The 57,671-nt window shown below is 50.0% G+C and carries 46 protein-coding genes and 1 tRNA gene (1 of these 47 running past the window's edge); 23 read left to right on the top strand and 24 right to left on the bottom strand.

From position 1 onward, the window contains the following. From DRJ53_RS18130 to DRJ53_RS21810, 4 genes are all read right to left on the bottom strand, one after another. Positions 1 to 1,160 carry the 5' portion of a hypothetical protein gene (locus DRJ53_RS18130; RefSeq protein ID WP_114237080.1) on the bottom strand. The gene continues 208 nt to the left of window position 1, outside the view, so 1,160 of the gene's 1,368 nt are visible here — the first part of the coding sequence; the start codon lies at positions 1,158 to 1,160; its stop codon lies off the left edge, out of view. A gap of 159 nt (positions 1,161 to 1,319) precedes the next feature. Beyond that, on the bottom strand, positions 1,320 to 2,396 hold the full coding sequence (gene serC, locus DRJ53_RS18125) for a 3-phosphoserine/phosphohydroxythreonine transaminase (RefSeq protein ID WP_114237144.1): 1,077 nt from the start codon (positions 2,394 to 2,396) through the stop codon (positions 1,320 to 1,322). Between the two features lie 165 nt (positions 2,397 to 2,561). Then, complete coding sequence (locus DRJ53_RS18120) at positions 2,562 to 4,985, bottom strand: outer membrane beta-barrel protein (RefSeq protein WP_162303919.1); 2,424 nt, start codon at positions 4,983 to 4,985, stop codon at positions 2,562 to 2,564. Positions 4,986 to 5,125: 140 nt separating this feature from the next. Beyond that, positions 5,126 to 5,251 (bottom strand): hypothetical protein, encoded by a 126-nt coding sequence (locus DRJ53_RS21810; RefSeq protein WP_262707873.1) that lies wholly within the window; start codon positions 5,249 to 5,251, stop codon positions 5,126 to 5,128. A gap of 197 nt (positions 5,252 to 5,448) precedes the next feature. Between DRJ53_RS21810 and DRJ53_RS18115 the strand changes: the two genes are divergently transcribed. From DRJ53_RS18115 to DRJ53_RS18105, 3 genes are all read left to right on the top strand, one after another. Next, positions 5,449 to 6,084, top strand: a complete 636-nt coding sequence (locus tag DRJ53_RS18115; protein WP_162303918.1) for a DUF4136 domain-containing protein — start codon at positions 5,449 to 5,451, stop codon at positions 6,082 to 6,084. A gap of 54 nt (positions 6,085 to 6,138) precedes the next feature. Next, positions 6,139 to 6,849, top strand: a complete 711-nt coding sequence (locus DRJ53_RS18110) for an outer membrane beta-barrel protein (RefSeq protein ID WP_114237077.1) — start codon at positions 6,139 to 6,141, stop codon at positions 6,847 to 6,849. A 197-nt stretch (positions 6,850 to 7,046) separates the two neighbouring features. Next, a complete protein-coding gene (locus tag DRJ53_RS18105) occupies positions 7,047 to 7,520 on the top strand; it encodes an RNA recognition motif domain-containing protein (RefSeq protein ID WP_114237076.1) in 474 nt (157 codons plus the stop codon). Between the two features lie 76 nt (positions 7,521 to 7,596). On the opposite strand, the gene DRJ53_RS18100 is transcribed toward DRJ53_RS18105, so the two are convergent. The 6 genes from DRJ53_RS18100 to DRJ53_RS18075 all read right to left on the bottom strand — a co-directional run bounded on the left by DRJ53_RS18100 (position 7,597) and on the right by DRJ53_RS18075 (position 13,854). Then, on the bottom strand, positions 7,597 to 8,682 hold the full coding sequence (locus DRJ53_RS18100; RefSeq protein ID WP_114237075.1) for a PAS domain-containing protein: 1,086 nt from the start codon (positions 8,680 to 8,682) through the stop codon (positions 7,597 to 7,599). A gap of 191 nt (positions 8,683 to 8,873) precedes the next feature. Continuing rightward, a complete protein-coding gene (locus DRJ53_RS18095) occupies positions 8,874 to 9,320 on the bottom strand; it encodes a hypothetical protein (RefSeq protein ID WP_123893684.1) in 447 nt (148 codons plus the stop codon). A gap of 231 nt (positions 9,321 to 9,551) precedes the next feature. After that, positions 9,552 to 11,117, bottom strand: a complete 1,566-nt coding sequence (locus DRJ53_RS18090) for a HEAT repeat domain-containing protein (protein ID WP_114237073.1) — start codon at positions 11,115 to 11,117, stop codon at positions 9,552 to 9,554. A 48-nt stretch (positions 11,118 to 11,165) separates the two neighbouring features. Next, positions 11,166 to 12,263: a M48 family metallopeptidase gene (locus DRJ53_RS18085; RefSeq protein ID WP_114237072.1), complete on the bottom strand. Its 1,098-nt coding sequence runs from the start codon at positions 12,261 to 12,263 to the stop codon at positions 11,166 to 11,168. Between the two features lie 111 nt (positions 12,264 to 12,374). Next, a complete protein-coding gene (locus DRJ53_RS18080) occupies positions 12,375 to 13,322 on the bottom strand; it encodes a YjgN family protein (protein WP_114237071.1) in 948 nt (315 codons plus the stop codon). Positions 13,323 to 13,641: 319 nt separating this feature from the next. After that, the gene (locus DRJ53_RS18075) at positions 13,642 to 13,854 is read right to left on the bottom strand and encodes a hypothetical protein (RefSeq protein WP_114237070.1); all 213 of its coding nucleotides are present in this window, start codon (positions 13,852 to 13,854) and stop codon (positions 13,642 to 13,644) included. Positions 13,855 to 14,011: 157 nt separating this feature from the next. Here DRJ53_RS18075 and DRJ53_RS18070 point away from each other — a divergent pair, with 157 nt between their 5' ends. The 3 genes from DRJ53_RS18070 to DRJ53_RS18060 all read left to right on the top strand — a co-directional run bounded on the left by DRJ53_RS18070 (position 14,012) and on the right by DRJ53_RS18060 (position 16,068). After that, positions 14,012 to 14,689, top strand: coding sequence for a DUF4197 domain-containing protein (locus DRJ53_RS18070; RefSeq protein WP_114237069.1), 678 nt, complete (start codon positions 14,012 to 14,014; stop codon positions 14,687 to 14,689). Between the two features lie 267 nt (positions 14,690 to 14,956). Further along, positions 14,957 to 15,469 (top strand): YMGG-like glycine zipper-containing protein, encoded by a 513-nt coding sequence (locus tag DRJ53_RS18065; protein WP_204743279.1) that lies wholly within the window; start codon positions 14,957 to 14,959, stop codon positions 15,467 to 15,469. A 119-nt stretch (positions 15,470 to 15,588) separates the two neighbouring features. After that, positions 15,589 to 16,068 (top strand): SRPBCC family protein, encoded by a 480-nt coding sequence (locus DRJ53_RS18060; RefSeq protein ID WP_114237068.1) that lies wholly within the window; start codon positions 15,589 to 15,591, stop codon positions 16,066 to 16,068. A 156-nt stretch (positions 16,069 to 16,224) separates the two neighbouring features. On the opposite strand, the gene DRJ53_RS18055 is transcribed toward DRJ53_RS18060, so the two are convergent. Then, positions 16,225 to 16,887, bottom strand: coding sequence for a tetratricopeptide repeat protein (locus DRJ53_RS18055; protein ID WP_114237067.1), 663 nt, complete (start codon positions 16,885 to 16,887; stop codon positions 16,225 to 16,227). A 144-nt stretch (positions 16,888 to 17,031) separates the two neighbouring features. On the opposite strand from DRJ53_RS18055, the gene DRJ53_RS18050 reads away from it, so the two are divergent. Continuing rightward, positions 17,032 to 17,103: transfer RNA gene (locus DRJ53_RS18050), tRNA-Arg, on the top strand. Positions 17,104 to 17,330: 227 nt separating this feature from the next. Continuing rightward, a complete protein-coding gene (locus tag DRJ53_RS18045) occupies positions 17,331 to 18,815 on the top strand; it encodes a T9SS type A sorting domain-containing protein (RefSeq protein WP_114237066.1) in 1,485 nt (494 codons plus the stop codon). Between the two features lie 158 nt (positions 18,816 to 18,973). Here the strand turns inward: DRJ53_RS18045 and ygiD are convergent, their stop codons facing one another. Together ygiD and DRJ53_RS18035 are read right to left on the bottom strand one after the other, a co-directional pair. Further along, on the bottom strand, positions 18,974 to 19,807 hold the full coding sequence (gene ygiD, locus DRJ53_RS18040) for a 4,5-DOPA-extradiol-dioxygenase (RefSeq protein ID WP_114237065.1): 834 nt from the start codon (positions 19,805 to 19,807) through the stop codon (positions 18,974 to 18,976). Between the two features lie 44 nt (positions 19,808 to 19,851). Beyond that, positions 19,852 to 20,772 carry a ClpXP adapter SpxH family protein gene (locus DRJ53_RS18035; RefSeq protein WP_114237064.1) on the bottom strand — a complete coding sequence of 307 codons (921 nt, stop codon included), beginning with the start codon at positions 20,770 to 20,772 and terminating at the stop codon, positions 19,852 to 19,854. 521 nt (positions 20,773 to 21,293) lie between these two features. On the opposite strand from DRJ53_RS18035, the gene DRJ53_RS18030 reads away from it, so the two are divergent. Then, positions 21,294 to 22,292, top strand: coding sequence for a glycoside hydrolase family 43 protein (locus tag DRJ53_RS18030; protein ID WP_114237063.1), 999 nt, complete (start codon positions 21,294 to 21,296; stop codon positions 22,290 to 22,292). Between the two features lie 5 nt (positions 22,293 to 22,297). Next, positions 22,298 to 23,386 carry an alkaline phosphatase family protein gene (locus tag DRJ53_RS18025; RefSeq protein ID WP_114237062.1) on the top strand — a complete coding sequence of 363 codons (1,089 nt, stop codon included), beginning with the start codon at positions 22,298 to 22,300 and terminating at the stop codon, positions 23,384 to 23,386. Positions 23,387 to 23,515: 129 nt separating this feature from the next. Here DRJ53_RS18025 and DRJ53_RS18020 read toward each other — a convergent pair whose 3' ends face one another. Further along, positions 23,516 to 25,036, bottom strand: coding sequence for a GH3 family acyl-acid amido synthetase (locus tag DRJ53_RS18020; RefSeq protein WP_114237142.1), 1,521 nt, complete (start codon positions 25,034 to 25,036; stop codon positions 23,516 to 23,518). 207 nt (positions 25,037 to 25,243) lie between these two features. On the opposite strand from DRJ53_RS18020, the gene DRJ53_RS18015 reads away from it, so the two are divergent. The 3 genes from DRJ53_RS18015 to DRJ53_RS18005 all read left to right on the top strand — a co-directional run bounded on the left by DRJ53_RS18015 (position 25,244) and on the right by DRJ53_RS18005 (position 28,091). Next, on the top strand, positions 25,244 to 26,248 hold the full coding sequence (locus DRJ53_RS18015) for a glycoside hydrolase family 43 protein (RefSeq protein WP_114237141.1): 1,005 nt from the start codon (positions 25,244 to 25,246) through the stop codon (positions 26,246 to 26,248). A 108-nt stretch (positions 26,249 to 26,356) separates the two neighbouring features. Next, entirely contained in the window at positions 26,357 to 26,971 is a 615-nt protein-coding gene (locus DRJ53_RS18010; RefSeq protein ID WP_114237061.1) for a superoxide dismutase family protein, read from the top strand. A 229-nt stretch (positions 26,972 to 27,200) separates the two neighbouring features. After that, a complete protein-coding gene (locus DRJ53_RS18005) occupies positions 27,201 to 28,091 on the top strand; it encodes a DUF4394 domain-containing protein (RefSeq protein ID WP_114237060.1) in 891 nt (296 codons plus the stop codon). Positions 28,092 to 28,236: 145 nt separating this feature from the next. Here the strand turns inward: DRJ53_RS18005 and DRJ53_RS18000 are convergent, their stop codons facing one another. Next, positions 28,237 to 30,945 carry a hybrid sensor histidine kinase/response regulator transcription factor gene (locus tag DRJ53_RS18000; RefSeq protein WP_241558604.1) on the bottom strand — a complete coding sequence of 903 codons (2,709 nt, stop codon included), beginning with the start codon at positions 30,943 to 30,945 and terminating at the stop codon, positions 28,237 to 28,239. 373 nt (positions 30,946 to 31,318) lie between these two features. Between DRJ53_RS18000 and DRJ53_RS17995 the strand changes: the two genes are divergently transcribed. From DRJ53_RS17995 to DRJ53_RS17970, 6 genes are all read left to right on the top strand, one after another. Then, positions 31,319 to 32,662 (top strand): sugar porter family MFS transporter, encoded by a 1,344-nt coding sequence (locus tag DRJ53_RS17995; RefSeq protein WP_114237059.1) that lies wholly within the window; start codon positions 31,319 to 31,321, stop codon positions 32,660 to 32,662. A gap of 190 nt (positions 32,663 to 32,852) precedes the next feature. Further along, on the top strand, positions 32,853 to 33,788 hold the full coding sequence (locus tag DRJ53_RS17990) for a carbohydrate kinase family protein (RefSeq protein ID WP_114237058.1): 936 nt from the start codon (positions 32,853 to 32,855) through the stop codon (positions 33,786 to 33,788). Positions 33,789 to 33,798: 10 nt separating this feature from the next. Continuing rightward, positions 33,799 to 36,897, top strand: a complete 3,099-nt coding sequence (locus DRJ53_RS17985; RefSeq protein ID WP_114237139.1) for a SusC/RagA family TonB-linked outer membrane protein — start codon at positions 33,799 to 33,801, stop codon at positions 36,895 to 36,897. A 70-nt stretch (positions 36,898 to 36,967) separates the two neighbouring features. Next, complete coding sequence (locus DRJ53_RS17980) at positions 36,968 to 38,650, top strand: RagB/SusD family nutrient uptake outer membrane protein (protein WP_114237138.1); 1,683 nt, start codon at positions 36,968 to 36,970, stop codon at positions 38,648 to 38,650. 161 nt (positions 38,651 to 38,811) lie between these two features. After that, entirely contained in the window at positions 38,812 to 40,218 is a 1,407-nt protein-coding gene (locus tag DRJ53_RS17975; protein ID WP_114237057.1) for a DUF4960 domain-containing protein, read from the top strand. Positions 40,219 to 40,292: 74 nt separating this feature from the next. Continuing rightward, positions 40,293 to 41,858, top strand: coding sequence for a glycoside hydrolase family 32 protein (locus DRJ53_RS17970; protein ID WP_114237056.1), 1,566 nt, complete (start codon positions 40,293 to 40,295; stop codon positions 41,856 to 41,858). 229 nt (positions 41,859 to 42,087) lie between these two features. On the opposite strand, the gene DRJ53_RS17965 is transcribed toward DRJ53_RS17970, so the two are convergent. The 5 genes from DRJ53_RS17965 to DRJ53_RS17945 form a co-directional block, all read right to left on the bottom strand. Next, complete coding sequence (locus tag DRJ53_RS17965; RefSeq protein ID WP_114237055.1) at positions 42,088 to 42,405, bottom strand: helix-turn-helix domain-containing protein; 318 nt, start codon at positions 42,403 to 42,405, stop codon at positions 42,088 to 42,090. After that, entirely contained in the window at positions 42,377 to 42,739 is a 363-nt protein-coding gene (locus DRJ53_RS17960; protein WP_241558603.1) for a type II toxin-antitoxin system RelE/ParE family toxin, read from the bottom strand. The genes DRJ53_RS17965 and DRJ53_RS17960 overlap by 29 nt, the downstream gene beginning before the upstream one ends. Positions 42,740 to 42,861: 122 nt before the next feature. Continuing rightward, a complete protein-coding gene (locus DRJ53_RS17955) occupies positions 42,862 to 43,740 on the bottom strand; it encodes a DMT family transporter (RefSeq protein ID WP_114237054.1) in 879 nt (292 codons plus the stop codon). 72 nt (positions 43,741 to 43,812) lie between these two features. Next, on the bottom strand, positions 43,813 to 46,008 hold the full coding sequence (locus DRJ53_RS17950) for a B12-binding domain-containing radical SAM protein (protein ID WP_114237053.1): 2,196 nt from the start codon (positions 46,006 to 46,008) through the stop codon (positions 43,813 to 43,815). Positions 46,009 to 46,132: 124 nt separating this feature from the next. Then, on the bottom strand, positions 46,133 to 46,657 hold the full coding sequence (locus tag DRJ53_RS17945) for a DinB family protein (protein WP_114237052.1): 525 nt from the start codon (positions 46,655 to 46,657) through the stop codon (positions 46,133 to 46,135). A gap of 134 nt (positions 46,658 to 46,791) precedes the next feature. Between DRJ53_RS17945 and DRJ53_RS17940 the strand changes: the two genes are divergently transcribed. Beyond that, positions 46,792 to 48,375: a glycoside hydrolase gene (locus DRJ53_RS17940; RefSeq protein ID WP_241558601.1), complete on the top strand. Its 1,584-nt coding sequence runs from the start codon at positions 46,792 to 46,794 to the stop codon at positions 48,373 to 48,375. A gap of 14 nt (positions 48,376 to 48,389) precedes the next feature. Here the strand turns inward: DRJ53_RS17940 and DRJ53_RS17935 are convergent, their stop codons facing one another. From DRJ53_RS17935 to DRJ53_RS17925, 3 genes are all read right to left on the bottom strand, one after another. Then, positions 48,390 to 48,686, bottom strand: coding sequence for a phosphoribosylpyrophosphate synthetase (locus DRJ53_RS17935; RefSeq protein ID WP_114237050.1), 297 nt, complete (start codon positions 48,684 to 48,686; stop codon positions 48,390 to 48,392). 26 nt (positions 48,687 to 48,712) lie between these two features. Continuing rightward, positions 48,713 to 49,018: a GNAT family N-acetyltransferase gene (locus tag DRJ53_RS17930; protein WP_114237049.1), complete on the bottom strand. Its 306-nt coding sequence runs from the start codon at positions 49,016 to 49,018 to the stop codon at positions 48,713 to 48,715. Positions 49,019 to 49,108: 90 nt separating this feature from the next. Beyond that, a complete protein-coding gene (locus DRJ53_RS17925; RefSeq protein WP_114237048.1) occupies positions 49,109 to 49,900 on the bottom strand; it encodes a glucose 1-dehydrogenase in 792 nt (263 codons plus the stop codon). Between the two features lie 481 nt (positions 49,901 to 50,381). Here DRJ53_RS17925 and DRJ53_RS17920 point away from each other — a divergent pair, with 481 nt between their 5' ends. Next, positions 50,382 to 51,872: a calcineurin-like phosphoesterase C-terminal domain-containing protein gene (locus DRJ53_RS17920; RefSeq protein ID WP_114237047.1), complete on the top strand. Its 1,491-nt coding sequence runs from the start codon at positions 50,382 to 50,384 to the stop codon at positions 51,870 to 51,872. A gap of 33 nt (positions 51,873 to 51,905) precedes the next feature. Here DRJ53_RS17920 and DRJ53_RS17915 read toward each other — a convergent pair whose 3' ends face one another. Beyond that, positions 51,906 to 53,048, bottom strand: coding sequence for an MBL fold metallo-hydrolase (locus tag DRJ53_RS17915; RefSeq protein ID WP_114237046.1), 1,143 nt, complete (start codon positions 53,046 to 53,048; stop codon positions 51,906 to 51,908). Positions 53,049 to 53,418: 370 nt separating this feature from the next. On the opposite strand from DRJ53_RS17915, the gene DRJ53_RS17910 reads away from it, so the two are divergent. Together DRJ53_RS17910 and DRJ53_RS17905 are read left to right on the top strand one after the other, a co-directional pair. Next, positions 53,419 to 54,729, top strand: a complete 1,311-nt coding sequence (locus DRJ53_RS17910) for a sugar MFS transporter (RefSeq protein WP_114237045.1) — start codon at positions 53,419 to 53,421, stop codon at positions 54,727 to 54,729. A gap of 343 nt (positions 54,730 to 55,072) precedes the next feature. Next, the gene (locus DRJ53_RS17905; protein ID WP_114237044.1) at positions 55,073 to 57,595 is read left to right on the top strand and encodes a glycoside hydrolase family 31 protein; all 2,523 of its coding nucleotides are present in this window, start codon (positions 55,073 to 55,075) and stop codon (positions 57,593 to 57,595) included. Positions 57,596 to 57,671 lie beyond the last annotated feature (76 nt).

Below are 57,671 nucleotides of genomic sequence, written 5' to 3'. Positions count from 1 at the left end.
ACAGGGATGCTAAAACCTAGAGTGCGTGTGGCGGTGGCAGTATTGCCTGGAGAAAGGGTAACAGTCGCAGTGGTTGTGATCGAACCAGTAAAAGTTGCTGTGCCGGTAAAGTCCGCTTCCCATACCGCAAGAATCTGTTCATAATTATTTGTTTTCCAATCTGGGTCCCATACTCCATAAACTCTCTTCCACCTTCCCTTTCTAATTTCTTTACGTTTGAACGTAACCGGAAAGTCATCCCCTTCAAAATTTGTCACCTGTTGATTCTCCATTTTTAAATACCCACTGATCCGAGCAATATGAAATTCAGAACCTCCACCATTTCCATTACCATAACTCACAAGCCAATCACCTTGTTTGTTGTTTCCAATACGAACCCATCCCACATAAACCCTATTCATCGATGTGACGACTGGGGGTTGCGCAGGAGGATCCATAATTATTTCAGCCCCAATACCAATAATATGTGTTGGCTTCAATTCCGCATAAGAATCATCTACTATTACGGATCGATAACGGATTTCTAAATAAGAGTCTTCTTTAGCGGGTCCATACCTAACTAAAAATTGGTATGGCTCGCTACCTGGAGCCGTGTTTGCTATTCGATCAGCAGCCACTATTGTTGCCAAGTTCCCATGCGGGTCGGTATTGATATTGTCGAAATATGCTGGCGTAAAATTAGAACCAAAATTTTCCGAATAGGGAAAGTAAATAGCTACACCATTTGAATTGCTGAAAATTTCACGTGCAGTATCTGTTGCAATAGCAACATTAAACTGCTCCTTTGGTTGCATGCCACTAAGTTGATTGTTAGTTGCAGTCCTTTTCGCCCCCAAAGCAGCTTTAAGGTGTGGAAAAGAGCCCGCTTCAAGCACACTATAAAATTGCTGCTTGAAGCTGCCGGGATGTGCCTTAAATGCCTTAAATGCTTCTTTTTGATAAAGCGGACTTGTTTCCGGAAATAAAAGATCTTTTAATAAGACCCGTTCATCTTCATAATGTCCCGAGAGAATCGTCGCATTTACTTCATAATAAGCTTTGGGATGCTCATACACCTTTTTTAATACTTCACTTACTTCCTTTAGCAAGCTAACCCTGTTTTTCATAACCTCAGTAGTAGGGAATTCGGGCTTTGAAACGTCTGGTTCAAGCTGTCTCATTTCTTTTTGGCAAGAGGTTATTACCCCCCAACAAAAGGGCCATTGCCCATTTCCTTAAATTCATGATAGGTTTGGTTTAAAAATTTACCAGACCAAAATTGGGAGCAAAACTCATCACTACAGTCAGGTGTTTACACCCTATTTATATTCGGGAAATTACTATGTATTGTTTGCAAAATGCTTCATGGCATCGGTCAGTGCCACTACGCTTTCATAAGGCAGTGCATTGTACATCGATACGCGGAAGCCGCCTACGGTGCGGTGGCCTTTTACGCCTACAAAACCTTCCTGCTGGCACAGCGCTGCAAAGGCTTCTTCGCGGCCCTTATCCTGCATTACAAAGCAGGCATTCATTAAGCTGCGGTCTTCTTTGGCCACAGTGCCCTTAAATACTTCGGGTAAGGAATCGAGGGTGTTGTAGAAAAGATCCGCCTTAGCTATGTTTTCCTTTTCAATAGCTGCAACGCCACCTTTGGCCTTGAGCCAGCGCAGTGTAAGCATGCAGATGTAGATGGCAAAAACCGGCGGCGTGTTGAGCATGGATCCGTTTTCAATGTGCACCCGGTAATCCATCATGGTCGGGAGTTTGCGCTGCACCTTTCCCAATATGTTTTTATTTACGATAACCACGTTGACACCCGCTGCGCCAATGTTTTTTTGCGCACCGGCATAGATCAGGTCGAAGCGGTTAAAATCCATGGGCCGGCTCAGGATATCGGAGCTCATATCGGCAATAGCGGGCACGCCTGCCCGAAAAACAGGCTCGAAGTTGTGCCACTGCGTGCCGTAAATGGTATTGTTGGAAGTAATGTGCAGGTATACGCTGTCGGGCTGCACGGTAAAGTCTTTAGGGATATACGTGTAGGTGGCTTCTTTCGAGGAACACACCACATCTACATTGCCATACAACTTTGCTTCTTTGATGGCTTTGGCACCCCATACACCGGTGTCGGTGTAGGCGGCAGTGCGGCCTTCATCGAGCAGGTTCATAGGCACCTGGAAAAACTGCGTGGAGGCACCACCGTGCAGAAACAGCACTTCACGATTGGCATCGAGGCCCATCAGCTCTTTCATCAGGGCCACGGCTTCGTCCATTATGGGCTGAAACAGGTTGGTGCGGTGGCCGATCTCTAAAATGGAAAGCCCGGTGTTGTTGAAATCTAAAATGGCCCTGCTGGCCTCTTCATATACTTCCCGGGGAAGTACGGCAGGACCCGAATTGAAATTGTGCTTCACTGGCGATGGTTTTTTGGCGAAGCCAAAGGTAACGGATAAGGGAAAAGGCTCAGGCAAAATTCAAAGGACTTCAGCACATGGCGATATGTTTTTGAACCACGAAGGCACGAAGACGGGAAGGAGCACAAAGGGTGGATGCTTATAAGCTGCATTCATTTTGATGCATCATCCGCCCGTTCCCACCCTTGCTTTTTCATCATCGGCGGCGCTGGAACCACGCCGGCTGTTTTTTATTGCTTTGCCAAAACGATAGGTAAAATTGATGGTAGCCACACGGGTATCGCGGGTCAGTTTAAAATATTCGTCGGCCTGCTGAAAATAAGTGTTGCCCTTCATCCACTGCGTGTACAACATATCGCGTACCGCCAGTTTCAGCGTTCCTTTTTCTTTCAGCACCATTTTGGCAATGCCTGCCGATAGCTGCCCCGACGGGTCCACAATTTCCTGTAAGTCGTGCTGGCTGCGCGAAGTATAAAAGCCCGTGAGTTCGCCGCTCCAGCCTTTGCCCAGCCTAAACTGGTTGTTCATATTGAGGCTTACCTGGCTGATGTCGCGTTTAATCTGTGTGCCCACAAAACCTTCCAGTTTTTTGTAGTTAAAAACACCCTGCGCATTCAGGCTCCACCATTTGGCCGGTGCCAGTTGCACACTTGCCGACAGGCCCCATACCTGCAACAAGTCCAGGTTGCCTTCGGTATAGAGGATGATGCCGTTTTCTTTTACGGGGAAGATCTGCGCAAAATAATCCGAGGTGCGGCTGTAGCTCAGACCGGTAATAAGTTTGCCTTTATACTGGTGCTCCACGCTCCAGTTCCAGGTGTATTGCGGGCGGTAATAGGGGTTGCCCTGCTGAAACGTGTATTTATTAATAATGACCAGGAACGGGTTGAGTTTTTGAAATGCGGGCCGGTCGATGCGGCGGCCGGCACTAACCGAAAAACGGTGCACTGAGTCGGCATCAACCGAGGCCAGCAGGGTAGGGAACAGCCCATCGTAAGTGCGGGAAAAAGAAGAATCCTTTTGCGCCGCATTGCCCAACTGGCGGGCATCGTAGTGGGTCAGCTCGTAGCGCAGGCCTGCCTGCAGGTCCCATCTGCCCCGCTTTGTTTGTGCGCCGCCGTACAGCGCATGTATGTTTTCGGTGTATAAAAAATGGTTGCTCCGGCCCAGGTCTTCGGTCCAGTTGCCGCCACTGGCCACCTGGTAGCGGGCTTCGTTGTCGGTATCGATGTGCGCCGATTTCCAGCCACCCTCCAGGCGCAGGCCGGGTAGCTGCGCAGCGTAGTCGGCTTTTGCCGAAAAAATGTTGATGCCCGATGGAATCTCGGCCCGGGATGCTTCCCGGTAGGTGCCGGGGAACAGCAGCCTGTTTTCAAAAAACTGCTCCGCATCGAGGCGGTAGCGCAGCGCATCCACATCGGCCGACAACTCATGTTTTGCATTGAACTGGTGCCGCAGGTTGAGGTTGATGCCGCCGGTCTGAAACTGGTTGTTGTTGCGGCTTTCGGTTTGGATCACCGAGTCCTGCACGCCGGCTGCGTTCATCCACGCCGCATTGTTGGTGCCGCCGCTGGTGCGGGCCAGCTGGGTGCCGGTAAGGAGCAGGCCTACGGTTGTTTTTTTGCTCCAGGCATAATCGGCGCCGGCCCGCAGGTTGTGGGTAGTGTTGCGGCCGCCAAAAAATGTGGGCTGCTCCAGCATCGAAGCCACCGTGTGGCCATCGGGTTCAAAGTAGCGGCGCAGCGCATAAAGACGCATGAACTGCTGCACCTTGTTGAGCGTGTAGTTAAACGAGAAATTCCATTTGCCGCTGCGGTAGTTGAGCAGCAGGCTGTTGTTGAATTTGGGATAAAACCCCTGGCCGGCCGCCAGGCTGATGTTGCCGTTGAAGCCCTGTTGGCGGTTTTTTTTTGTTTTGATATTGATGACCCCGGCGTTGCCCGCAGCATCGAGGCGGGCCGGCGGTATGTCCATCAGTTCCACCTGGCTCACACTGTTCGAGCTCATGCCTTGCAGCATGGTAGCCAGCTCCGAGGCGCCGAGGTAGGTTTGTTTGCCATCAATAAGCACCAGCACGCCGCTGCGGCCTTTAAGGCTTATGTTGCCGTCTTTATCTACCGTAATGCCGGGCATTTTCTCCAGTGCCTCCATTACCGAGGTGCCCGTGTTGGTGATGCCGGCATCTACATTTACCACGGTTTTACCGGGCTGCAATTCAATGAGGGGTTTGCGGGCTGTAACGGTTACTTCCTGCATGGTGCGGGTATCGGGCAATAATGTAAGCGCCGAAAGCTGCAGCGGCTCATTTGCCGTATAGGTAAAAAACGGGGTAAAATGGGCCGCATAGCCCGTGGCGGTGACGCGGATGCGGTATGTGCCGGCTGCGGCATTGCCAAAAAACACTTTGCCCTCCTTGTCGGAAAGCGCAAGGAGGGCAATGGAAGAATCGGGATTGAGGAGTGCGGCTGTAGCGGCCGGAAGCGGTTCGCCGCTGGCATTATTTAGGGTAACAGAAATGCCGGCAGCGCCTTGGGCGGTCGCTGCCCAACTGGTAAAAACTGCTGCACACAACAAAAGGCTCCTTTGCATCGGGTTGGGGGTAAAAGGGGCAAAATACTTTGCGCTGCCACACCACCCCTCCATTTTTTTACTAATGGTAATATGGGAGGCCGGTGCGGCGCATTTTTTTGACCGAATTTTACAGGCCCAACCCGATCGGAATGTGGCTGTTAACCACAGCCACCCTGTCCCAGGATCCAGTACAACACGAAGAAAATAAGAATAGTGCTGATGCAGCCGCCGCCTAATTTTTTGGCACCGTAGCCGGCAATAAGTGCTCTTAACCAATTGGGCATAGTAGAAGGTTTTTGCCCAGCAGTTCAAATAATTATGCCACAGCAATGGGCCACGGTTGTGCTTGCAACCTGTTTGGTCTTTAGGGTAAGTTTTATCTTTACCCTTCCTGCTGTGCTTGTTTAAACTTTTCTTAAACCGGCATAACACTTGAACGATAAAGAGCAAAACTGCGTTTGTACATCAAATGACCCTTACCATGAACCTACGAATAACATTGGCGGCATTGGCCTTGGCTTGCATTGGCGTTACCGGCTGCCGCAAAGATCCTGTGGATGCGCTCAGCAACGAGGAGCGCCGCATTTATATCACCAACCGCGACAGCACTGTAAATTTTGCCAGCTATAAAACCTTTAGCATGGCCGAAGACGTGGTAGTGGTGGACGGCAGCAATGGCAGCCGCCAGCTTACCACCGCCGACCGGGCTTTTATGCAGGCATTTACCAGCGCTATGGAAAGCCGCGGTTACACTTTGGTCACCAAATCGGCTACGCCCGACCTGGGTGTGCAGGTTAGCCGCATCATCCGCACCAGCACCGGCGTTATGTCGGTACCCGATTATTACGGCTATTGGGATCCCATGTTTTGGGGGCCGGGCTTTGGATCGGGGTTTGGCGGCTGGGGCGCACCTACTTTTTGGTACACCACTACCTACCAGGTGCGTGAAGGCATGCTGGCTGTAGACCTGGTGGACCTGAAAAATGCCAGTACCAACAACAACCTGCGGGTAGTGTGGAACGGCCTTATCCGCGGAGCTGGCCTCAACGATGCATCGGCTGCTGCCGGCCAGGCAGCGCAGCTGTTTGAACAGTCGCCGTACCTGCAAAGCAACTAATGCAGGCCAGCCAGTTGGTCTTTTCTATTTCATTGAGCAAACAAAAGCATTTACATGAACAAGATATTTTTTCTCAGCATTATTTGCGCTTGTGCCCTGCTACCGGCAGCGGCGCAAGACCGCAGTACGGTGGGCATACAATACCAGTATGCGCTGCCCATGGGCAGTTTTAAAAACGATTTTATTGACAAGGGTAGCGGCCGCGGCGTTGCGGTGGACCTGATGTATGCCATCAACCCGAAGTGGCGTGCAGGCGGCGGTTTTGCCTACCAGGATTTTTACCAGAAATACCCCCGTGCTACTTATAAGATGGAAGACGGCTCCGACCTGTCGGCAGTGTTGGGCAATAACCTGCAAACGACTTCGCTGATGGCTAAGGGTATGTTTCTGCCCCGCGGCGCCGACAGCAGCAGGCTGCAGCCTTATGTAAGCGCCGGTGCGGGCATCAACATGCTGCAGTACAGCCAGATGTATGGCGAGTTTGCGAACCTGGAGGATGCAAGCTTTAAACCCGCGGTGCAGGCCGGTGTAGGCGTGTTGTATGCAGTGGGTGCCAAGCGGCGTACGGCCCTTTCGCTGGGCGCCACCTACAACTATATGCCGCTCAACCAGTTGGGGGTAAAGGCTGCCAACAACCTGGCGGTGCAGGCAGGCCTCAGGTTTACGCTGCGCAATGATGGTGGCCGTGGCGGCAGCCGTTATGATGACGACAACCGTTACCGCAGGCCCAACCACTACGGCGGACGCAATTACGGCTGGTATTAAACGGCATTTTCAGTCATAAAGGTTTAATTATATAACAATCCCGGCGGCAAAAAGAATTTACCCTTTTTTCCACCGGGATTCATTTATTTTTACCGGACGCTACTGTACCCGAAACAAAACTTTTTCGGGCAAGTCTTTTGAGGCTTGCGTTTTAGGTGCAGTAATTATGTGTGTACCTTTGATCTTCAATTTTCATTATGAAACTTTTTGTTGCCGGCCTTCCGTACGATCTGTTTGACGACGAGTTGGTGGAAATTTTCGAAAAATTTGGTCCCATCGTTTCTGCCAAGGTTGCCATGGATAAAGAAACCGGTAAAAGCCGCGGGTTTGCTTTTGTAGACATGCAAAACGACCAGGACGGGCTGGACGCAATTGAACACCTCAATGATATTTCGCTGGGTAAAAAACCCCTGGTGGTAAAACAGGCCGATGACCGTCAGGGCCCTCCCGGAGGAGGCGGTGGCGGTGGTTACAATCGTCCCGGAGGCGGTGGCGGTTACCAGGGTGGCGGCAGCGGCGGTGGTTACCGTGGTGGTGGCTCCGGTGGTGGTGGCGGTTACCGCGGCGGCGGTGGCAGCAGCAGCGGAGGCGGCTACAACCGTGGCGGTGGCGGCGGCTACAACAGCGGTGGCTCGGGTGGTGGTTACAACCGCGACAAGCCGAAATACTGATCTCAAGCTTGATTGACATAAAGAAAAAGGCACCTGTGCAGGTGCCTTTTTCTTTATGTGGCATTTTTTGTAAAAATTAATACGCTGCTGCGGCCAGGGCTTGTATTTCGGGCTGCGGCCGGGCCGCCGCCCGCAGCGGCAATTTTACCAACAGCCGGCAACCCTCACCGGGAGCCGTTTGCAGCAGGAGGCGGCCGCGCAGTGGTTTGAGCCGGTTGCGCATGTTGTGCAACCCGATACCGGTATGCTGATTGCCAGGGTCAAAGCCAATGCCATCGTCGGATACCTGCAGCATGATGCCCGCAGGTGTGGCCTTTAGCGCAACCGTAACGGATTTGGCGCATGCATGTTTGATCACGTTATTCAGTTGCTCCTGCACAATGCGGTACAGCAGTTGCCGCAGCTCCTCGGAAAGTTCCACATCATCGCCAACGCTGTTGTGCAGGCGCAGGGCAAAAGGCACCACCGGCCGCAACGATTCGAGCAGGTTTTCCAGTTGTTCGGCAAAAGAAAGCGGCTGCACCCGGCCGTGTACCATGCGTGCCGAAAGCTGGCGTATTTCTTCAATAGCCGATCCCAGAAAAGTTTTGGCATGCGCAATGGCCAATTGCGGGCTGAGCGATGTGCCCGACATGGTAAGGTACAATTTGGCGGTAGCCAGCAACTGGTTGATGTTGTCGTGCAGTTCCTCGCCAATATGGCGGCGCTCCTCTTCCTGCGCTTCGCGGATCAGGCGGGCAATGGTTTGCTGCTGTTGCAGCGACTGGCTCAGGGCCTCTTTATCTTTTTGGTGGGTAATATCTTCCTGGATGCCGATAAAATGGCGCAACACACCGGCTGCATCAAATATGGGTGTAACGGAGAGGCGGTTCCAAAACAGGGAGCCGTTTTTGCGCCTGTTTTGTACTTCTACCACTGCTGCTTCGCCGTTGCGGATGGCGTGGCGCAGGCGGTCGAGGCCGGGCTGCTGGGGCAAACGGCTGTGTAAAAACCGGCAGTTGCGGTTGATGACCTCTTCGTGGCTGTAACCGGTGAGTTGTAAAAAACCCCTGTTTACATAAATGAGCGGGTTGTCGGGTCGGGTGGCATCGGAAATGGAAACGCCTTCGCGGACATTTTCCAGCGCCACACTCATGATTGCTTGTACATTTTCCAGGGTCATGCGGTACAACAGGTTTCTGCTTTCGAAGGGGAGGTCAGGAAATTGAATTGGAGCACAAGTTTCCGCCTTTTTTACAGAAAAACCATTAGCAGCTCATGCTTATTTACCAATATTCGGCGAAGCCCTGAAAATTGTCGATTAAAGTTGGTGGGGTTGTATAGGTGATGATGGGGAAAAGCAAATGCATTGCGTTAGTCCGTCGACTCATCTGGGAAACCACTTAATTTCAACCTGCGTTTTGCCAGGCTGTCCAGCCATTTAGCTTGCAGGTTCATCATGATAAATTCCAGTGGTCTTTTTCCTTGTGCGCCTTCTGCCCGGCGGTTACCTGCTGCAGAATCTGCCTTTAGATATTCGTTTTGTACCGTTGTTAAGCTGTCAATCAGGCGATCGTCGCTGGCTGTAAGTATAGGCTCGGTAAAACCGCTGTGGTCCGTTTCAATAATTTCTTTGATGGCATCGGAGTAATTGTAACTCTTCAAAAGCAGTTGCCGGAAATAAGTCAGCTTAAATTGTTCGATATAAATGGATTTGAGTTGTTCCTTTTTCGATGGTGTTCGCCATGTGCTTACACAAGACAAGGCAAGGACAGAAGTCAGGCAAAGTGTACAATGAAAGAATCCGGTTTTGCGCACCATAGAGTTGATCGAAAAGGTTTGGGAGTTAGGCGATGTTGTTGGTTGGCTTACAATTGAGTTGGGTTGGTACTGCCAACGGGCTATCAGTAGATGCTACATTTCGGGTTTGCCCATGTCGGGGTTTTTTAGCACAAAAGTTCAATTGAATTTTAAATGTTGAACCTAATACTAATGCTCAATAATGAACTTTAGCCCCGCTTCGGTAAACCCTTGTTACGAGATGGCCTTCTGTTATTTAAAGTAAAAGTTAAGTCCTTCTACCGGGTTTGTTTCAAAATATTGTTTGTCTTCGTGTATTTCATTTACAAAGTCAAAGACCTGTTTTGCTCTCTCGATTTCTCCTTGTTTTGGCGTAGCAAATAGTCTTGCTGCTCTTGCTCTCCAAATTTGTAAATAACCAAATGCCAATTGTCTAATGTTCTCGTTTTCGTCAATTGTTCCAATCATCAAATCGGGAATTGCAGTCCAACCGCCGACTCTGTTAAAGAGTTTCAGCATTGATTTTTTAATGGTATAATTTTCCTTATCGTAAAAGCTTCTTGCCTTTGTCAAAACTTCTCGTCTTGGAATGTGAGATAAAAATTCAATGATTACATTTCTAAGCCCGAGATATGGACTGTCAAGGTTTGCCAATGCAAATGCATACGCACTTTCTTCATCAAGTTTGCAAAGAGCTAAAAAAGCTGTCTTTTTTACGCTTAACTGCCTGTCACCCAGGTATGACCTAACTATTTCTGAATACTGTTTTCCATTGGTTTCAGAAAGTCCGCTTAATGAGCCAATTACTTGGAAAGTTGCCTGTAAGTTTTCATTGTAAAATTTCGCAAATTCAATGTTTGATTGTTTAAGTGTAAATCTTGCAAAATGTCTTACTGTAGCCGAACTGTCGGCTAAGAACTTCCTTGCTATAGTTTCAAAGCCATCTCGATTCTTCAAGCAATAAAGTGTTTGTAATCGAACATGCGCTGAATTGTCATTTAGTAATTGTTCAATTTCTGCTTGTCCAAGTTTGTCAAAATGGCTTATTGCTATGGTTCTAATTAAAAAGTGTTTATCATTTAAAAACAGCTTTAATTCTTGTGAGTAGTCGCTAAGCGAACTTGAAATGTGTCTCGCTAAAATTATCCTTAGCTTGTCTGGGTATTTGTTGAAATTGTCAATTAGATATGCTCTGTTTCTAGAAGCAATGAATTCAACAATGTCTTTGTAAACTCCGCTAAGGTCTGTCCGTTCAACTTTTTGTAGCCACTCAAAAATTGGCAAATGTTCAATTAGACTGTCAATGTAATCGGTTGTTTTATAGTTTGCAATTCCATTTAGTGCAGCTTTTCGAACCGGTAAAACCCAATCAGCTAAACGATAGATTAAAAATTGTATGGCTCTTGGACTGTCAACTTGTGAAAGCTTTTTAACTGCTCTTTCTCTTACGTATCCAGTTCTGTTTAATGAACTAATTGCTAATAGCACAACATATTGTTCCTTTGGAAAATTCGCTTCATAAAAATCAAGGTCACTTTTTGAAATTGCGCAATCTTTTAGGGTGTCGTAATATCCTTTTTTGCTGTCAATCTTGTTGAATAGGTGAGCAATTGTTTTGGAAGTGGTTTCTCTTATTTCCTTGTTGTCGTTTTTTAAAAACTCCATTAAGTTATAAATGATACTTGGATAACCGTCATGGGCAATTTTAGTTAAAGCGTCAATTTTCTCTTCAGTGTTGTCTTTTGAGAAAAGCCAAGTCTTGTTAGGTAGTCTTAAAACTTCTAAGTATCGCCAAATTTCCATTTCTTGCTGTTTCATCTTTTAAGCTTGCTTGTAACAACCGTTATCCACCACTCGCTATTCCTCTTAATCTTCCACTTCCGCAACCGCTTCCTGCAACGCATCAAACGAGTGTTGCAAACGGGTATTGGCGGGCACAGTACTCCATTTTTCACAATATTGTTCCGCCCGTTTGATGCGGGTTTTGGTGAGCGGGTGGGAGCTTAAAAATGAAAGCTCGCTGGGCATATCGCCCACGGTCTGCAGCGTTTTCATTAGTTGCACCATGCCCTGCGGTGCCACGCCGTTGCGGCGCATCAGGTCCATGCCCAGTTCGTCGGCCTCGGTTTCCAGGCTGCGGCTGTAGCGCAGGCCGCTCAGGTTTTCGAGGTTGCCGGCCAGCGCACCGCTTATGCCGGTGGCATCGCCAAAAACAACGGACACCAGCAAGCCGTTGGCACTGCTGCGCAGCAGCGACCGCATGCTGTGGCGGCTGTTTACATGGGTGCTTTCGTGGGCCAATAGTGCAGCCAGCGCTTCGGGGGTTTTTAGTTTGTGCAGCAGGCCGGTGTACACCACTACCTGCCCACCGGGCAGCGCATAAGCATTTACTATATCGCTGTGCACCAGCGTAAGCCGGATGGGATATTCTTTGCTTAGTTGCAGGTTTTTGGCAAAAGCCTGCAGGCGGTAAGTGCCGGCGGTATCGGGAGTGCTGCCTACAAAACTCAGTTCTTCCATCATTACTGCATGCAGCTTATTGCCGAGGGTAATTTCGCTGTCGCGGCTGATGAGGCGCAGGCCAATAAAAGGCACCAGGCCCACCAGCAGAAAATACAGACCTACGGAAAGTGCCAGCATGATGGGAATAAGCAGCACCAGCTTTTGCCGCATCAGGCGGCTGGCCCAGCCCCGCTGGCTGGCAGACAGCTCCTGCAGCAGTTGGGGCACCAGCGGATGGTCTTCTTCAAACTTGAGGTAAACGAGCCCTTGGGGATCGAGGTAAAAAAAATGGTAGCGGCCCACGCCATTGTGGCTAATGCCCGCCAGCGGAAAGCTTTGAATAAACACATCGTCGTAGGGATCGTGCAGGTGCAGCCGCCCATCGGCCAGCACCACCCGCACCGGCGCCGGGCGGGCACTGTACCCATCGTAAAAAAGCGCTGTGGTGGCTATTTGTTCCATGTGTAGGGAAAGACGGTTTGGGGATAAAAGTTTAAGGTCTAATGTTTAAAGTTATGAGCACCAACGGTGGCCAACAACCTTAAACATCAGACCTTAAACTTGAAACTTTTATTAAATCACAAAGCCAAAATCCAGCAGGTCGGCCATGTCTTCGGCAGTGGCGTCGCTGTATTCGGCCTGCGATTGCAGCAGTTGTTCAAACGAATAATAACCGTTGGCTTCAATGTGGTTGGCGCCAAAGGCCATGGTGCGGGTAACCACCCAGGAGTAACCCAGGCCCAGCGTGAAGATCATGATCAGGAAGTTCACGATCATCAGGCCCGCAAAATCGCCGCCGGTAGCGGTGGAGCGGAAAAATACCGCGTCATCTTCCTGCTCCAGGCGCAGGTTGTTTACATAATATTCAAACAGGTCTTTTTGCCACCAAAACGAATAGATGCCAAGGGTAACCAGCGTTAGCAAATAACCTTTGAAGTTGATCCAGAAAAAATCGGAACCGTCGCCGGAGTATACAAACCTGGCGTTGCCTACCCGCACATGGCCCAGCACATAATTGCGCAGCGAAATGGTAAACCAGGCGCCGTAAATGCCAAAGGTGACCAGGGTAAGAAAAATGCCTTTGAAAAACAGTTTTACCAGCTCGCCGCGGTTGCCGGTATAACCAAAGCGGATGCCGCGCCAGCTGGTTTTGGCCATGCGGTAGCGGTACGAGCCGTGGATGGCCAGCGGCACCAGGGCCAGCAAACCACCATAAATAACGAGGATACCCCAGCCATTGTGCCCTTGCAGCACCAGGTAAAAAAACAAGCCGTAGATCACTACCAGCACAGCTATTGCTTTGATAAAGCCGCGGAACATTTCGCTGCCGGTGCCCGAAAAAACAAATGGCGTTTCTTCGAAAGTGCTTTTGCCGTACAGGAATTTGAGGCTTTTTTCTTTGGCCCAGGGGTAGTAGAGGCCCAAGGTAAGAATGGTGAGAATGGTGTTGACGATCTGGATCTTAAAATAGTCGAATCCACTGCCCTCAAAGGCAATAGGGTAAGAACGGAATTCTTTCATAAACAGTTTAGTTTTGATGTGTGTGGAGCCGAAAAATAGGACGCGGATTCCATTTGCGCAAATATTTTACGCCCCAATCCGGGTACATCAGTGCAAGGCCTTATTGGTGTAAATGCTGCGGCTGCTTTACTTGGTGCGATGAAGGAGCAGGAATGGAAGTAAAAACATTGTTGCCAAAAGCAGGCTTTGATTGTCACTTAACACCTGTTGTTTTGGCTGATTGCGGCTTTTGGTTTTACCGCATTGTGTATAAAATAAAAACGGGTTTGGTAAAAGCCTTGCAGCATTTACCAAACCCGCACAAATTTCAATTGTCTGATTATTCTTCCGGCAGCGGATTTCTGCGGGTAGGGATCACCGTTTTTTCGTCTTCGCTCAGGTACACCCAAAAGTCGTGCAGCTCGTAAATGTCGCCCGGCATTTTAGTGCCCTGTTCGGTATTGCGTTCGTAGGGCCCCAAAAGGTTTCCGTTGTGGCGCAGCTCGGCCAGTTTCTGGTCCAGCGTTAATGTTTTGAATTGATCGATATCCATATCCCTGTTTTTCGTGCCACAAAAGTAGTGAACTCCCGCTACGCTTTGCCAACAGGCCCATAATTGCCTGTGGCGCTTCCTTTTTATTTCTTTTAACGAAAGGCCATATAACCCGGGCACCGTTTTTTAGTCTGTGTGGTTATAAAATTTCTGTTCCATGAAAAAAATCATCCTGCCGCTGCTGATCCTGATTTCGATGCCGCTGGTGTGGTCGTGCGCCGGGCTGGGCAAAGGATATATGCTTACCGAAGGCGATGCCGCTGCCGCCATCCGGCAAATGCTGGGGCTGGGCGCCCGCCAAAGCGTTTCGGGCTCGTTCAGCAAAGAAGCCATCATGACCACCCTGTTTCCCGAGCCGGTGCGCAAAGCCCTCAACACCGTGCAGCAACTGGGCCTTACTCCCGAGGTCGACCGGTTTACCAACACACTGGGCACCGCGGCTGAAAAAACGGCTACCGCCTCCATGCCCGTTTTTATGAATGCCATCGACAACCTGAAATTTACAGACGCCATCCGCCTCATTAAAGCCGGCGGAACATCGGGCACCGACTACCTCCGCTCTGCTGCCGGCGACAGCCTGCGCCGCGCCATCCGGCCCATTATGCTGGCCGCCATCGACGAGTATAAATTGAATGACGAGTGGAACAAAATTACCAAGCCGGTTTCGTCGCTTACCGGCAACCGTTTGAACCTGGACCTGCCCACCATTATGGCCGGTATGGTGAGTGAAACCATGTTCCGGAAAATGGAAGAAAAAGAGCGGGAAGTACGCATCCAGGCATCGGCACGGTCGACGGTTTTACTGCAAAAAGTATTTTCCAGGAACTGGAATTAACTGCTAAAAATGGGCATAGCTACAAGCCGTGCAGCTGATTGGCATTATTCCTGTTTTATAGTCGGCAAGCAGTTCTTTTCCTATGCATCAACCAACGGGCTACCGCTCATTGATACTGTGCCATTATAAGTGTTGAATTGACATTAAGTGCCTGACCTTCAAAGTTTTGTTAAGGCACGCCGATTAACATTCATTCACGTTCCTTGGCACAGGATTGGACAATGAGGGGTAACAAACAAATTAATTCGCCTATTTAAAAACTTTACTATGAAAAAGATTCTTTCTGTTGTAACAATTGCCGCCGTAATGGCCTCTTGTACCAGTAACCCCAATACCTCGGTAACTGCAGCGCCCCAACAGGCTCCCGCAGTGGACACCACTGGTTTGGCACAGTTCCAATCCTGGAAGCGCCAGCAGGAACTGATGCAACTGAACGAAGGTTTTATGCCTGAAACAGCTGCCCCCGTTGCCGCTGCAGTAGCAGCGCCTGCAGCAGTAGCCGCAACCCGCCCCGCCCCGGCACGCCGTGCCACTACCTCGCGTAGCTCAAGCGGCAACAGCGGTTCGATGAGCTCTACTTCGGGTAACACTGCCCGGGCCAACAAAGGCTGGAGCAAGGCTGCTAAAGGTACTGCCATTGGTGCCGGTTCGGGTGCCGTACTGGGTGCGGTGATCAATAAAAAGAACCGTGTAGTGGGTGGTGTTATTGGTGGCGTAGTTGGCGGTGCCGTAGGTTATGGCGTGGGCCGTGGTATGGACAAACGCGATGGCCGTTACTAAACAAACGCAATACACAAAATAGCTTTTCAAAAAGCGGGACTTCGGTTCCGCTTTTTTTGTGCGTCAACTTTACGGCTCCTATAAAACTATTCGGAACCTTTATTGTTGTTAAGAGTAACATGAGCAAGGTACATACACTGCAAACCGTACAGATATTGCCGGTGTCGCTGGAAGAGGCGTGGCATTTTTTTTCGCACCCCAAGAACCTGGCGGTGATTACCCCCGATGCGCTGAACCTGAAATTTACCAACCAGCTTTTTGGCGAGGAAGCCTATGCAGGGCAGGTGATTACGTACACGGTAAAGCCGCTGCTGGGCATTCCGTTTTTTTGGATGACGGAGATAACCCATATGGTGCCGCTGCAATATTTTGTGGACGAGCAGCGACGCGGGCCTTATGCCTTGTGGCACCACCAGCACCATTTCAGGGAAGTGGTGGATGGCGTGGAAATGACAGATATCGTGCACTACCAGCTTCCGTTTTACCCCTTTGGCAACCTGGCCTTGCCGCTGGTGAAAAAAAAGCTGCAGGAGATTTTCGATTTCCGATATCAAAAGATTGAAGCCTATTTTAAACGGCCGGCTTTGCAAAGAGGATAAGAGCAAATGGTTGGTTTAACGAAAAGGTCAATAGCATTACAGCCGTACAAGTGTGCGACGCAACGGCAGCCCAATAGTATTACTACAGCCGGTAACATAAAAAAATCCATCTCGAGGTGAGATGGATTTTTTTATGCCTGTTGGTGTTCAACATGCTTAACCCGGGATGCGGGCAATATATTTTTCGATTTGTTTGATCTGGTCGATGATCTGCGGCGTGGTGGGTTTCAGCGCTTTGGCTTTGCGGAAAAAATCCTTGGCGGCCCGCAGCGAGTTCATGTCCCTTTTGTTCATCATCAGGCTGCACATCTGCAGGTAGGCTGCGGCTTGGTTTTCTTTATCGGGCAGGCCCTTGCGGATGGCCTCACGAATGTAGCGTTCGGCGGTGCGGAGGTCGTTTTTTTGCATGGCCAGCATGCCCATTTGCAGCATGGAGGCGCCTTCGGCTTCTTTCATAGGCATGCCCAGGTCGAGGCTTTTTTTCATGGCCACTTCGGCAGCGTCGTAGTCCTGGTTCATCATGGCCATATTGCCCTTGAGGGTGTAATACACCGAGCGGATGGGCTTATAAAGCAGGTTGGGGTATTTAATGGAATTAACGATGCGCTGGGCTTCTTCCATATTGCCGCTTTCCATATGCTCCTGGATGAGGCGCAGGGGGCCAAAGAAAAAATGGCCGAAAATAAGGATGGCGCCAACCAGGTACAGGGGGAACACCGGCCAAAAGCCGCTTACGGTAACATTCAGAACAATACCGAGCACAATGAGGAGGATGCCGATGTACAAGCGGTATTTGATCAGCCAGTTATAAAATTTCATAGTCAAAAATAAAGGTGGGCAAAGATAAGCTGCGGTATGAACAAATGTTCGTTATTTTGCCACCCTACCGTAAAGTAGCCGGGAGTTTGGTGGTTGTTGGGGTGTGTTTCCCCAACTGTAAATTGCCGGTTACGGAGTGCTTTTGGCCCTGTAGTTCAACGGATAGAATAGGAGTTTCCTAAACTCTAGATCCAAGTTCGATTCTTGGCGGGGCTACTAAAATTCAATAAAAAGTCGAACAATGAATGTTCGACTTTTTGCATTTTCAATTCATACTTTTTACATCGTATCAAATATTTTCTTGCGAAAGCAGGGGACGCAAGGCACCAATTATATATTTTGTTTAGTATCCGTTATTCACTTACTTAGCTCATCCATTCCCTGTTTGAACTCCTCCCATTCTTAACTCCAGATAAAACTTCGATACCATTAAACCAAGATTTATGAGAATAGGCTTGCGCCTGCTTTTTTGCTTGTTATCTACACTCCTTTGCTTCGCATTGTATGCAACCGAATTTGTTTTTATCGGAAGCGGCTCTTATGCCAACCCTGCCAACTGGAAAGATGGCGTTGTTCCGCCAGGTTTTACTTCAGCCGACGACATCATTCGAATAAAGGGGCACGCAATAGCGAGTGATGATTGCGACATCCGCCAGCAATCAGGCGATTTTGAAGAAGACCTTTGGTCTAATATGGGCATGATCATCATTGAGCCCGAGGCAATACTTGATCTTAGAAACTGTACCCAGTTTGATAATGGAGGAAACATAGTCGTAGAGGGAACATTGATCAACACCACCCACATCGCGATTTTTGAAAGCGGAAATGTAACCATATGGGGAACGTTTATCAACCGAAATTTTATCAGCAATCAGGGAAACTTTACGATAGAAGACGGCGGAAGGGTAGAGAATGAATCCAGTGCTCCGGCCGGATTTGGTGAGTTAGACATGCTTGGGACATTAATATTAAAAAAGGGAGGTTCGATTGTTTTTGGAAAGTCCGAGAATATGCAATTAGGAGCCAATTTCATTAACCAAGCCACACTTACTGGTAATGTGGAAATTCCCGGTAACCTGGACAACAGCGGTGTGCTTGCTCCTGGCAACTCTCCTGGTAGATATTCAGTTAGAGGTGATTACATGGCAGCCAGTACTGCAGTACATGAATTTGAAGTGGGCGGCACCAGTAAAGATTTATACGACGTATTGGATGTTACCGAAAATGCAAATATCGCAGGTACTTTAAGAGTAAGCCTGATTGATGGCTTTGTGATCAATGATGATCATGAGATACCGATAATTACCGGAGCCATCAATGGTGTATTTTCAAGTGTTGACATTCCACGTGGGTATAAATTGGTATATCGAAAAGATGCGATTGTGCTGCAAAAATTTTCTGTAACACCGGTAACTTTTATCGGTTTAACTGTGAAAAGACATGTAGGTGGAATAAAGCTTAGTTGGGAAGTAGCAGGCGAAGTTGGAGTGAAAGAATATATTGTGGAAGCGAGTTCCAATGGAACAATGTTCTATTCGGTGGGCTCAGTACAGGCAAAAGGTCTGCATCGATACGATTACCAAGAGAGCAACTCCACACCAAGTACGTATTACCGAATCAAAAGCATCGACATTGATGGTACTGCAAAATACAGTCAGGTGGTAAGAGCCCCTTTGCCGGAACAAAACAGCGCAGTCAACATTTTTCCATCACCCGCACAAACCTATATCATCATCAGGCACGAACAGGTTTCAAATGATGCTTTGGTGCGGGTAACTACTACTGATGGAATTCTGGTTAAAACAGTGAGGCCTAACCCTTCAACAACAAGCATAAGGCTTGATATTGCCAACCTGCCGGCAGGATTGTATTTGATTCAATTGATCAATGAATTCAGGACATACACTGCAAAGTTTATAAAGCAGTAAAATAGGAAGTGCACTTTTCTGCCCAAAAGAATGTTCCATCGATCTGAATGCGCTTTAATCTGATTTCTAAGGTTAAAAGCACATTGCTAACAAGTACATATTTTCTAAATAACAACAGCCGGAGCTTCTGTTCCGGCTGTTTCATTCCATCCATCCCCCTACCCAATCTTCACCGATGTCATCGTCAGCGAGCCACCCACCGCTTTATCATTAAAAAACGAAACACCATCGCCTGCACCTTGTACACCCAATGTATACATCAGCGGCAGGTAATGCTCCGGGGTGGGTATGGCCAGCATCGCATCTTTACCCAAAGTAGTATAATTGATCAGCGGCTTATGGTCGCCGTCTAGGATGAGCGACTTGAATTTTTCATTGATGGCTTTTGCCCAGTCAAAGCCGTATGCATCGTCGTTCAGCCGGTCCCAGGCCACCAGGCGCAGGTTGTGCACCATATTGCCGCTCCCAATGATCAGCACGCCTTTTTTGCGCAAGGCATATAGTTCTTTGGCAAGGTCGTAATGATATTGCGGCCCTTTAGTGTAGTCGATACTCAATTGCAACACCGGGATGTTGGCATCGGGGTACATGTGCCGGATAATCGTCCACGCACCATGATCAAGCCCCCAGTCGTGGTCGAGTTCCACATGGGCCGAATGCAGCAAATCTGCTGTTTCTTTTGCCAGGGCAGGGTTGCCCGGTGCAGGGTATTGCACATCAAAAAGGGCCTGCGGAAAGCCGCCAAAATCATGTATGGTTTTTGGAAAATCCATTGCTGTGATTTTGGTGCCTTTTGTAAACCAATGCGCTGAAACCACCAGCACCGCTTTAGGCGTGGGCAGTTCTTTAGCCATCTGTGTCCACCTGCGGCTAAACGCTGTGTCTTCAATGCCGTTCATGGGCGAGCCATGGCCCACAAACAGCACAGGCATTACCTGCTCCTGCGTTGACAGGCCGCTGGTAAAATTTCTAAATGCTGATAATGTTGTCATGCCTATTGCTCCTGTTGCTATTGTTGTAATAAATTGTTTTCGTTTCACTGCTGGCTGTTTGATCGTTTCCACAACGGGCCGGCATTGAAATCCAACCGGATTATTTTTCCCGCTTCCACCAGGCTGTTCAACGTACTTTCCGCTGCTGCTGAAGTAATATCGTAAAACACGGCAAATTCTTTAAGCGTAGCAGTTTCATACACGTCAAAAATGGTTTCAAAAGAGGCGGGTTTGCTTTTTGTTGGTTCGCCGGGCACCAGCTTTAGCAAAGCCTGCTCGTACACGCCATAAGGTTTGCTGCCATATACTTTAAAGCGATTGTCTTCTTCATCTATAAAATAGATGGTTGGAAAACCACGAACGCCCCATGCCCCTGCCATTGATAAATCATCTTCAAACAACTCCTTTGCCTTTTGCTCGTAATCTTTTTCAAATTGCGCAGCATCCAAACCTGCATCTGTTGCCGCCTGCACCAGGTGCTCTGTTTTGGTGATGTTCTTGTTTCCCAAAAACACCATTTCTTTGATGCGCCTGAGAAAGCGGTTTGCACCTTCGTTGCCCTGCAACTGTGCGGCTTTAAATGCAACCGATGGCGGGTAAGATGAATGCAACGGATCTTCCAGCCACACATCGCCATCAATGGGCATTTCGTAAAATGCAGCGGCTTCTTTCCAATGGGGTGCCACGCTTTGTGGTCCGGTTACATCCCTACCGCCATATTCGCTCCAGCTTTTCAGCAAGCCGCCCATCCGGTATTCAATGTTGAAATAATTGCCATACTCCTGCTTCAGTTTGCGCAGCTGCGGCTCAATGCCCCAGCACGACGAGCAAATGGGATCGGTGAAATACAGCAACTTCACCGGTTTGGCTCCTATTGCCGCCGCTTCTTTCTTTGTTGCCTGCGGCACTTCGCAAATGCCTGTTTCCATATCGCACAGCAGGGTGTCCACTATCTTTTGTTCCATCTTTTATTTTTTAAATGATCGCTGCATTGGAAATGCACTTCATTTGTTATTGATCTTTTGTTGCTTTTGCCAATCAGTTTTTTTAAACTGCTACACTCGTTCAGATTTACTCATTGTTTTTGTAAAACAGTATTACAAAGCTACCAACACATGATGCCTTGCCTCATTGCTTAGGCGCAAGAAATAGCATTGACATTTATCAAGTTTTTATTGAAGTATTTATTGGCTGCAGCAAGATTTGTTGATACAAATAGTTGCCGACTATATGCAGTGCAATGACATTGTGTTCAATAAAAAAATGCGTTTGCCTTCATGTATTCGCTGTGCATGCTAAAGCTTTAATTGCTGCGTTCTGTCCGGCAACTTTGCATGTCCCAGACTGGCGTTCATTCATTTTTGTGTGGGTAAACGAAGGGAAAGTTTTACATTACTTTCCGGTAGTTGTGGTTACATTAAAAGTCGATGCAACATAAAGAACAATCGGTTGTACCACGACACCCGCAGCACTCAATCCATACAGCATGCAACAACGATTCTTTGCACTTATTTTATTTGTATTGCTATGTGCGCCTGCATTGTGGGCACAAAGCGGGCAGCAGTCCATCCGGCAAAATGTCCCCACCGATTCCATTCGCCTGAGCGACCCGTTTATACTGGCCGACAAAAAGACGGCCATGTACTACATGACCGGCACCGGCGGAAAACTTTGGAAAAGCAAAGACCTGAAAACATGGACCGGCCCCTACACTGTGGTGCAAACCGACCCAACATCGTGGATGGGAAAAGCGCCCATGATATGGGCTGCCGAACTACACGAGTACAAGGGTAAATACTATTATTTCGCAACATTTACCAACCGCGATGTGCACATTGATACGGTAAAAGGAACCGCTATCGAACGCCGTGCTTCGCATGTGCTGGTGAGCAACAATCCCGATGGTCCTTATGTGCCGATGAAAGATGCCGAATACCTGCCTGCTGATAAGCCCACACTCGATGGAACCTTTTGGGTGGATAAAGACGGCCTGCCTTACATGGTGTATTGCTACGAATGGCTCCAAAACTGGAATGGCACCGTTGAAAAGATCCAGCTCAAAGAGGACCTGAGTGGTTCGGTGGGTAAAAGCCGCCTGCTGTTTTTTGCCAGCGATGCACCCTGGAGCCGCGAACGAAATGAACACGGGATGGTGGTGCCCAACAAGGTTACAGATGGCCCCTTTTTGTTTTACACCCAAACGGGCAAGCTGGGCATGCTCTGGACCAGTTGGGTGTTTAACGACTATACGCAAGGCGTTGCCTACTCCAAAAGCGGAACGCTTGACGGGCCCTGGATACACGAAAAAGAACCCATTACACCACCCAACTTTGGGCACGGTATGATGTTCCGCACGTTTGAAGGAAAATTGCTGATGGCCCTGCACAGCCACCGAAGCGAGAACGGCCGTTTTATACGCATACCCAGGCTGTTTGAAGTAGACGATAGCGGCGATAAAATCACCATCGGGAAAGCCGTTAAATAAGGCATATGTCGGTACAAAAAAGCATACTGGTTTTGTTGTGTTGCCTGCTCTCAGGCAGCATGTTTGCCCAAAAACGAAAAGTAGAAAACGTAGTGATTGTAACCCTCGATGGCATGCGCTGGCAGGAGGTATTTGGCGGCGTCGATTCGGCACTAATGAACGACCCGCGTTTTACCTACGACAGCAAGGAGCTGGCAACCACATTCTGGCACAATGATGCAGCCATACGCCGCAGCAAGCTGTTTCCTTTTTTGTGGGGCACTGTTGCAGCAGGTGGCCAATTGCATGGCAACCGGGCCTTCAACAATTTTGTTGATGTGGCCAACCCCTACAAGTTTTCCTATCCCGGTTACAACGAGTTGTTTACCGGCTTCCCCGATACGCTGGTCAACAGCAACGACAAAGTGTGGAACAAAAATGTAAACGTGCTAGAATGGATCAACCGCCAGCCCGGGTTTGCAAACAAAGTGGCGGTGTTTGCCACATGGGATGTGTTTCCATACATCCTGAACCGGCAGCGCAGCGGTATGTATGTCAATGCCGACCGCGATTCTTTTCCAACGGGCACAAAGGAGATGCAACTGCTGAACGACCTGCAATACCTCACTACGCGGCCCATTGGTGTGCGGCCGGATATTTTTACGTATGTGGCTGCCCGCGAGTACCTGAAACAAAAGACACCTCATGTGCTCTACATCGCTTTAGATGAAACAGACGATTTTGCCCACCGTGGCCAATACGATCAATACATTAAAAGCGCCCATGCGCAGGATGCGATGATTGCCGACCTGTGGCGGCTTTTGCAGTCAATGCCGCAATACAAGGATAACACCGCGCTGTTGATTACCACCGATCATGGCCGTGGCGATGTTCAAAAAACGCAGTGGCGCGACCATGGTGCAAAAGTGGACGGCGCTGCGCAAATTTGGCTGGCCGCAATAGGGCCGGGCATTGCAGCCAGCGGCGAGGTAAAAGCGGCCGCGCAACTGTACCAAGGGCAGGTGGCGGCCACCATTGCAGTGTTGCTGGGCCTTCGCTACCAACCGGCGCACAATCCCATGCCGCCACTTGCTCCGTTGATCGGAACCCGTTGAACCTTGATGTGTAAATAAGCACAAAACAACACGCCGGTTCGCTATCATTTGAGTAAATAGAAAGGCTCCATTTGTAGTTGTTGTTGCTACAAATGGAGCCTTTATGATAAATGAAGTCAGCAGCAGTAACTAAGCCGGCTGCAGCACAAAATCGCGGAACTCAAAGAAATCTTCTTCTTTCATTACCCGCGGGATCTTTGCCTGCCCGCCCAGCTTTTTAAAGGTTTCGCTCCAGCTGTAAAACTGCTCCACCGGCACGGCTTCCACTTCCACAGCTTTCAACGCTTTGGTGCGGGCCACTGCGTAATTTTTATTGTTGTCACACAATTCCTTGTCAATTATTTCGGCGGCTTTTGAAGTATCAATTTCGGCGCTGGTGCCAATGATCCATTTCATTACATACTGCTCATTTTGAAAAACAACCGATGCAATGAACTCTTTTACTTCAATGTCGAAGCTGTGCTCCAGTTGCTCAATGGCACTGTTCATTTTTTGCACCGAAAGTTGTTCGCCCACTACATTGAGGTAATGTTTGGTGCGGCCGCTGATGCGGATCTCCGAACGCTTTTTATCGGTAATGGTCACCGTGTCGCCAATCATATAGCGCCATGCGCCGGACACGGTCGAAATCAACAACACATATTCCTCACCTTCCACCGCCTGCTCCAGTGTAAGCACCGGCGCCTCTTTTTTTACCCGGCCATCATCATCAATATTTTCCTCAACAAAAGGCACAAATTCAAAGAACACACCGTTGTTCAGGATCAGAGCCATGGCATTGGTATCGGGCCTTTTTTGCGTAGCCAAATAACCTTCCGATGCCAGGTATGTATCAATATAAATGAGCGGCCGGGCCAGCAGTTTTTCAAAGCTTTTTTGATACGGCTCAAACGCCACACCACCCGAAGTGTACACCTGCAGATTAGGCCATATATCGTGAATGGTATTGAGCTTGTTGTACTGGATGATCTCTTTGAGCATCAGCTCCACCCACGATGGAATGCCCGAAATCGAACCAATATCCCAGCCCGGTGCTTCCTCGGCAATGCGGCGCACTTTTTCGTCCCAGTTTTCAATGGAAGCGATCTCAATACCCGGTTTGTAAAACTTGCCAAACCAGCCTGGTATATTGGCTGCACTGATGCCACTGATCTCGCCTTCCTGGTGGTCAATTTCTTTGATGAGCGATGTGCTGCTGCCCAGCATGAGGATGCCTTTTTCAAAAAAATCGGGCGGCAGGTCAAAGTTTTTCAGGCTCATTACCTGCTGCATCCCGGATTTGCGGATGGCAGCGATCATATCGTCGGTAACGGGGATGTATTTTTTATTGCTGGTGGTGCCACTGCTGAGGGCAAAATATTGCTGCCCGCCGGGCCAGGTTACGTTCTGGTGTCCTTCCAGCAGGTAGTGCCACCATTCGGCATGCAGCGTGTCGTAATCGTACACGGGCACGGCCTGCTGAAAAGCCGCCACCGGGTCGGGCGATGCCAGTATTCCGGTAAAATTATATTTCAATCCAAAAGCCGTAAGCCTCGCCTTTTTCAGCAGTTGCAGCAACACTTTGCGCTGCGCTTTGGCAGGGTTGGGTTCGCGGCTTACCAGTCCGTTGAAATCGATTGCTTTTTTGATCACTCCACCTAACAGGGCCATCTGTACATGTTTTGCTCTCCCTTGAATCAAGTTTTGTACCCGATTGTACAGCCGCAGCTTCATCGCTCTAAAAGTTGGAGCAACATGAACCAGTTGCCGGTAGCGTTAAGCGTTGCTGCCGCAGCAGTTGTGCCTGTTTAAGTGGTGCTAAGCAGTGTGGTAAAACTTGCTTTTGCAAAACAAAAAGCCGAATCCCTACTTTTAAGCATGCGTTTGATTGTTTTGCCCATTCCCCAAATGGTGGTGCGCCGGCTGTGCGCCGCGGCCATCGTTGCACTGTGCAGCCTTCCCATTTTTGCGGCAGCACAAGGGGATACCTTGCAGCTGGCCGACCCCGCGCTGTTTTTCCACAAAGGCACTTATTACCTCTACGGCACTGTGGAAGGCCGCACCAGCGAAGGCTTTTTGGTGTACACCTCCACCGATCAAAAGGCTTGGCAACGCTCCACGCATACGCCGGATGGCTTTGCGCTGCGCCGCGGCGATGCTTTTGGCGACAAGGGGTTTTGGGCGCCGCAGGTGTTTGCCCACCGCGACAGTTTTTACATGGCTTACGTGGCCAACGAACAGATTGCCATCGCCACCAGCACCCACCCGGCCGGTCCGTTTCGGCAGGTGCAACCAGCGGCCCTGCAGGCACCGGTAAAACAGATCGACCCATTTATTTTTATGGATGATGATGGTAAAAAATACCTGTACCATGTGCGGCTCGACAGCGGCAACAAAATTTTTGTAGCCGAAATGCGGGACGATTTTTCCGGCATCAAAGAAGCAACCGTAAAGGAATGCATCCGCGCCGTGGAGCCTTGGGAAAATACGGCCAACGCGCCGTGGCCGGTAGCCGAGGGCCCGTCGGTGATCAAACGCAATGGCGTGTATTATCTTTTTTACACGGCCAACGATTTTCGCAACCCCGACTATGCCGTGGGCTACGCGGTGGCCACATCGCCCTACGGGCCGTGGCAGCGGTTTTCGGGCAACCCGGTTTTAACGCGGCAAACGGTTGGCTACAACGGCACCGGCCACGGCGATTTTATCCCATCGGGGCGCAACCAGTGGCTGTATGTTTTTCACACGCATCATTCGGCGGCCAGGCCCACGCCGCGCAAAACAGCACTGATCGGCGTTACATTTGACCGCAAAACCGGCGCTTTTAAAATGGAGCCCCACAGTTTCCGGTTTTTGACCGCTGGAGGGGACAAGGCGTTGTAACAAATTTGAACCGGCAGCAGTGGCCATGTGTTGAAAGGGGTGCACCTGTAAACCCGGTAACGTTATTGCAAACATGTATTTTTTAACCCTGAAATAAAAAACCAAGTGATGAACATTCCATCAGTAACCAAGTCATTTATTGCACTGCTGGCCCTGCCGGCCTGCCTGCTCACGGCCTGCGGTAACAGCGAGAACACTGCCGGTACAGACACATCTACCGATACCTCTGCACTGGCCACTGCACCAGCCGACACTTCCAGCATGGCTGGTGGCGCCATGGCTACCCTGAACGGTACGCACCCTGATACTGCCCTCAATGGTTCGGTGCGCTTTGAAGAGTCGGCTGGCCGCGTATCGATGAACCTCGACATCACCGTACCTAAAATGGCCAACAAAACCGTGGCGGTGCACATACACGAGCACGGCAGCTGCGGCGATATGGGTAAAGAAGCCCACGGCCACTGGAACCCCACCAAAATGCAACACGGCAAATGGGGTGAAGCACAGTTTCACCGCGGTGATATCGGCAACGTAACCCTCGATGCATCGGGCCGCGGCACCATGCAACTGGATACCGACCTGTGGAGCATCAGCGACAGCGACACTACCCGCAACATCATCAACAGGGCCATCATTGTACATGGCGGCGCGGATGATTATAAAACCCAGCCCACCGGTAACGCCGGTTCGCGTTTGGGTTGCGGTGTGATTACTAAGATGTAAGCTCTTTTAAATACTTGCAAAAGGCCGCTCTATTTGGAGCGGCCTTTTTGTATCATGTAAATGCCGGCAGTAAAATTAAAGAGGGTCATTTTGGTTGCAAAAATTATAGTAGGTAACGTGTATCCTTAACCGGTTTTATGGTTTTCTTTTTTGCCAATTTTTTTTTGCAAACCCACATCCAAAAAAAACCGGGGCACGTACATATGTTTTTAAACCTTAATCAACGCATATGTCCCTCCCGCAACTACTCCGAAACGGATTGCTTTGCTGTGCACTTGCCAGCGCATTTACTTCTTGCCAGAAAGAAGCCGGCAGCATTACCGGCGCTACTGAAGCCATTGGCGCCAATAGTAAAAAAGGCGGCGCCGCTGCCCTAAAAGGAACTCCTTTTTATGCACTCACTGCATCTAACGAGCTTGTTGGGTATACGTCGGGCAACCCACTCAGGGAAACCGGCATGGTGCGCATTTCCGGTCTTATGCAAGGCGAAAGGATGTTGGGTATCGACTTCAGGCCGGCCACCGGGCAGTTGTATGGTGTGAGCAGCGCAAGCAAACTATACACCATTGATATGGCCAGTGGTATGGCTACTTCAGTGGGCGGCATGTTTACGCCGGCAATTAGCGGCACTGAAGTTGGCTTTGATTTCAACCCAACTGTTGACCGCATCCGGCTGGTGACCAACACGGGCCAAAACCTGCGCCTCAACCCAATTACCGGTATGGTGGCTGCAACCGATGGCAGCATCAACCCAATGGGAGCTGCCGTAACAGCAGTGGCCTACACCAATAGTTTTGCAGGTGCTACTAACACAACCCTGTACGACATTGATGTGGCTTCTGACCAATTGTTCATTCAAACACCACCCAACAATGGCACCTTGATGCAGGTTGGTTCGCTGGGTTTGCAGGCTGTTGGCGAGGCAGGTTTCGATATTGCCCCAGATAATTCTGTGGCCATTGCAGCCTTGTATGGTCGCGGCCTTGAGGAAGGACAAATGGAAGAAAGCAATGGTAACAAATACCGGTTTTATTATGTCGATTTAGCTGCCGGCGCTGCTACAAATGCCGGCAAGACAGACCGGGTAATTACTGGCCTGGCCATTCCGCCCATGCAATAAGAACAACTGAAATTTTTTTGTACCAGTAGTGGTTTAGGTTGCATGTTCAACAAAAAGGGCACAGATGTTTGTGTCCTTTTTTATGTCCGTACCTATGCCATGCAGCAATAGCACCATGCAAATATGCCCAGGCTACAGGATCGGTTTACCGGTCTTTAAAGGCTTTTGGGGTAGTGCCAAATTTGGACTTGAATACCGTGGAAAAATAAGCCGGCGATGCAAAGCCTACCTGATAAGCAATTTCGGCAATGGTAAGGTCTTCGTGCTGCAGCAGGTATTTTGCTTTTTGCAGGCGTGCATTCAAAATATAATCGCTGGCGTTGGTGTTGAGCAGCGCTTTGAGCTTTCTATTCAATTGCACCCGCGATACCGCCATTTCTTTGCACAGGTCTTCTACGGTAAAGGCATCGTTGCCCAGGTTGATGGCTACAATGGCCGAAAACTCGTTGATAAATTTGCGGTCGAGTTTGCCCACCGTCTGCGTTTTTATACCCGACGCCAGTTCGCCGGTAAAATGTTCCCGCAGCTTTGCCCGGTTGGCCAGCAGGCTGTTGACGGTTTCCTGCAAAAATGCGGCATCAAAAGGTTTGGTGATATAAGCATCGGCACCGGTTTTCATGCCGGTTACCTGCTGTTCGGAACTCGATTTGGCAGTGAGCAAAATAATAGGAATATGTGCGGTGCGGATGTCGTTCTTTAGCAGTTGGGTAATGGCCATACCGTCGTTTCCCGGAATAACCACATCGCAAATAATCAGGTCGGGAATGCGGTCGAAAGCAACCTGCAGTGCCGACTGGCTGTCGGCGGCTTCCAGCACTTCAAAGCGGCCCCTAAACTTCTGCATGATAAATTGCCTGAGGTCGGAATTGTCTTCCACCACCAAAAGGGATTGCTCCTGCGCCGTTGTCACCGTGGCCTCCTCCGTTCCGGCAGGGGTCAGTTGCAGGTCGGAAGTGTATATTTTTTCCTGCTCAAAAATGGGTTGCGCCCTGCCCGTTTCTGAAATGGAATCCTGCAGGTGGCCGCTGCCCAGGGGCAGCACAATGGTAAAAGCAGTGCCTTTTTCTTTTTCGCTGGCAATGCCGATGGTGCCTTGGTGCAATTCAATAAGCTGCTTCGAGAGGGCAAGGCCCAGCCCCGAGCCTTTGTAGTTTTCATGTTCGCCCTGGTAAAACACTTCGAAGGAATGCGCCAATGCTTCCTGCGACATGCCCACGCCGTTGTCTTCTATCTTGATCACGGCAGCCGATCCATCCTCTTTTTTATGCAGGCTAAGGTGGATCCAGCCTCCATCACCCGTAAATTTAAAAGCATTCGACAGCAGGTTAAACAACACTTTGTCCAGCATATTGGCGTCGAACCAGGCAAGCAGTTGCCGCTCATTGGTGATAAGTCGCAGGTCGATGCTTCTTTTGGCAGCAATAGATTTATAAGGCTGTACCATTTCCGCCAAAAAAGAAACCAGGTCGTGCTCCGCCGCCTGCACTTTCATTTTGTTGGCTTCAATTTTACGGAAGTCCATCAACTGGTTCACCAGGCGCAACAGCCGGTACACATTTTTTTGGATCAATTGCAGGCTTTGGTGGGTGCCCTGTTGCAGCTTGGGGCTGGCCAGCAGGTCTTCAAGCGGGCCCAGTATCAGCGTAAGCGGCGTGCGGAATTCATGGGAGATATTGGTAAAAAAAGAAACCTTGGCCTCGTTTGCTTCCTGTGCTTTTGCCGACATGAGTTCCAGTTGCTCTTTTTGCGCCAGGATCTCTTCATTTTGTTCGAGCAGCTTTCTGTTGATCTTCCGGTTTTCCCGCAGCGAGTATAGCGCCAGCCCGCCCAGCACCACCGACAAAATAAGCGACAGCGCCAGCACGTACACAAAGGTTTGCTGGTTGTTGTAAATGGCTTTCAGGTTGTCCATCATCGACTGCTGCCGCTCAATGGCCTTTTGCTGGCTCATCATCTTTTCGGCCTGGATGCGCATATACCGCACATTGGTGGAGTCGATAACGGTGGTGCCGATTTTATTTTCCCGCACAAAATCGCGTTTGGTCAAAATGTCCATGGCGGTGCGTATGGCGTCCTCGCCGCCCGTTGGGTACAGCATGGTGGCCGTGATGGTTTTATCGGCCACCAGTTGCATGCCTTCCTGCGGCAAGCCATCTACGCCAATAATGTGGGGTGGGCGCCGCCCCAGCCCTTTATAAAAGTCGGCGATCCGCACGGCCAGAAAATCGTTTTGCGCAAAAATCAGGTCGGCCTCGGGAGCTTGGTTGAACAGGGCGGCCAGTTGCCGGTTTGTTTTGTCTTTAAGCAACTCGCCGTTTACCTGCTTCACCAGAGTCATGCGGGGAAATGCTTTTAGCGCATCGGTAAAACCCTGGTGGCGTTCGGCTGCCGGCGAGGAGCCGGGCAGTACCGTTATTTCCATCACCCTGCCGCCGCCTTTGAGTAAATGTGCGGCATATTCGCCCGCCATTTTGCCCACTTCGTAATTGTCGCCGCCAACATAAGCGGTATAAATCGGCGCGGCAATTTTTCGATCGATCACAATAACCGGGATGCCTTTTTTAAAAGCTTCTTCCACCACGGGGGTCAGCGGGCCGGCCTCGTTGGGCGAAATAATGAGCAGGTCGATGTTTTTGCGGATAAGGGCCTTTGTCTGTGTTATTTGCTTGGCGGTGCTGCCTTCGGCCTGCTCAAACAGCAGGGTTACATTGGGGTAGATGGAAAGCTCCCGTTTCATTTCGGCCAGCATATTGTCGCGCCAGGGGCCAACGGCGCACTGCGAAAAACCAATGGTAAAATTGGGTTCCTGCCGGCGGCCCGTACAGGCATGCAGCGCCAGGAGTAATAACCCCAAAAGTATAAACAACAGGTGTCGGCAAAATGTAGATGTCATAGTGGCAAGGCTCCGCGGGTGCTCAGGATTTTTGCAAAACCGTGCGGGCAGTTACCTGCACCTGCAGGAGGCGGTGTTATAAATATATAATAAGCCCCGCGGCAGATAAACCCAAGAGGGGGCAAAAGGGCCGCCGGATGTTACAAAATTGAAAATGCAAGTTACAAAATCAAAAGAGCCCGGAGAAAAACGTGCTTTCAAAAATACTTATGTAATTGGTATTGAGTCCATTGAAAAATTATTGCTCTTTTTTTGTTTTTAAATGTTTTTGATCTCTATTCGCTAGGCACTGTGCATGTGTACGGCGTAAGTTGGATGAAAATTTACTTGCCATATGCATCAGCGTAAAGTCTTCCTGTGGAGCATAGTAGTTGCTTTGGGCGGTTTCCTTTTTGGGTTCGATACTGCCGTTATTTCAGGTGCCGAACAAGCCATCCAACAATACTGGAACCTTACCCCGGTTGAGCACGGACTCACTGTTTCCATTGCCCTGATCGGCACCATCATCGGTTCCTTATTTGGGTCTATTCCCTCCGACCGGCTAGGCCGCCGCACCACGCTAATGATTATTGCGGCACTCTACCTGTTATCTTCCCTGGGCACCGCCACGGCCACCGACTGGTATGTTTTTTTGGTGTTTCGTTTATTAGGCGGCCTGGGTGTGGGCGCTTCTTCGGTAACGGCACCGGTGTATATTTCCGAAATTGCCCCGCCGCACCGGCGCGGCCGCCTCGTAGCTCTTTTCCAGTTCAACGTGGTGTTTGGCATCCTGCTTTCTTATTTCTCCAATTTTTTAATTGGCGAGGATGGCGCCAGCTCCTGGCGTTGGATGCTGGGGGTACAGGCATTTCCTTCTTTACTGTTTTTTGTTTTGCTGCAATTGGTGCCCGAAAGCCCGCGGTGGCTTATTTCCAAAAGAGGCAAGGTGGCCGAAGCCACCGCCATTCTTAAAATTGCCAACCCCGATGGATACGAGGAAGAAGTGGCCAGCATCCAGCGCAGTAAAGCCGACGAAGTAGCCAGCGATGCTGCCGGCGACAACAGCCGCCAGTTGTTTTCCCGCAAGTACAAGTTCCCTATTTTTCTGGCGGTCTCTTTTGCCTTGTTCAACCAGGTGTCGGGCATCAATGCCATTATTTATTATGCGCCCCGCATTTTTGAAATGACCGGGCTGGGCCGTTCCGCTTCTTTGTTATCAACAGTTGGTATTGGGCTGGTCAATTTTCTTTTTACCCTTATTGCCCTGCAGTTTATCGACCGCGTAGGCCGCAAAACCCTGATGCTGATTGGTTCGGTGGGGCTTATTACCACCCTGGGCCTGGTGGCGCAGGCATTTTACAGCCAGGATTTCAACGGCTGGGCGGTAACGGTGTACCTGCTGGTGTATATCGCTTTTTTTGCCTTTAGCCAGGGCGCAGTCATCTGGGTGTTTATTTCTGAAATTTTTCCCAACCAGGTACGGGCCAAAGGGCAAACCCTGGGGAGTACCACCCATTGGGTAATGGCGGCGGTCATTGCGTTTGCTTTTCCTATGCTGGCCGAAAGGCTGGGCGGTGGCCATACATTCCTGTTTTTTTCCATTATGATGGTACTGCAACTGCTTTTTGTTTGGAAACTAATGCCCGAAACAAAAGGCCGTTCGCTGGAGCAGATAGAACGGACCCTGGTACTGCACTAAAGGGGTGTAGGTAAATGGTAAACGTCCGCTTCAACAGTGTTGATCCTCACTGCAGGGAGGTTTCATGCCTGTGCCCGGCGCAATTCACCATTACCCATTCACTATTCCTAACCGGCGTTTCAAGCCTTCTGCCCGGCCGAAACTGCAGCGCACCATGCAAACGATTCTTCCATCTTTAAACTCATTGCTAATGAACTTGTCAACCCAATCCCCGGCGGTGGTATGTTTCGGGGAAATTCTTTGGGATGTATTGCCCCACACATCGCTACCCGGGGGCGCCCCCATGAATGTGGCTTACCACCTCAAAAAACTGGGTGTGGCCCCGGCACTTATCTCCCGCATCGGTGCCGACGAACGGGGTAAAGGCCTGCTCACGCTGCTGGAAGAAAGCGGCATTCCCATCAGCCTGGTACAGACCGATGCCGTGCACGAAACAGGCTGGGTGCAGGCCACACAAAAAGCGCACAACGAAATGGCCTACGATATTGTGCAACCCGTTGCCTGGGATTTTATCCAATGGCAGCAGGACTTTAGCCAGGTGCTGGCCGACGCCCGGTATTTTGTATTTGGCTCGCTGGCTGCCCGCAACCAGGTTTCCCGGTCCACCCTTTTTCAACTGCTGGAAACGGCACCCCAAAAAGTACTCGACATCAACCTACGGCCCCCGCATTTCGACAAGGCCCGCATCGAGTCTTTACTGGCCTATACCGATGTGCTCAAAATGAATGAAGGGGAACTGGAACTGGTGTCGGGCTGGTACGGGCATCAGGAAAGCTACGAGGCCATGGCCCGCAGCCTGCAGGATCGTTTTGCTATTGCCACAATTGTGGTAACGCTGGGTGCCAACGGTGCACTGGTGCTGCAAAGGGGCCAGTTGTACCGCCAACCGGGTATTAGCGTTCAGGTGGCCGATACCATTGGTTCCGGAGATGCTTTTCTTGCTGGTTTTTTGGCGCAGCAACTATCCGGTGCGGGCATCCAGGAGTCCCTGTCTTTTGCCTGCAGCCTTGGGGCGCTCATTGCCACCTACACCGGCGCCTGCCCTCCATACGACCCATCAGCAATTAAAAAAATGGGGGACGGCGCACCAGACCAGTCATTTACATCCACTACTGTTTACCACTAAAATGTTGATCATGCTAAAATTTGTTTGCACGATAGCTGTTGTACTGGCCTCGTTTGTAGCGATGGCACAGCGAACGGTTACCGGAAAAGTTTCCGACGCCAACAATGTGCCGGTGGCCGGGGCTACTGTTATTGTAAAAGGCACTGCCGTAGCGGCAAAAACCGACGCCGAAGGCAATTTTTCTATTGCTGTTCCGGAAGGCGGCAGCCTGTTGGTTTCTTATGTGGGCCACGAAAATGTAGAAGTGCCTGTAGGTGTACAAAGCCAATTGTCCATTTCACTAAAACAAGCCGGCGGCAACCTCGGCGAAGTGGTGGTGGTGGGTTATACGGCACAGAAAAAAGCCGACCTCACCGGTGCCGTATCGGTAGTGGAAGTAAAAGAGCTGAAAAAAATGCCCAACAACAACCCGCTGCAGGCCATGCAGGGCCGGGTGGCTGGTATGCAGGTAACTACCGACGGGTCGCCCAGCGGGGGCAATGTAAATGTGCTGATCCGCGGTATTTCTTCCATTAATGGCAATGCGCCGCTGCTGGTAATTGACGGCGTACCTACCAAGGCGGGCCTGCACGAACTAAACCCCAACGACATTGAAACCATCCAGGTGTTGAAAGACGCCTCTGCTGCTTCCATCTATGGTTCGCGGGCCTCCAGCGGGGTCATCATCATTACTACGAAAAGGGCAAAGCGCGGCGAATTTCAGATCACCGCCAATGCCCGCCGCTCCTATGCCTGGTACCAAAACCGCATGCAAATGCTCGATGCCGAAGGTTTTGGCCGTGCCGCCTGGCAAGCCAATGCCAACGACGGCAACCCCATTGACCGCTACCTGGTGTACAACTACGACTGGAACCGCGATGCAGCAGGTACACCGGTACTCAACAAAATCATCTTGCCCGAGTATATCGATGGCCCCAACAACACCATGAAAACGGCCAACACCGACTGGTTCAATGAAATTGCACAAACTGCGGTGTATCAAACTTATGATGTGCAGGTGGCCCGGGGCACCGACAAAGGCAGCACCGTGTTTTCGCTGGATTATACCAGCAACGACGGCATTGTAAAAACCACCAATTTCCGCCGCATTTCGGCACGCATCAACACCGATTACCGGCTGCTGAACGACCGCCTGGTGATTGGCGAGAATTTTACCGCCAACACTACCCGCGAAGTGCAGGGCAATACCCTCAACGCGGCCCTGCAGGCCTTGCCGGTGATTCCGGTGCGCACTGCAGACGGTGTAGGCTGGGGTGGCCCCTGGGGCGGCATGAACGACCGACAGAACCCGGTGCGCCTGCTGGAAATGAACAAGCAAAACCACTACGACCTGGTGCGCCTGTTGGGTAACGCCTATGCCGACCTGCAAGTGGTAAAAGGACTGCACCTGCGTACCAGCCTTGGACTGGATTATCAGAACTATACCATGCGCAATATGCAACTGCGCTACGTGTCGGGGTACCTCAACAACCCGCTGAACCAGGTAACCATGAACAACTGGAACAATACGCAACTGGTGTGGAGTAATACGCTGAACTATAAACGAGCTATGGGCAAGCACAGCCTCGACCTGCTGGCGGGCAACGAAGTGATCAACCAAACGGGCAACGACTTTTTTGCCAGCCGCAGGGATTTTGCTTTTGAAGACGAAGACTACCTGTACCTGGGTGCCGGTGTGGGACAAAAGGATAACGGTGGTGGATCAGCGCAGTTTCGCCTGCTGTCTTATTTTGGCAAGGCCAACTATTCTTACAATGAAAAATACCTGGCCTCGGTAACGGCACGCTACGATGGCTCTTCGCGTTTTGGCCGCAACAACCAGTTTGCCTTTTTTCCTGCATTCAGTCTTGGATGGCGCCTTAACAAAGAGGAGTTTATTGCCCATGCGCTGCCTTTTGTTTCTGACCTGAAGCTGCGTTATGGCTGGGGCCAAACCGGCAACCAGGATAATATTGACCCCACCGCCAACCGTACCTTGTACCGCGCCAACCCCGATGGCGGCGATCCTACCTGGCGCACCCCCGATGGTACGGCCTACGACTTTTCCGGCGCCGGTTCCGGCACCTTGCCTTCGGGCTACCAGATCATTCAGCGGGCCAACGACGATGTGCGCTGGGAAACCACCACGCAATCGAACATTGGGCTGGACTTTGGTTTCCTGAACCAGAAAATTTACGGCACGCTGGATTATTTTGTAAAAACCACCGAAGACATGCTGATTCGCCCGGCTTATATTGCCGTAGTGGGCGAAGGCGGCAGCCGTTGGGTAAATGGCGCCAGCCTGCGCAACAACGGTATTGAATTGCAACTGGGCTACCGCGGCACCCTTGCGGACAAGGTAACCTTTGACTTTAACGGCAACTTTGCCACTTACCGCAACAAAGTGACCAAGCTGCCCGAAGAAGTGGTGAACACTTATGGCGGCAACGGCACCACCGACAACATCCTGAACCGCCCCTGGGGATCGGGTTACGGTTATGTGGCCGATGGCCTTTTTACCACCGAAGACGAGGTGCTTAAATCGGCAGAACAACTGGGTAAAGGCCTGGGCCGCATCCGCTACAAAGACCTGAACGGCGACGGCACCATCAACGACCGCGACCGCACCTGGATCATCAACCCAACGCCGGATTTCCTGTACGGGTTCAACTTCAATTTTGGCTACAAAGGATTTGACCTCACCGTTTTCTTTCAGGGTGTAGGCAACCAGCAGATCAATGTGTTTGATGTAAAATCACAATCCGATTTCTGGAGCCTCAACGAAACCGGTTCCAACAAAGGGTCGCGCCTGCTCAATGCCTGGTCGCCGCAAAATGCCGGATCCGATATTCCTGCACTAACCGCTACCGACCGCAATTTTGAGCGCCGTTTTTCTACCTATTTTATTGAAAACGGGGCGTACCTGAAGCTGCGCAACCTACAACTGGGCTACACGCTGCCCCGCAACCTTACCAGCCGCCTGATGGCCAACAGCTTGAATGTGTATGTAAGCGGGCAAAACCTGTTCACTGTAAAAGCCAAAAACTTTACCGGCATCGACCCCGAAGCGGCAGGCTTTGGCTACCCCATTCCTACCATGGTTACCGGCGGCGTGCGGGTTTCCTTTTAAACAACACCCATCCACCAGCACAAAGCAACAAGTGGGCATTTGTGCCGGTGGTTTCCAAAAAAATGCAATCATGAAAAAGATATTTTCCTTTTTATTATTGGCGGCGGCCCTGGCCTCCTGCAAAAAAGATTACCTGGAGGTGGAGCCCCGCGGAACATTGGGCGAAGCACAGGTGGCCAGTGGTACCGAGCAACTGGTAAATGCGGCTTATGCTTCTCTGGGCAACGATCATTACGATATTCCGTGGAGCCTGTGGCCTTATGGCGATGTGCGGGGCGGCGATGCTTATAAAGGCGGCCGCGATGAAGCCGACATCCAGGAATTTTATTTTCTGGAAATATTCCGCCAGGTGCGCAGCGATATCGGCCAGTTTGATGGCATGTGGTTTCAAACCTACGTGGCCATTTCCAGGGTAAATGCAGCTATCAGCAACCTGAATAAAGTTTCGGAAACTGATTTTCCCAAAAAAGGGGAGCGGCTGGCGGAAATGAAGTTTCTCCGCGGCCACTGGTATTTTCAATTGAAGCTCCTGTTTAAATACATTCCATACATTGATGAAACGGTGCCGGTGGCCGAGTATGAAAAAATCTCGAACCGGGCCCTGTCGAACGACGAATTGTGGGAAAAGATCGCTGCCGATTTCAATGCGGCGATAGCTGGCCTGCCCTTGCTGCCTGCGGAAAAAGGCCGTGCCGGAAAAATGGCAGCTACGGCTTATTTAGCCAAAACTAGGCTGTACCAGGCCTACGAGCAGGACGAACAGCACAATGTTACTAACATCAACACAGCACGCCTGCAGGAAGTGGTAACACTAACCGACCAGGTGATTGCTTCGGGGCAGTATGGGCTGGAAGCGGATTTTGGCAACAACTTCCGGCTGGAAACCGAAGGCGGCCGCGAAACGGTTTTTGCCGTGCAGCTCTCCACCAACGATGGCTCCCCGTTCGGCCGGCTTAATTTTGGCGATGTGCTGGCAACCCCGCAGGGCATTGGCTGCTGCGATTTTAAAAAGCCCTCGCAAAACCTGGTCAATGCATTTAGAACCGACGCCGGCGGCCTGCCCCTGCTGAACGATTTCAACAACACCGACCTGAACCTGGCTGCCCACACCGTAGATCCGCGTTTGAGCCATACCGTGGCCATACCCGGCCAGCCCTGGAAATACAATGCCAATGAAGTATACGGCGTAAACTGGAACCGCAGCCCCGATGTGTATGGGGTGCATGCATCGTTGAAAGAAAATGTGCAGCGCAATCAATACACGCAGGTAGGACCGTTTTACGGCAACCCCAAAAACCGCATCATCATCCGCCTGGCCGATGTGTTGTTGTGGAAGGCCGAAGCGCTTATTGAACTGGGCCGCCAAGCCGAAGCACTCCCCATCATCAACCAGTTGCGCGATCGTGCTGGTGCCAGCACCGGGCTGTTGAAGTTCGCTAACGGTAATGCACAGGCGAATTATAAAGTAGCACCCTATGCTGCTGCAGGATGGACACAGGCAGTGGCCCGCCAGGCACTCCGGTTTGAGCGGCGGCTGGAACTGGCCGAGGAAGGCATCCGCTTTTTTGACCTGGTGCGCTGGAGCATTGCCGATCAGGTATTGAATGCCTATTTCGCCGGGGAAAAGGAAAAGCGTAATTACCTGAAAGATGCACAGTTTACCAAGAACCGCGATGAGTACCTGCCCATTCCGCTCAGCCAGATCAGGTTTAGTAAAGAGCTGTACCAGCAGAACCCCGGGTATGTGCAATAAGGGAGCGGATTGTCAAACGTCAAACGTCAATGGTCAATGGTCAATGGTCAATGGTCAATGAAACTTTTTAAGGTAAAAACTTTTTCAATATTCACGTTTGACGATTCACGATTTCCGATTGCCCATTCACCATTCCTCTCACTCTTCATTTTACCAACAACATGAACAAACAATACATGGCAATGGCGGGGCTGCTTCTGGTTCTTGCCGCCTGCCAGAAAAACGACATCAATGTAGCGCCGGCCAACATACAACCGGTTTCCAACCTGCAATACAAGATTACCGGCGACACGGCACTGCTTACCTGGAACCTGCCCGCAGGCGCCAGCGGTATTGTGCCCACCATCAGCGATGGCAGCACCACCAAAACCTTGGCGGCAGATGCTACCCAATACAAGTTTGGCGTGGTGGAAACCAACAAGGATTACCTGTTTAACATCAAGCTTACCGATGGAAAAGGAAATATTTCTTTGGGTGAAATAGTGCGGTTCAAACGCGAAGGAGCTTACCCGGTGCAAAACCTGACGGCAGCACAAAACGACAACGGTGTGCTGGTGAGTTGGACCCCCCCGGTAGGACCCGTTTCGAAAATTACGGTGCAACTGGGCAGCCAAACCGCCGAATTGGCCGCAGGCGCCACGCAGCACCAGTTCAATAACGTGCCGGTGGGTCAATACAACATCAGCGTGGTTACCACCAATGCTGCAGGCCAGGCCTCCAACACGGTGTACCTGCCGTTTAAGGTAGGGGCAACCGCAGTGGCCTACCTGGGCATTTATGCCGATTCCACCACGTTGCTGTCGGCCGGCGATGACGATGAAGTGGCCGGCGGCAAATGGTTGTTCCGCAACTATGACAATGCCCGCTACATTTCCTTTGACCAGATAAAAAACGGCACCCTTGATTTAAGCCAGTTTAGGGTGATCTGGTGGAACTACGATTTGCAAACAACCAACAGCCTGCCTGCCGTGGCTACCGATGCCGCCGTGCTGGAAAAGATAAAAGCGTTTTACAACGGAGGGGGCAATCTTTTGTTCAACCAGTTTGCGGCCCGCTATTTCTGGCCTTTGGGCCGCATGACGGATGCTTACCCGATGGTGATTGGCGGAGGTGCCGGTTTTAGCAACAACGATACCTGGGGCATTGGTGTAAACGTGGGCAAAAAACACGATCAAAGCAGCCACCCGCTATTTAAAGGCATTGCCATAACAACACAGCCCGATGGCCGCAAAACCTTTCCCGTGCTTGGGCCAGGCTGGCGCGAAGACCACAACACTGTGATTGAGAACATACCTGGCTTTTTGGGCCTGGGCCCCAATGATAACGAGTCGGCGTATAACAGGTTTGTGTCTGATAATGCCGTGGAGTGGCTGGGCCAGTGGGATGGCATTGGCGACTACTGGATGGCAGGCATTATGGAGCTGAAACCCAAAGGTGCCATTGAGGGCTCTGCCATCTGGATCGGCATTGGCGGCATTGAATGGAACCAAAATTCCGGCACCAACCTGTACCAGGCAAACATTGAACGCTTGTATAAAAATGCCATCGATTATCTCAAAACAAAGTAATTACCTAACTGGCTCCGGCAGTTGGTTGTGCTGCACACGCAACGCGTTGCCGGGGTTCTTTTAACCTTTCAAATATGATGAGGAATATTTTATTGGCCGCAGGCATATGGGCCGCGTTTACGGCCTGTAGTAAAAAAAGCGTAAGCACCGGAAGCATTCTGGAAGTAACCAAAGATTCCACCGGTTCGCTGGTGGCAATGAACGGGGAAGATTACCGGCCGCTGTTTCATTTTACCCCGCCCAAAAACTGGATGAATGACCCCAACGGAATGGTGTATTACAAAGGAACCTACCACCTGTTTTACCAACACCATCCCTTTGGCAACAAATGGGGCCCCATGCATTGGGGGCACACCACCAGCACCGATATGTTTAACTGGAAAGACCAGCCTATTGCACTAGCACCCGATGCTGCCGGCACCATTTTTTCGGGCAGCGCGGTGGTAGACGCCCAAAACACTTCGGGATTTAAAACCGGCACCGAAGACCCGCTGGTGGCCATTTACACCCTGGCGGGTACCCAACAGCACCAGGCCATTGCCTATAGCAACGATGCAGGCGCCACCTGGACCAAATATGCACAAAACCCGGTGTTGCCCAATGCGGGCATTGCCGACTTTCGCGACCCTAAGGTGTTCTGGCACGAAGGCCGGAAACAATGGATTATGTCGCTGGCGGTAAAAGACAAAATCAGTTTTTACGCCTCGCCTGATTTAAAAAGCTGGACGCTGGAAAGTTCGTTTGGCGAAAAAGTAGGTGCACATGGCGGCGTATGGGAATGCCCCGACCTGTTTCCGATAAAAGTGGCCGGTAGCAATGCCGAGAAATGGGTGTTGCTGGTGAGCATCAACCCGGGCGGGCCCAACGGCGGATCGGCCACGCAATATTTTGTGGGCAATTTCGACGGCAAAACATTTACCCCCGACGATACCGAAATACGCTGGCTCGATTACGGCACCGATAACTACGCCGGTGTTACGTACAGCAATATTGCCGCTGCCGATGGCCGCCGGATACTGATTGGCTGGATGAGCAACTGGAGCTACGCCGAGCAGGTGCCTACACCGTGGCGCAGCACTATGACGGTACCCAGGGAGCTTTCGCTAAAACAGGTGGGGCAGGAGTTGGTGCTTTGTTCGCAACCGGTGGCGGAGTGGAACAATTACAAAGTAAGTGCCGGCGAAAAAATTATCGCTGCCCCAACGGCATCGGTGGTACTCGAAAATAATGACCTCATTAAAAGCGGCAGCTATGCGTTGCATTTTGACGCCGATATGGCTGCAGCGGGCACAGTTACGCTGTCGTTGGGCAATGGGCCTGAAAAGCTGTTGCTCACTATTGACCGGCAGGCTAACAACATCACTATTGACCGCGCCGCTTCCGGTGTGGTAGACTTTAACCCGCATTTTGGGCAAAAGGTGTTGTGCCCTTTTACACCCAACACCAACAAGCCCACGCAGGTACAGGTGCTGATTGATAAAACTTCCATCGAGGTGTTTGTAAATGGCGGCGAAAAAGTAATGTCTGCATTGTTTTTTCCAAAATATAAATACACCACTTTAAAGCTGCAAGCCACAGGCAATGCGCAGGCTATTTCAAATTTTAAATTGCAGGGCATCACCAAAAGCATGCTGCGGTAATTGGTACGTTCCTATGTTTTTGTTTTATCAATGAACAACGCTTTCAACACAACCCCTTGTACAAACAAGGGGTTGTGTTTTATAACGTGAAAGCATTGCTGTCAGGTGTGGTCTTGGCAGCAATGAAGTTCAATAAAGATAATCAGATGCCGTGTTATTCGTCAAGCTGAATAGCAGCAGTTCAGCCACACTTGCAGCAATGCAATGTTGGCGGTTCGTGCTATTGTCGTCAAGATGTTACAAACAGTTTTAAGTGTCCGCCCAGTCCATCCCGCACAATTCGCATGAGGGTCGAAAGGCGAATGTCACTCGCATTATTTTCGATGCGGGAAATATAAGATTTGGTCGTGCCGCACTTTTGTGCAAGTTGCTCCTGTGTCAAGTTCTGCTTTTCCCGCATTTCCTGAATAAGCACACCCAGTTTAAAAGCTTCAAACTCTTGTTCGTAAGTTTCTCTTTTCTTCGTGCCACGTTTGCCGTACTGCTGTTCAAGGTGGTCAGAGAAAGATGTGAGGTTTTTATTTTTGGGATCCTTTTGACTTTTCATCGAAATACTCCTTTTTAATTTTTTTAGCTAAATCAAGTTCGTTCTTGGGCGTTTTCTGTGTTTTCTTTTGAAACGCATTTCCAAGTACCACAAGCTGCCCTTCATCAAAAAAAGCAAAGGCTCTAAAGATGTTGCTGCCGACTTCAACACGCACTTCATAAATTCCTTCCGTGCCTTCCATGTGTTGGAAATACTTGGCAGGCACTCGCTCAATCGTGGCAATTAGTTGCAGTGTCCAGTTGAACTTCTTTTGCACATCTTTTGTTTGCTTTTCAAAAAAGTCCAGATAATAATGTTTGTAGTAAAAGATGTTGCGAATGAAGTTTTGTTCCACCACCCAAAGTTAGCTAAATAGTGAACATCTGCAATGCTTGTTTTGTGAAAATTCTGCAAGACTTGGCTCTCTGAATTTGAGGGGGCGTCGCTCTATGCATGACCGCCAACATCAGGGTTTTTTTACAACAAAATAATAATGACCGAACCCACGATCATAATGGCGGCGCCCAGCATCTTTTTGCGCATATCTTTTTCGGCAAATATTTTATATCCCAAAAACACGCTGACCAGGGTAGAGAGTTGAAATAGTGATAGCGCATATCCCACCGGCATGTGGTCAAATGCATAATTGGTGGTATACTGCATGGTGCCGATGCACAGCACCAGCAACAGGTATTTGATATAATCCGCCCGCTTTATTTTTTTTAGTTCTGTGGCTACGTGCAGCCGGTACACCAGCAACAATACAAAGGAGAAAATAGCCCCGAAAAAACACCAGCTTGCAAAGGCAATAGTGGTGGAAGAAGCAATGATTACTTTTTTAATGAACACAGCCTCAATAGCGGTGAGCATCATGGCCCAGATGCGGTATTGAATGGCGCTTTTTTGCAGCAGCGCCCAAGAGAACCTTTCTTCTGTAGTGTCCAAAACAAAATAGCTGCCGTAGATGATCAGCAGGACACCTGCCACGCCCCAAAAGCCCGGTATTTCGCCCAGCAAAAAAATACCAACGATCATCCCGATCACCGATTTGTAAGCATTGATGGGACCCAGCACTGAAAGGTCGCCGCCCTGCAAAGCCTTTACCAGAAATGCATTGCCCAAGGCACCGGTGATGCCCACCAAAATGGAGTACCACCAGAATGCCGGCGGCAACGCCTGCCAGTCGGTACGTACAATAATTACCAAACAAGCAATGGCCAGCAACAGATAAGTAAGAAAATTTACCAGCAGGGGGTGATGCCCCCGGTTGGTGAGTTGTTTTTGCACAACATTGCCCAACGGGTTGGAAAGAATCCGGAGCAATACCGCCAGTGCCAATGAAAATGCAGAAATCAAATAGGTTCGTGGTTTATTGCTGATGAAGCTACATACAAGCAGGCAAACTACAGGCGTGGTTGTTTACAGTGGTTACACCTGCAGCAAGCCAGCTTTATATAAAGTACTTACGGGCTTGTTGTCCCAGAAAAGATCGAAGTCTTCGAGACCGGCACGTTCATAATCTGCTTCAATCATCTGTCGGGTCAATTGCGCAGGATTGGCCACGGCAATTTTCGGCAACAACCCCGCCAGCCATGCACCTTGTTCGGGATCCACACTGATGCTAAAGCTGCTTTTCTTGGTTTGAAAAGTAAGCGACAGCACACTCCATTGCACGCCTTTTTTCGACTTGATGATGGCTTCTGTTTTGGGCTGTTTGCCTAGCCACACCACCTTGCTGTTTTTACCCGAAGAGATCTCGGGTTCTTCAATGGCCCTGCGGATATAATCAGGTGGTACACTGGTTTTCGGCACTTTAAAATCAAACCATTTTTGCAGTGGAAAATCAAAGCAGGCGCCATGCATATAATTGAGCAGCGCTTTCTTTAATCCAAAGCCAAAGCTTTGGTGATCGGCGCCGGTTGGGTCGATGTGTTCAATGTCGTTGTTGGCAAAACTACCCACCAGTTCGGTTACTTTTTTTACACCAAACTTCTCGGGGTTCAGGCCCACGGGGCTATGTGCCGTCATGGTAAACAGGTGCCAAAACGCCGACTGCAACACACCAGTTTGAAACAGCTGCCGCACCATTTCCAGCGAATCAATTGTTTCCTGTGCCGTTTGCGTTGGAAAGCCATACATCAGGTAGGCATGCACCATAATGCCCGCTTCGGAAAAATGCTGGCACACCCGCGCCACCTGCGCCATGGTAATGCCTTTGTTGATCAGGCTCAGTAGCCTGTCGGAGGCCACTTCAAGGCCGCCGCTCACTGCAATACAACCCGATGCTTTGAGCAGCAGGCAAAGGTCGCGGGTAAAGCTCCGCTCAAACCGCACATTGGCCCACCAGCTTACTACCAATTTACGCCGGATGATCTCCAGCGCCATGGCTTTCATCAAAGCAGGCGGTGCAGCTTCATCTACAAAATGAAAACCATTCTGGCCCGTTTGCTCGATCATCTGCTCCATGCGGTCTACCAGCAACGATGCCGCAATAGGCTCGTAGTTTTTAATGTAGTCCAGCGAGATATCGCAAAAAGTGCATTTGCCCCAATAACAGCCATGCGCCATGGTGAGCTTGTTCCAGCGGCCGTCGTTCCACAGGCTGTGCATGGGGTTGATCACTTCAATAGCGGAAATATATCCATCCAGCGGCAGGTCGCTATAATCGGGAGTGCCCACCTGGCCCTGCCGGTAATCGGTGCAGGCCCTGTTGTTGATATAACTAACGGCGCCGCCTATGCGCAAAAAGGTGCGCTTGAGTTCGTGCTGCTCGATTTGCCCATTCACAAAAGCGATCAACTGCTCCATCGGCGCTTCGCCGTCATCAAGGGTAATAAAATCGAAGAAATCAAATACCCGCCCATCGCTCAGCGACCGCAGTTCGGTATTGGCAAAACCGCCGCCCATGGCCACTTTTACCTGCGGATAATTTTGTTTGATCCACTGGCCGCAACGCAGTGCCGTGTACAGGTTGCCGGGGAAAGGCACCGATAGCGCCACAAGTGCCGGTTGCACCCGTTCCATTTTTTGCTGCAGCAGGTCTATTAGAATATGGTCGGTAAAAGTGTAGGGCTGTTGCAATTCGGCGTACAGAGTATCAAAACTGTTGGCCGAGCGGGCCAGGCTTTCGGCGTAGCGGCTAAAGCCAAAATGCGGGTCGACGGTTTCTTTGATCAGGTCGCTCAGGTCCTCGAGGTACATGGTGGCCAGGTGTTTGGCCATATCCTGCATGCCCATGCTGCCAAAGGCCCATTGCAGGTCGGGGAGTTGCGCAAAACGGTCGGCCTCGGGCAAAAACTCCCGCTTGCAAATCAGGTGCGCCAGCGTAGGCCGCTTGCCCTGCAAAAACAAGATCACTTCATCAACCGTGTGGATGTAATCTTCTTTCAGCGCCACCATCCGGGCAATGTTAGGTGTATGTTGCTCACCTGCTCTTTCAATATGATCGAACAGCTTGGTAAGACCCGCTTTGCTGAACAGCGCCAGGGTTACTTCAATGCCCAGGTCGGCCTGGTGCGCAGCAATGCCTTTGGTGTTCAAAAAACCCTTCAGGTAGGCCGTAGCCGGGTATGGGGTATTGAGTTGGGTAAACGGAGGCGTAATAAGTAAAACGGGCTGGTTCAAACGGCTGATTTAAGCCGCAAAAATACGGCGGGCTTGCTGCAAGTGCCAACCGGCGTTGGTTTTATAACAAGTGCAACGGCCACAAAGCAGCATCGGCAGAAGAATATTAACAGTTATGTTCATTTCAATGTTCTGTTTCGCCAGCATGCGTTGCCAGAAAAGAATCAATCCGCGCCTTCTGCCGCAAGTGGTGGCGCAAATGCATGGCGGCAAATTGTGCCCATTCCGCTGCATTAAGAAAGCCCAAACCGGGATGCGCTGTTTTACCTACAGCCAAACTGTTTGCGGCTTGAGCATTTACCCTTTGAAGTGTTTTAAGCAGGTCGTCAAATCCAGCTATCAATTGTGCTTTGTCTGCCGGTTGTTGCACCAGGGCATTGGTGGGCGGGCCTTCAATGCGCATATCCGGGAAACTGTTTGCAGCCAGCATGGCCTTGCCTTCGGCAGTGGGCTGCTGGTCGCTGTTCTGCGGGCTGCGCAAACAGGCGTCGACCTGTGTGAGGTAAAAAGAAGTTTCTGCCACCAGGTGCATGTACAGTTGGCCCATCGACCAGCTGTTTAACGCAGGCTTTTGCAAAAGCATTGCTTCGTTGTAATCCGCCAATGCATTCTTCCATGTCATCAGTGCATCTTCCAATTCATCCATCATAGCCGGATAAAATTTTTGAATAGAAAGATAATGTTTATGAACAGACACATCTTCGGTTTACATACATTGCCGTTTGGCAGGCAAGCCCTTTGTATTTAGCTTTCACAAAAGAAGGTGCCGCCTAAACATTTGTTATGCGTACATCCATGTTTCGTTTTCTGCTGACCATCCCAACAAGCCTTTTGCTTTTTGCCGGTGCTGCACAGGCACAAGAGGCAGTGCCTAAACTGGTGCTCACTATTGATGCCAAACAACCGGTGCAAACCATCGAACACATCGGCGTATCGGGTTGCTGGTACTCCGAGGCGGTGGGCAAATACTGGCCAGCAGAAAAAAAGGAGCGCATTGCGGAGCTGCTGTTTAGCAAACAGCTGGATGCGCAGGGCAATCCGAGGGGCATTGGTGTATCGGCATTTCGCTTTAATGCAGGCGGCGGCACTGCGGAGCAGGGCGTTGCCAGCGGCATTCGCGACCCGCAGCGCCGCGTGGAAAGTTTTGTCAATGCAGATGGCAGTTACGACTGGAACAAACAGGAAGGTTACCGCTGGTTTTTGCAAAAAGCAAAAGAACATGGCGTGGAGAACCTGATTCTTTTTTCCAACACGCCGCCGGTGCAGTTTGCACAAAACGGGCTGGGTTTTAAAACCGCAAAAGATTACCGCGCCAACCTTAAAGCGGACAGCTATGGCGCATTTGCAGGCTTCCTGGCCGATGTGGTGCAGCACTTTGACCGGCAGGGATTGCATTTTAAATATGTAAGCCCGGTAAATGAACCGCAGTGGGACTGGACCGGCGAAATGGGCAACGCAAAACAGGAAGGCACACCGTGGACCAACAGGGAAATACACCGCGTGGTGCAGGGGCTGGACAGTGCGTTAAAAGCAAAACGACTTACTACAAAGATCACGGCGCCGGAAGCAGCGATGCTTACCTTTTTATACGAAGGCAACACGGCTGCATCGCGGCAGATACAGCAATTTTTTACCGATACTTCTTTACTTAGCTTAGCCCGCATGAGCACCGTGCCCAAAGTAGTGGCGGGCCACAGTTATTTTACCGATACGGGCGACAGCACCCTAATCAACGTACGGAAAAAGCTGGCCGATACGGCCAAAAAATACGGCGTTGATTTCTGGCAGTCGGAGTACTCCATGCTGGGCGATGGGTTCAGGGAAGGAGCCAGGGGCCGCCGCACACCCATGGACTGCGCTTTATTTTTAGCCAAAGTCATCCACACCGACCTGGCCGTGGCCAACGCCACTGCATGGCATTTGTGGAATGCTTACGAGCCGGGCAGCGCTGCATTTGATACACGCTATTACCTCATTGCGCTGCAACCCGATTCGGGGTTTGTAAACGGCACGTACGCCATTACCAAAAACCTGTGGGCATTGGGGCATTACAGCTTGTTTGTGCGGCCCGGCATGCAGCGCCTGCAGGTGTTGCGCAGCGATGGCCTGGATGATATAGCCGCAGCACAGCAAACCATGTTTACCGCCTATACTAACGGCAAGGGACAAACGGTATTGGTGGCCATTAATTACACGGAAAGGGAACAGCCGCTGCAAGTGCAGCTGGCCAATGGCGGGAAGGTAAAAAAGCTGCGGCGCTATGTAACTACGGCAGCGGGTGAAGATAACATGCGGAGCAGTGGCTTGCGCAGCCTCAATGATGTGTTGCTGCCTGCACGGTCCATTACCACGGTGGTGGTGAATTAAAGAGTGAAATTAGGTTAGCGTTTTATCCGCAGCTTTTCAATCATTTCCTGCGTCAGGCTGTCGGCGTACACGCCGTATGCATCAACCAATGTGCCCTTCAGCCCGCTGGCAGAGGAAATAGCATACACAATGGCATTGTCATCGGGGTTGCTGGCGCCTTCAAAGCGGTAAAACCGGTCGATGATAAATTCATCGGGATGCAGTTCCAGTCCCTTGCATTCTACGCAATCCTGCTTCAGGTTAAAATCAAGGTCGTAGCCTTCGTTTTTCAAAGCATTCAGCGTTTGCGAAACAGTAGTGTAGTTACTCATGGCTAATCATTGTGTGTGTTTTCAGATTACGATTTGCGTTCCGGCGCATGCCACACATCGGCATACATGTCCGGGTGGCGTTTGAATTGTGCATGCACAAAAGGGCAGAGCGGTACCACCTGCAACTGGTGCGTTCTTGCATGATCCACCATTGCGTGTAGCAGCGCTTTTGCAAAGCCGCGGCCTTCCGCCTTTTCCGATACTTCGGTGTGGTATGCTGTAAGTGTGTTGCCGTTTACACCAACTTCCATCAGTGCCAGCTGCTCGTTGTTTTCTGTTATGTAAAAACTGCCTTTGCCTTGATCGTCTAACTGTAGTTGAACCTGATCCATAAAATTATTTTGAAGGATTGTTGTCAAATAAACAAAACCGCACCTGATCATCCAGGCACGGTCTTGCTCTATTCATCACTGCCTGTTTATTTACACGTTGCCATAGCTGTTTGATTGGCCGCCATCAATGGCAATCGTTTGCCCGTTCACATACGAGCATTCTTCGCTCAAAAGAAACGACACCACTTTTGCAACTTCATCGGGCAAGCCCAATCGCTTGGTTGGGTTGGCTTTGGCGTATTCGGTTTCGGCCAGTTTGGGGTCTTCGGGGTTTACCTGCTTAAAGGCTTCTGCCACCATGGGTGTAAGAATGGCGCCTGGTGCAATAGCATTGGTGGTGATGCCGTCCTTGCCATATTCCAGCGCTGCATTCTTCGTCATGCCCGATACGGCATGCTTGCTGGCCACATAAGGCATTTGGTGAAACACGCCACGGATGCCGCCTACCGAAGCCACGTTTACAATGCGCCCATATTTTTGTTTTTGCATCACGGGAATAACATAGCGAAGGCCATAATACACACCCATCAGGTTAATGTCTATCACTTTTTTGAATACAGCTAAATCGTACTCGGTAATGCTTGCCTGCCTGCCTTCAATGCCGGCATTATTATACAGGCCATCAATGCGGCCAAATGCTTTTACCGTTTCATCAACATAGTTTTTTACCGCTTCTTCCTTCGATACATCGGCAACGATGGTGATGACCTTTGCATTGGGAAAATCTTTGGTGATGCTGTCTTTCGCTTCTGCAAGACTGCTTTCGTTATAGTCAACCAATGCAAGGTTGGCGCCACGGGCGGCCAGATCTTTAGCCGCAGCCAAACCAAGGCCCATAGCTGCACCTGTAATAATAATGGATTTGTTTTCAAAACTGTTCATCATGTATTATTTAAAGATGAATAATAAGTGTAGTGCCCTGCAGGTTTGCTCAAATCAAAATAGTTGTATTTACGGGCAAATGCAAGCACACACGCTGTCAGTATCTGTCGTTAGTACAGCAAAGTTACTGCGGTGCATACCTGCAATGTGTTGCCTAAAGGCAAGGAATTGCATTGACTATAATCAATTTGTTGTGGTTGTTTACATGTAAATAAATGGCAACAGTGCATGCTTTTGCACCAGGCAAATGCCGCCTCGTTCTTTTCCATTTGAAAACAGTAAATTAATACTGTGGTAACATGGGTGCGGTGCCGGTTGCCCATATTTGCACGGCCAACAAAATGGCTATTGTTACAGAGGTAAATGATTCATGCAACATGGTAGTGCTGCAACTGGCGCAGTGTGTTGTATGATGCATTGCATCGTTGCGTTGTTGTTTGATGAACTGATCTTTTTTACACCACCATAACCATGCTTTTGTATGTTCAACAGAAGAGATTTTCTTAGATCCTTTGGCCTGCTGGGTGCAGGCATTGCAACGCCGGCAGCGGCGGTTCAGGCAGCATCTACCATTACAAAACAGCACGGTGCAGGCATCATTACCATCCGGGGTAAAATAACTGCGGCAGGCAAAGGCATTGCCGGCGTGGCCGTTACCGATGGCAGCAGCGTGGTGCGCACCGATAGCCGTGGTGCATACGAGCTGGTTGCAAGCAGCGCGGCGGAGTTTGTGTACATCAGTGTGCCATCAGGATACGCATTTCCGCAGGAGCGGGGTGTGGCCCGTTTTTACCAGCGCATTGCTGCGGGCAGCAGTGCCTTTACCGCCAACTTTATTTTGGAAAAACTCCCTGTTGACGATACCAAACACAACTTCGTGGTGTGGGCCGATCCACAGGTGATTTCGGAAGCCGATGCTACGGAATTAAAAACCACTTCGGCCCCCGACCTGAAAGCAGTGGTGCAATCTTATCCAAAAAACACGCTGTTTCATGGTATTGGTTGCGGCGACCTGGTGTGGGATAAATTTGACCTGTACGAAGATTATAAAGAAGCTATTGCTATTTCCGGCGTTCCGTTTTTCAATGTACTGGGCAACCACGATATGGACCTCGATGCCGCAGGCGATGAAGCTTCGGCTAAAACATTCAAGAAAGAATTTGGCCCCACTTATTATTCCTTCAACCGCGGTGCGGTGCACTACGTAGTGCTCGACGATGTGTTTTTTGTAGGCACTGCAAAAAAGTATATTGGCTACATCACCGAAGCGCAGCTATCGTGGCTGGAAAAGGACCTGGCGTTGGTGGCGCCGGGCAGCACCGTGGTGGTAAGCCTGCATATACCTACCAATACAGGCGCTGCACGCCGCAACGGCAAGGAAGAAGAAATGGGCGGCACAGTGCAAAACCGCAAGCAATTGTATAAACTGCTGACGCCGTTCAAAGCGCATATTATGTCGGGGCACACGCATGTAAGCGAATCGTGGACGGAAGGCGCAATTACCGAGCATGTACACGGAACGGTTTGCGGTGCGTGGTGGACCGGGCCCATTTGCAGCGATGGCACGCCCAGCGGCTATGGTGTGTACGAAGTAAACGGAAGCGAATTGCAATGGTATTATAAAGGCACCGGGCTGCAGCGCAACGAGCAGTTGCGGGTATATGCGCCGGGCCGCGATAAGGCCAACAGTGCAGCAGTTGTGGCCAATGTTTGGAACTGGGATCCGCAGTGGAAAGTAGAGTGGTTTGAAGACGGTGTAGCTAAAGGCACAATGAAGCAACAGGTAGGACTGGATCCCTGGGCTGTGGAGTTGTTTGCAGGCCCCGAGCTACCGCAGAAACACAAGTTTGTGGAGCCCACCAAAACCGACCACTTGTTTTATGCGCAACCTGCAGCCGGCGCCAAAGAAATTACGGTAAAAGCCACCGATCGTTTTGGCAATACGTACACGGCACAAACCAAGTTGGCTTAGGTAAATAAAATGCCGGCGGCGTGCAGGCTTTTTTTATGGCTGCACCTGCCGGCCTACATTTTTCCACCACTGCGAAAATTGTTGCGCCGTGTCGTTGAGGTTTACAGCTTCACCAATCTTTGGCGTAACAAGCGGCAACCCAAATTGATCGTTTAACCTTGCCATTTCCTTGAGGGGTTCATCCCAATCGTGAAGGGCCAGCGAAAATTTTCCGGAATGCACCGGCATCAATCTTTTTGCATTCAACTCTTTTGCGGCCTGCAGGTTTTCGCCGGGTAAAAAATGAATGGCTTTCCATGCTTCGTTGTACTGGCCATTTTCCAAAATAGCCAGGTCGATGGTGCCATGCTGCGCACCAATGTTTTTGAAGTGTCCATCATAACCGCCATCGCCGCCAATGTATATTTTTCGGGTGGGTGTTTGCAGCAGGTACGACATCCACAGCGTTCCGTTGCGCTTTAGTCCGCGGCCGGAAAAATGCCTGGTGGTATGGCCAAAAAGTTTGCTGCCATTAGCCAGCGCAACATCGGTATCCCAATCCATTTCAATGATGCTTTCCGGTACAAAGCCCCAGCGCTCCAGGTGTGCACCCACGCCCAGGCCGCAGATCACTTTGCCCACCTTACCTTTTAGCTCCAATATGGTTTCATAATCGAGGTGATCGTAATGATCGTGTGAAATAAGCAGGTAATCTACAAAAGGCATATCGGCAGCGGCATACACATCGGTGCCTTTAAACGACCGCGTAGTGCCCGGCATAGGCGAAGCATTACCGCTGAACACAGGGTCCACCAATATCTTCAGTCCGTCCGTTTGAATAAAATAAGAGGAGTGCCCAAACCAAAAAAGCCAGTCGCCAGCGGGCAGGTTTTTAAGATCGGTGCGTACAGAAGGTATAGCGCCTTGCGGTGTGGTATTGGGGCCTTTGCCAAAAAAGAAGTTGAACATTACCTTGGTCATGGAGTGCCCTTCGGTAAGTGCTGGCGTATGGGAGCGGTTTACAAAAGCACCGTCTTTATAATGCCGCGATGCCTGCATTCGTTCCAGTCGTTTGCCTTTTGGCGCTGCACCAAACTTTGGATGCTGCATAAAGATCAGGGCCGCAACCACCATTATCAATACAATCGAAACCAGTAGGATCATCATCCGGGTAAACAGCCGTAAAGCCTTTTTCATTTTTTATAAAAACGCATCAATGCGGTGGCAAAATTAGTTGCTGCACCGGCTCCGTTTGCTGCAAACTTGCGGCAGTGCTGCATTTTGCGCAGTATTTGTGTTGCATTTAACAGCAAAGAGCAATGCTTTGTTTAGCTCAAGGTAAAATGCGGTGGTTTTACCACTGTTTATTTGGCTACAGCCATGTTGTTACTGCCATTGGTTGCTTTAGTAAATTTTGCTTCAAACAATTGCTGTCAAAATGAAATGACCCGTTCCTGTTCACTGATCATCATTGCCCGGCTCCGATTAGCGCAAACGTTTGTGCAGCCCGCAGCGGTCCAATGGGTACAATCATTACCTACTTTCAGCGGCCAAATTCATTTTGTTTATGTCTGCGCGTAACACAGGTACCGTTTCCCCGCTTGCCATTATGGGCATCTTGTTTTTTGTTTTTGGTTTTGTTACCTGGCTCAACGGAACGCTGATTCCTTTTCTTAAACTTGCTTGCCAACTGGAAAGCGATGTGCAGGCATTTTTTGTAACGTTTTCTTTTTACATGGCTTATTTTTTCCTGGCGCTGCCGGCATCGGCCATACTGCGCAAAACAGGATACAAGAACGGCATGGCGCTGGGCCTGGTAGTAATGGCCATTGGCTCTGTGGTATTTATACCTGCGGCTTATGCCCGCAGCTTCCCGCTGTTTTTGCTTGGTTTGTTCATACAAGGTGCGGGCCTTGCCTTGTTGCAAACCGCCAGCAATCCGTACATCAGCATCATCGGGCCCATGGAAAGTGCGGCAAAGCGCATCAGCATCATGGGCATTTGCAATAAAGTGGCGGGCATTGTAAGCCCGCTGGTGCTGGGTGCGCTTATTTTAAAAAATGCCGGTGCCATTGAAACGCAGATCATTGCGGAGCAAAACCCATTGGTGAAAGCTGGCCTGCTACAGCAACTGGCCGACCGGGTGATCATGCCCTACGTTGTTATTGCAATTGTTTTGTTGCTGTTGGCCATCATGATCAGCAGGTCGTCGTTGCCCGAAATAGCAACTAAAGAAGAACCGCAAACAGGCTCGGGCAGCAAGCAAAATGTATTTCAGTTTCCGCACCTGATGCTGGGTGTGCTTTGCCTGTTTGTGTACCTCGGTGTGGAAGTGCTTGCAGGCGATGCCATTGGTATTTACGGCAACGCGTTGGGCCTGCCGCTTGATGAAACTAAGTATTTTACTTCGTTCACACTCTTTGCCATGCTTGCCGGTTATGTAGTGGGCATTTTTGCCATTCCGCGGTTGCTGTCGCAGCAAATGGCGCTCAAAATTTCTGCCATCCTGGGTGTGGTGTTTAGTGTTTGTATTTTCTTCAGCAGTGGCTATACCGCTATTATTTTTATTGCCTTGCTGGGTTTGGCCAATGCATTGATGTGGCCGGTCATTTTTCCGCTGGCTATTGATGGCCTGGGGCGTTTTACGCAAACCGGTTCAGCACTGCTCATCATGGGCATTTCGGGTGGTGCGCTGATACCGTTGTTTTATACTGCACTTAAAGACAGCGGCCTGATGTCGAACAACGGTGCGTTTCTTTTGTGTTGCCTGCCTGCCTATTTATACATTTTGTATTACGCGCAGAAAGGGCATAAAGTAGGACGCAGTAAAAAGGTGCGGGCCGTAAAACCAGTAGCTGCAGTGGTAAGCAGTATGTAGTGTATTTTTTTAAATGATAAATCATTAATGCCTTTCAATAGGCAATTAATAAAAGATACAACGTGCAATCAATACTCGCTTTCAACAACGGGGGTGCTGCTTAGGCACCCCTTTTTTTAGTGCTGCACTTCTTATGAGCGCTACTGTAGTATTGCATGATGCTTTGATTGCATTGAGGTATCGATTGGTTGCGCAATAGCAAATAGGGTAAGGGCAGGTGGCGATCAGCAATGAAAATAAAATTATTTGCGCTAGCCAAACTGATGCAACCGTTTGCATGCAACTACAGCGTGCTTCTGCTATACCTTTAAGCAACACTATTTAAGATCCACACTGATTGCTCATGCGATTTACTACCCAAGGTTTCGTTCTTTTAATGATTGCCTTTTTGTTTCTAAACGTATTGCCTGCCAGCAGCCAGCAATTCGTTGCAAAAACAAAGGATGATTCTGTTGCCATTGTAAGTGCACGCAAGGTAAATACCACTACGGTTGAATTACAATTAAGCAACGGGCAAAAGATGATCCTTGATTTTTATGGCAATCATATTTTCCGTTTGTTCCTGGATGCAGACACGGGCAGCCTGCGCGACCCGGAAGCAAAGCCACTGGCACGCATACTGGTGGATGAGCCACGTACAAAAGTTTCAAAACTTGTGGTTGGCAATAGCGCCAATGAGGTCAATATTACTACCGGCGCAATCAGTGTGTTGATAGACAAACGCAGCAGCCGGTTGCTTATTTTTAATGGGCAGAAAAAGCTGGTGGCAGAAACACTTGCGCCGGTGCATGTGGGCAGGAAAGGTGCCACGCTGAAGTTAAAAGAAGGAGAGCAAGAATACTTCTACGGAGGCGGTGTTCAGAATGGGCGGTTTTCGCATAAAGGCAAAGCCATTGCCATTGAAAACCAAAACAGCTGGACCGATGGAGGCGTGGCTTCGCCAACACCGTTTTACTGGAGCACCAGTGGATACGGGCTGTTGTGGCACACGTTCAAAAGGGGAAAGTATGATTTTGGTGCAGCCGAAAAAGGTGTGGTGCACCTGCATCATGAAGCAGATTACCTCGACGTATTTTTTATGATCAACGATCGGCCGGCCGCGCTGCTCAACGATTTTTATCAACTTACCGGTAAGCCTGTTTTATTGCCCAAGTTTGCTTTTTACGAAGGACATTTAAATGCCTACAACCGAGATTACTGGAAGGAAGATACAACAGGCATTTTATTCGAAAACGGCCGCAGGTATAAAGAAAGCCAGCGTGAAAATGGTGGTGTGAGGGAGTCGCTCAATGGTGAGTTGAACAACTATCCATTTTCAGCACGTGCCGTGGTGGACCGCTACAAGGCACACGATATGCCACTGGGCTGGATCTTGCCCAATGATGGATACGGTGCGGGTTACGGGCAATCCAGCACGCTGGATAGCAATATTCTGAACCTGCAATCCTTTGGTAATTATGCACGCAGGCAAGGCGTGCAAATTGGGTTGTGGACACAATCGGACCTGCATCCAAAAGAAGGCGTCAGTGCACTGCTGCAACGCGATATTGTAAAAGAAGTGGGCGTTGCGCAGGTACGGGTATTAAAGACCGATGTGGCCTGGGTTGGACCCGGCTATTCGTTTGGGCTAAACGGCGTGGCCGACGTAGCCCACACCATGCGGCGGCATGGCAATAATGCACGGCCGTTTATCATTACACTCGATGGCTGGGCAGGCACGCAGCGATATGCCGGCGTGTGGACGGGCGACCAGACCGGCGGCGTGTGGGAGTACATTCGCTTTCACATTCCTACGTATATCGGTTCGGGATTGGCCGGGCAGCCAAACATTGGGTCGGATATGGATGGCATTTTTGGTGGTAAAAATCCGGTGGTACTGGCCCGCGATTTTCAATGGAAAACATTTACGCCCATGCAACTGAACATGGATGGCTGGGGCAGCAATGAAAAATATCCGCATGTACTGGGCGAGCCATACACCTCTATCAACCGGACTTATTTGAAATTAAAATCAATGCTGCTGCCGTATGAGTATAGCATTGCACGGGAGGCGGTAAGCGGCCTGCCCCAGATCCGCCCTATGTTTTTGTACGATGCAAATTCATACACATTGGGAAAAGCCACACAATACCAATACCTGTATGGTCCCAACTTTTTAGTGGCGCCGGTTTACCAGCCAACAAAAATAGATTCGGCAGGCAACGACATCCGCAACGGTATTTATTTACCCAAAGGGACATGGATCGATTATTTTACCGGGCAGGTGTATGCTGGCGGCAGCATTTTAAATCATTACGCTGCACCGTTGTGGAAGTTGCCCTTGTTTGTAAGGAGTGGCGCCATCATCCCGGTGACCAATGCCAACAACAATGTTTCCGAAATTGATAATGGGCTGCGTATTTATGAGGTATACCCCGATGGCAACAGCTCGTTTATCGAGTATGACGATGACGGTTTAACCGAGGAATATATGGAAGGCAAAGGCGTTACTACGCTGATTCAATCTTCGGTGGTGGCCAATAGGGCAACCATTACCGTGCATCGTGCTAAAGGTGATTTTAATGGCTTTGTAAAAAACAAGACCACTGAGTTTCGCATCAATGTAACGCAGCCACCAACAGGTGTTTCGGTATCGGTGGGCGGCCGCCCGATTGTGTTGAAAAAAGCAGCATCAAAGGAAAGTTTTGTAGCGGGTACCAATGTTTATTTTTATGAAGCCGCACCCAGCCTGAATAATTTTGCTACAAAAGGTAGTGCATTTGAGCAAGTAGCCATCACTAAAAATCCGCAGTTGCTGGTAAGGGTTGCCGCAACCGACATCACACAAAAAGTGTATGTCGTCAAAAGAAAGTGGACTAGTTCTTAGAGAGGGTTTTGCTGGGTTAAGTTCGTGATTTTTGTTTGATTTTTAGTATGTCGTTGGTGAAAAAGATGCCTCCGGC

It is taken from the genome of Paracnuella aquatica (assembly GCF_003332885.2).
Taxonomy (GTDB): domain Bacteria; phylum Bacteroidota; class Bacteroidia; order Chitinophagales; family Chitinophagaceae; genus Flavisolibacter; species Flavisolibacter aquaticus.
This window is presented reverse-complemented; position numbering and strand designations above follow the sequence as displayed.

Bases quoted from the DNA above. Each gene is read 5' to 3' on its own strand.
- DRJ53_RS18080 (WP_114237071.1), bottom strand. From the start codon at position 13,322: ATGAAAGAATTCCGTTCTTACCCTATTGCCTTTGAGGGCAGTGGATTC.
- DRJ53_RS18030 (WP_114237063.1), top strand. From the start codon at position 21,294: ATGCAACAACGATTCTTTGCACTTATTTTATTTGTATTGCTATGTGCG.
- DRJ53_RS17975 (WP_114237057.1), top strand. From the start codon at position 38,812: ATGAACAAACAATACATGGCAATGGCGGGGCTGCTTCTGGTTCTTGCC.
- DRJ53_RS18070 (WP_114237069.1), top strand. From the start codon at position 14,012: ATGAAAAAAATCATCCTGCCGCTGCTGATCCTGATTTCGATGCCGCTG.
- DRJ53_RS17940 (WP_241558601.1), top strand. From the start codon at position 46,792: ATGCGTACATCCATGTTTCGTTTTCTGCTGACCATCCCAACAAGCCTT.
- DRJ53_RS18060 (WP_114237068.1), top strand. From the start codon at position 15,589: ATGAGCAAGGTACATACACTGCAAACCGTACAGATATTGCCGGTGTCG.
- DRJ53_RS18105 (WP_114237076.1), top strand. From the start codon at position 7,047: ATGAAACTTTTTGTTGCCGGCCTTCCGTACGATCTGTTTGACGACGAG.
- DRJ53_RS18075 (WP_114237070.1), bottom strand. From the start codon at position 13,854: ATGGATATCGATCAATTCAAAACATTAACGCTGGACCAGAAACTGGCC.
- DRJ53_RS17985 (WP_114237139.1), top strand. From the start codon at position 33,799: ATGCTAAAATTTGTTTGCACGATAGCTGTTGTACTGGCCTCGTTTGTA.
- DRJ53_RS18100 (WP_114237075.1), bottom strand. From the start codon at position 8,682: ATGACCCTGGAAAATGTACAAGCAATCATGAGTGTGGCGCTGGAAAAT.
- DRJ53_RS18055 (WP_114237067.1), bottom strand. From the start codon at position 16,887: ATGAAATTTTATAACTGGCTGATCAAATACCGCTTGTACATCGGCATC.
- DRJ53_RS17945 (WP_114237052.1), bottom strand. From the start codon at position 46,657: ATGATGGATGAATTGGAAGATGCACTGATGACATGGAAGAATGCATTG.
- DRJ53_RS17910 (WP_114237045.1), top strand. From the start codon at position 53,419: ATGTCTGCGCGTAACACAGGTACCGTTTCCCCGCTTGCCATTATGGGC.
- DRJ53_RS18005 (WP_114237060.1), top strand. From the start codon at position 27,201: ATGTCCCTCCCGCAACTACTCCGAAACGGATTGCTTTGCTGTGCACTT.
- DRJ53_RS17925 (WP_114237048.1), bottom strand. From the start codon at position 49,900: ATGAACAGTTTTGAAAACAAATCCATTATTATTACAGGTGCAGCTATG.
- DRJ53_RS17920 (WP_114237047.1), top strand. From the start codon at position 50,382: ATGTTCAACAGAAGAGATTTTCTTAGATCCTTTGGCCTGCTGGGTGCA.
- DRJ53_RS17990 (WP_114237058.1), top strand. From the start codon at position 32,853: ATGAACTTGTCAACCCAATCCCCGGCGGTGGTATGTTTCGGGGAAATT.
- DRJ53_RS17915 (WP_114237046.1), bottom strand. From the start codon at position 53,048: ATGAAAAAGGCTTTACGGCTGTTTACCCGGATGATGATCCTACTGGTT.
- DRJ53_RS17970 (WP_114237056.1), top strand. From the start codon at position 40,293: ATGATGAGGAATATTTTATTGGCCGCAGGCATATGGGCCGCGTTTACG.
- DRJ53_RS18110 (WP_114237077.1), top strand. From the start codon at position 6,139: ATGAACAAGATATTTTTTCTCAGCATTATTTGCGCTTGTGCCCTGCTA.
- DRJ53_RS17905 (WP_114237044.1), top strand. From the start codon at position 55,073: ATGCGATTTACTACCCAAGGTTTCGTTCTTTTAATGATTGCCTTTTTG.
- DRJ53_RS18045 (WP_114237066.1), top strand. From the start codon at position 17,331: ATGAGAATAGGCTTGCGCCTGCTTTTTTGCTTGTTATCTACACTCCTT.
- DRJ53_RS18120 (WP_162303919.1), bottom strand. From the start codon at position 4,985: ATGCAAAGGAGCCTTTTGTTGTGTGCAGCAGTTTTTACCAGTTGGGCA.
- DRJ53_RS17930 (WP_114237049.1), bottom strand. From the start codon at position 49,018: ATGGATCAGGTTCAACTACAGTTAGACGATCAAGGCAAAGGCAGTTTT.
- DRJ53_RS18065 (WP_204743279.1), top strand. From the start codon at position 14,957: ATGAAAAAGATTCTTTCTGTTGTAACAATTGCCGCCGTAATGGCCTCT.
- DRJ53_RS17935 (WP_114237050.1), bottom strand. From the start codon at position 48,686: ATGAGTAACTACACTACTGTTTCGCAAACGCTGAATGCTTTGAAAAAC.
- DRJ53_RS18020 (WP_114237142.1), bottom strand. From the start codon at position 25,036: ATGGCCCTGTTAGGTGGAGTGATCAAAAAAGCAATCGATTTCAACGGA.
- DRJ53_RS18025 (WP_114237062.1), top strand. From the start codon at position 22,298: ATGTCGGTACAAAAAAGCATACTGGTTTTGTTGTGTTGCCTGCTCTCA.
- DRJ53_RS17995 (WP_114237059.1), top strand. From the start codon at position 31,319: ATGCATCAGCGTAAAGTCTTCCTGTGGAGCATAGTAGTTGCTTTGGGC.
- DRJ53_RS17980 (WP_114237138.1), top strand. From the start codon at position 36,968: ATGAAAAAGATATTTTCCTTTTTATTATTGGCGGCGGCCCTGGCCTCC.
- DRJ53_RS18115 (WP_162303918.1), top strand. From the start codon at position 5,449: ATGAACCTACGAATAACATTGGCGGCATTGGCCTTGGCTTGCATTGGC.
- DRJ53_RS18035 (WP_114237064.1), bottom strand. From the start codon at position 20,772: ATGGAACAAAAGATAGTGGACACCCTGCTGTGCGATATGGAAACAGGC.
- DRJ53_RS18085 (WP_114237072.1), bottom strand. From the start codon at position 12,263: ATGGAACAAATAGCCACCACAGCGCTTTTTTACGATGGGTACAGTGCC.
- DRJ53_RS18010 (WP_114237061.1), top strand. From the start codon at position 26,357: ATGAACATTCCATCAGTAACCAAGTCATTTATTGCACTGCTGGCCCTG.
- DRJ53_RS18090 (WP_114237073.1), bottom strand. From the start codon at position 11,117: ATGAAACAGCAAGAAATGGAAATTTGGCGATACTTAGAAGTTTTAAGA.
- DRJ53_RS18015 (WP_114237141.1), top strand. From the start codon at position 25,244: ATGCGTTTGATTGTTTTGCCCATTCCCCAAATGGTGGTGCGCCGGCTG.
- DRJ53_RS18095 (WP_123893684.1), bottom strand. From the start codon at position 9,320: ATGGTGCGCAAAACCGGATTCTTTCATTGTACACTTTGCCTGACTTCT.
- DRJ53_RS21810 (WP_262707873.1), bottom strand. From the start codon at position 5,251: ATGCCCAATTGGTTAAGAGCACTTATTGCCGGCTACGGTGCCAAAAAA.
- ygiD (WP_114237065.1), bottom strand. From the start codon at position 19,807: ATGACAACATTATCAGCATTTAGAAATTTTACCAGCGGCCTGTCAACG.
- DRJ53_RS17965 (WP_114237055.1), bottom strand. From the start codon at position 42,405: ATGAAAAGTCAAAAGGATCCCAAAAATAAAAACCTCACATCTTTCTCT.